Below are 57,671 nucleotides of genomic sequence, written 5' to 3' on the forward strand. Positions count from 1 at the left end.
GCCAGGGTGCCTGCTGCTGCCGTTTCCGAGAGCAGGGGCACCATTTTCTTCACGCCTGCTTCCAGAATATCCATGGGAAGCTGTTTTCCGATCACGCCTGTGGAAGCCACCAGCACAGAATCTTCCGGGATTCCCAGGATCTCGGCCGCCGCCTGAGCTGTCTTTTTGCAGTATCCAAAGCCCTCTTCCCCTGTACAGGCATTGGCGATCCCACTGTTGCAGACAACCGCCTGCGCTGCCGGCGCATGATAGACAATCTGCTGGTCCCATTTGACAGGGGCTGCTTTTACAACATTTGTGGTGAAAGTACCGGCCGCTTTGCAGGGTACTGTACTGTATATCATAGCCATGTCCTTGGCATTTCCTTTTTTGATTCCCGCCGCGATTCCCGCTGCCTGAAATCCCTGTGCTGCGGTCACGCCGCCGTTAATAACTTTCATCTGCTTCGTCCTCCTATCACTTACGGGAACATGGGCACCAGCTTCAGGCCCTCTGTCTCCTCAAATCCAAACATCAGATTCATATTCTGCACCGCCTGGCCTGCCGCACCTTTTACCAGGTTATCAATAGCGCCCATCATGATCACGCGGTTTGTTCTCTTGTCGATCTTAAAATTCACATCCACAAAATTGCTGCCCTCCACCCATTTCGTCTGCGGGCATACATCCTGATCCAGGATGCGGATGAAATACTCACTGCCGTAATATTTTTCATAGACTGCACGGATGGTGTCATAGTCTGCGTCCTTTGTCAGGGACGCATAGGCAGTCACCAGGATTCCCCTGTTCATGGGCACCAGATGGGGGGTAAAATTCAGACAGAACGCTCTGCCTGCCGCGTACCCAAGCTGTTCTTCTATTTCCGGTGTATGGCGGTGGGTTGCCACACCGTATGCCTTGATATTTTCATTGACTTCACAGTAGAGATTGTCAATCTTTGCTCCCCTGCCCGCTCCTGAGGTTCCTGACTTTGCGTCAATGATCAGTGTCTCCGGCCGAATCAGACCTTCTTTTACCAGAGGATAACAGGTTAAAATGCTGCATGTGGTATAACAGCCCGGGTTTGCCACCAGGCGGGCCTTTTTCACGTCCTCCCGGTTGAGTTCACAGAGGCCGTAGACGGCTTCTTCTATAAAGGACGGGGATTTATGCTGGATTTTGTACCACTCCTCGTATACTTTCACATCCTTTAAACGGAAGTCTGCGCTCAGATCCACAATCTTTACTTTGGAGAGGATCTCTTCATTCACCAGAGACGCGCATAAGCCCTGGGGTGTTGCTGTGAAGATCACATCCACTTCGTCGGCCAGAGCCTCCATATTGTCATCCATACATTTGTCATCCACCAGCTTGAACATATTCTGGTAGACCTCGTAGTATTTTTTATCTATGTAGCTTCTGGAACCGTACCATTTGATTTCCACTTCTTTATGATTTAAAAGTAATCTGACAAGTTCGCCGCCGGCGTAGCCGGTTGCCCCGATGATTCCTGCTTTTATCATGTTCTTCAACAACCTTTCTTAAGTAATCTTTATCTTCTTTCATTTCCGTAGCGCTTTGGCCGCTTGTGTATACCTTTATCATACTCCAGTTGTTTTGCATAGTAAAGCTTTATCCTGTCTGCAGCATGATGCATAAAAGTTTCCCTCGATTGCATAATCATACATCTTTTCCGTATAATATGCAAGCCTTTTTTTGAGAAATTTTCCAGTTTTTTTCTGACACACACATTTGTTATTCCATATATTAATTAAGGAAACTTTGATATCAGGTAAAATGATACATAAAATTTTTTTACATTTTTTTCATTTTACTATTGCATAAATATTAAAGTTGTTGTATAGTAAATCATGTCGAAAGCAAATACAAAATTTTAGAACGGGGCACACGGGCTGCGGGAATGCAGATTCGGATATGCTCCGGTACATAGAAAAAGGAAAATACAGGAGGAATTTATCATGAAAGAAAAGGTTATCTTAGCATATTCAGGCGGACTGGACACAACAGCACTGATTCCGTGGCTGAAAGAAAATTTTGATTATGAAGTTATCTGCTGCTGTGTAGACTGCGGACAGGGAAATGAGCTGGACGGATTGGACGAACGTGCCAAATTATCAGGCGCATCCAAATTATATATTGAAAACATCATCGACGAGTTCTGTGACGATTACATTGTTCCCTGCGTTCAGGCAGGTGCTGTCTATGAGCACAAATATCTGCTTGGTACCTCCATGGCCCGTCCCGGAATCGCCAAAAAACTGGTTGAGATCGCAAGGAAAGAAGGCGCCACTGCTGTCTGCCACGGTGCTACCGGAAAAGGAAATGATCAGATTCGTTTTGAGCTTGGGATCAAAGCTCTGGCTCCTGATCTGAAGATCATTGCTCCATGGCGTATGACCGATGTATGGACCATGCAGTCACGTGAGGATGAGATAGAGTTCTGTAAAGCACACGGCATCAACCTTCCTTTTGACGCAAGTCACAGCTACAGCCGTGACCGTAACTTATGGCACATCAGCCATGAGGGACTGGAACTGGAAGACCCGGCACAGGAGCCCAACTATGATGACCTGCTGGTTCTCGGCGTAACACCGGAGAAAGCTCCGGATGAAGGGGAATATGTGACCATGACCTTTGAAAAAGGTATTCCCACAAGCCTGAACGGAAAATCCATGAAGGTTTCCGAAATCATTACAGAGCTGAATGCCATGGGCGGAAAGCATGGTATCGGTATCATTGATATCGTGGAAAACCGTGTTGTAGGCATGAAATCCCGCGGCGTATATGAGACACCGGGCGGAACCATCCTGATGGAGGCTCATGACCAGTTGGAAGAACTGATCCTGGACCGCGATACCATGGAGACAAAGAAAAAACTGGGCAGCCAGTTTGCCCAGATTGTATATGAAGGAAAATGGTTCACACCGCTGCGCGAAGCGATCCAGGCATTTGTGGAAAGCACACAGCAGTATGTGACAGGTGAAGTGAAATTCAAACTGTACAAAGGCAATATCATCAAAGCCGGTACCACTTCTCCGTACAGCCTGTACAGCGAGTCACTGGCATCCTTCACAACCGGAGACCTGTATGACCACCACGATGCAGATGGATTTATCACTCTGTTCGGTCTGCCGCTGAAGGTTCGCGCCATGAAAATGGCAGAGGCTGCAAAGAGCCAGAATAAATAAGCCTGTATTGTAACGATTCAGCCAGCTGAATCGTTACGGGTATTCGCCCATTAAAAATCGCTTCGCGATGGGGCGAATACCTGCCGCCATTACTCTTTTGCACGGTCAGCGCAGTAAATGCGCAGACCTGACTGAACAGTTACCCTATATTTTCTTTTACTTATATTTTTATGCGGAAGGCAGCCGGGAGATATCCCGGCTGTCTTTTTGTATGGCAAAATCCGGTCAGGTGGGTAATCTATAGATGCAGTCTGCCAGACGGGCCCCCCCCGCCTGACGCTGCCAAGAAATTTATAGAAATGGTATACTAGAAATGCAGTTTTTTCATAACCAGGCCCCCATTTCGGAGTTTTTTTCTGGTTTTCAAAAGAAATCTTTCTCTATCTGCTTTCTATTATGAAGAATATTCTTTATCTTGTCAACGCAAAGGCTCCGACAAGATAAGCAAAAATTCATCTTTTTATACCAAAAAGACCCGGCGTTCAGACCGGGTCTCTGTTATTAATCTTCGTCCACGTATCTCTGAATATTGGACGCATTGACATATTTCTTTGTCTCCTCACCATTGATGACAATGAGGGTCGGTGCCTGCATCACACCGAATTTCCGTGCCAGCTCCGGGTTCTTCTCCGCATCCACCAGCTCGTAGTCCTCGCCTTCCAGCATCTGCTTGGCGATCTTACAGTTGGGGCAGGTCTCTGTGGTAAAGAGATACTTTGCCGTTACCTGTCCGTTCCTGGTCTCCTCTATCCTCACATCCTCTGCTGTCATGGCCACCGTTTTAGTGCTGCCCTTAAAGTCCGAGTGGGCAATATCATAAACGGTACGGTTCTTGTACTCCTGGCTCTTTCCGTCATTCCAGTTCTGCACCGGACGGTAATAGCCTGTAATACGGCTGTAAACCTCAGCCTTCTTACCGCATTTCGGACAGATAAAATGTTCGCCGGAGAGATAACCGTGGTCTTTGCAGACAGAATATGTAGGTGACAGTGTATAGTATGGCAGACGGTAATTCTGCGCTATTTTTCTTACAAGAGCAGCAGCGGCTTTCCAGTCAGGCAGCTTTTCTCCCAGGAACGCATGGAATACGGTACCGGAGGTATACAGAGTCTGCAGTTCGTCCTGAATATCCAGGGCATCGAAAATATCCGCTGTGTAGTCCACCGGAAGATGGGAGCTGTTGGTGTAATACGGTGTGTCCCCTTCGTTTCCTGCTGTTTTGATATCCGGCCAGCGTTTTCTGTCGTGCTTTGCCAGACGGTAGGAGGTGGATTCTGCCGGAGTTGCTTCCAGGTTGTATAAATCACCGTACTCTTCCTGATAATCTTTCAGGCGCTCTCTCATGTGGTTCAGCACACGTTTGGAGAATTCCTGAGTTCTCTCATCAGACATGTCGCATTTCAGCCATCTGGCATTTAAGCCGGCCTCATTCATGCCCAGAAGACCAATGGTGGAAAAATGATTCTCAAAGCTTCCCAGATATCTTCTGGTATACGGGTAGAGTCCCTCGTCCAGAAGTTTTGTGATCACATCCCTCTTGATTTTCAGGGAACGGGCTGAAATATCCATCATATGGTCCAGTCTGCGGAAGAAATCTTCCTCATCCTCTGCCAGATATGCGATCCTCGGCATATTGATGGTCACAACGCCCACGGAACCGGTACTCTCCCCTGAACCGAAGAAACCGCCTGTTTTCTTTCTCAGCTCTCTCAAATCAAGGCGGAGACGGCAGCACATACTCCGGACATCACTCGGCTCCATATCACTGTTGATATAGTTTGAAAAATACGGGGTGCCGTATTTGGAAGTCATCTCAAACAACAGCTTATTGTTCTCTGTATCTGACCAGTCAAAATCCCTGGTGATGGAGTAAGTGGGAATGGGATACTGGAAACCGCGTCCATTGGCATCTCCCTCGATCATGGTCTCAATGAAAGCTTTATTCACCATATCCATCTCTTTTTTACAGTCTTTGTATTTAAACGGCATCTCTTCCCCGCCTACAATGGCCGGAAGCTCTGCCAGATCATTCGGTACGGTCCAGTCCAGAGTGATATTGGAGAAGGGTGCCTGGGTACCCCAGCGGCTCGGTGTATTGACGCCGTAGATAAAGGACTCCACACATTTTTTCACCTCAGGATAGCTTAAGTTGTCAGTCTTGACAAAAGGTGCCAGGTACGTGTCAAAGGAGGAAAATGCCTGGGCGCCTGCCCATTCATTCTGCATAATTCCCAGGAAATTCACCATCTGGTTGCAGAGCACACTCAGATGCTTGGCCGGGGAGGAGGTGATTTTTCCTTCAATGCCCCCAAGACCTTCCTTGATAAGCTGTTTTAAGGACCAGCCTGCGCAGTATCCTGTCAGCATGGACAGGTCATGGATATGGATATCCGCGTTTCTGTGTGCCTCAGCGATCTCCGTATCGTAAATCTCAGACAGCCAGTAATTGGCCGTTACGGCACCGGAATTGCTCAGAATCAGTCCCCCCACGGAGTAGGTCACTGTGGAGTTCTCCTTGACTCTCCAGTCCTCCACCTTCACATAGCTGTTTACAATCTCTTTGTAGTCCAGAATGGTGGACTTCATATTGCGGATTTTTTCTCTCTGTTTTCTGTACAGGATATAGGACTTCGCCACATCAGAGTAACCTGCCTGAATCAGAACATTCTCCACACTGTCCTGAATATCCTCAACAGAAACCTTTCCCTTTACAATTTTCTTCTGGAAATCTGAAGTCACACGGAGTGCCAGCAGATCCAGCATGTCACTGCTGTATTCATTCTCCGTGGCATCGAATGCCTTCTTGACTGCTTCGGCAATCTTATCCAGCTTAAATTCTGCGATTTCCCCATCACGTTTTACTACCTGAAACATTCCTTTTCCTCCTTATATGTAAAGAAGCAGGACCATCTTGCCGCCCCGCCTCGCATTCACAGAGAATAGCCTCTGTATAAACGCTGTAGGTCTATTGTAGCAAAGGTTATACTTTTCGTCAACCGTAAAAACTACCATATATTGTAAACATTCTTTGAATTTTCCAATATATGGTAGTTTTATTAATCAAATTATTAATTCCTGCGTTACTCTTCTGCGGCCTTTGACCGGTCGGTATAACGGCTTACAGACGTCCGAAAATATCCTTTGGAACCCTTGCTTTTACTGCGATTCCGCCGTCTGTATACTCCTCCTCCATGAGCTGTCCGTACTTGCGGATCTGCTGCAGAATCCCTGCATCTTTATAAGGAATCACGCGCTCCAGATAGATCTGGTCTTCCGTCACGATTTTTTCCAGCACTTCTTTCAGCCGCTCCAGGCCCTCCCCTGTTTTGGCAGAAATGCGCAGCACATGGTCAGCATTAAAATCACTGAGGATCTGTTCTCCGGAAAGTTTATCCTGCTTGTTGAAAAGTGTCACCACCTTTTTATTGGTCACTTCCAGTTCCCGGAGGGTATCATATACCACACGCATCTGGTCTTCCATCTGAGGATTGGAAGCATCCACCACATGCAGAATGATATCCGCGTATTTTGCTTCCTCCAGGGTACTTTTAAATGCCTCGATCAAGTGATGGGGCAGCTTCCGAATAAAGCCAACGGTATCCGTCAGATAGACTCTGGTTCCCCCGGAAAGCTCCAGCATTCTGGTTGTCGGGTCCAGTGTGGCAAACAGTTTGTCCTCAGAAAGGACCCCGGCATCTGTCAGTGTATTCAAAAGGGTAGACTTACCCGCATTGGTATACCCTACAATAGCGGCTGTCATGACACGGTCCCTTTTCCGGCCCTCACGCAAAAGCTCCCTGTGGCGCTTCACCTGCTCAAGCTCCCGCTTTAACTGGGAAATGCGCTCCTTGATCAGACGCCTGTCCATCTCCAGCTTCTTCTCACCGGGACCTCTGGTTCCGATACCGCCGCCCAGACGGGAAAGGGAATTGCGCAGCCCCACAAGCCGCACTGCCCGGTAGCGAAGCTGTGCCAGCTCCACCTGGATCTTTCCTTCGCTGGTGGAGGCGTGATCCGCAAAAATATCAAGTATCAGAAGAGTCCTGTCCATCACCTTACAGTCCAGCTCCTGCTGCAGGTTGTTCATCTGCACCGGCGACAGCTCATCATCGCAGATAATGCCTGTGGCATCCAGCGCCGTGAGCAGCATTTTCAGCTCCTCCATCTTGCCCTTTCCCACATAGGTACCGGGATGGATCCGCTCTCTTTTCTGGATCACCGTTCCCACCACCAGTGCACCTGCTGTTTTTGTAAGCTCCGCAAGTTCTTCCACGGATTCCTCCGTATCGTCGCCGTCTCCCTCCTGAACGCCTACCAGGATGACACGCTCCTCTGCTTCGTTTAAATCGTATAACTGCATAAAAATCTCCTATAATATGTCTCTGTCAACTTGTCTTCCTGCTGTCCGCAGAGATAATCTGTAAAACTGTCTTATCATCATAACGCTTTTTCTATATGCTGACAAGGGGACATTTTTCACAAAAACATCTTGCAGTACCGTGATGGTTTTCTTTTCGGTAATATGATAAGATAACAGAATAAGAAGAAATTTCCTAATGACGGGCAGTTTCAGAATAGAAGAGGTGAAGCAAATGAAATGTTCCATTCACGGCAGCACATACGATTTTTATAAAAATTATCAGCAGAATGACGTTCTGAGAGATCGTCTGAATTTACTGGCCGGAAATACCTTCGGAGGGTTATCCTTTGAAAAATGGTACCGGGAGGGTTACTGGACCGGGAAGTGTATGCCGTATACACTCTTTGACGGAAATGACTGTGCGGCAAATATCCTGGCCTCTGTTTTTCCTGTTGTTCTGAATAACGAGAAGAAAACGTATCTTCAGCTTGGCACGGTCATGACTGCACCCAAGTACAGAAACAGGGGATTGGTCCGATTTCTGATGAATGAAATATTAAAAGACCAAAAGGACAACTGTGATGCGGTCTATCTGTATGCCAACGACCAGGTCGTCGACTTTTATCCCAAATTCGGCTTTACGGAGGAACGGGAATACCAGTACAGTAGACCTGTTTTTCCCAAGAAAGGAAGCATACGGAAACTTCAAGTGGATGATCCCGGCGACAGAAATATTATGGAAAAAAGAATACCATGCGGCAATCCCTACACCTTGATCGAAATGCCTGACAGCACAGAATTTGTTATGTTCCACTGCCTCACATTCCAAAAAGACAATCTTTACTTTCTGCCGGAATACGATGCTGTTGTTGTGGCCAAACAGGAGAACGATACTCTGCACTGCTACGGCATTTTCTGTGAAGACGGCAGCCATCTGGAGGATATTTTCTCTGTCGCCGCAGAGGAAAACTGCAGCAGAGTCTGTTTGGGTTTTACGCCGAAGGATTCCTGTCTGTTTGAAGCGGAGCAGTCAGAGGAGGAGGATACGCATTTATTCGTCTTTCAGGGTAAAGAAAATATTTTTAAGGACAATAAAATCATGTTTCCCGTACTTTGCCGAACATAATGTTCCCCCAATACAGAACCAGGCGGATTTGTCAACAGCGTGAATACAGCTTCACACATGTCGGCAAATCCGCCTGAATTTCCATAAAGACATCTATACACATTCTTTTCTCTCATATATTTTTGAAGAGATCATATAGGATGCCAGCAGAAATACAATACAAAATACTCCAAATCCTGCCACTGCCATGTTCTGGTTCCGATACAGAAAGTCTGTCATAGAGTTGTAAAATGCGGAATTTGTAAACATAGAGCTGAAAAATCCCACTACCACAACGGTTCCTGAAAGTAAGTACTGAACTTTTACCACTCCTACTTTATATACGACGGGAATGAAAATTCCCATTAACAGAATGTAAACAGACAATGCCTGCATGATCTGCCATACATGCAAAACGTCTCGATTCATGATAAGACAGACTGCCTCATATCCCGCTGTGCAGAGCAGAAAAAACAAGGTCATGATCAAATACCTCACAGCCACCAGTATTTTCTTTGAACAGGGCGCACATAAAAGTATAACTTCACCTCCGGGATATTTTTCCTCTTCCGTACAAATATTTCCAAACAATATCAATCCCAAAATGTTGACTATCATCAGAAGCGGCACAGCCCCCACATCTATCTGAGCATCAAGTCTCCAGTTCAGGAAAACCGGCATACCGATAATCATCACAAGCATGATCAAAAGATTCTTTTTAACGAGTCTGACATCTTTCATAAACAGTGCTCTTACCATACTCTTCACTCCCCTTTCCCATACATGCCATCAGTATCTCCTCCATATCCGGCCTCTCAAACACCACATCCGGAATCAGACGCTTCATTTCCTCTGTCCTGCTGGTGACAGCGGTAAATCCGTATTGGGTTTTCCTAAGACTGATGCACAGTTCTTCTGCCTCCCCGGTCAAATCCCTGCTGTCACCCTTTGCGATCCTGTATTCCTCCATCAGGGCATCCTTCTCCTTCTGGAATACAATCCTGCCCTTGTCAATGAGAATAACAATATCTGCCACCTTCTCAATATCAGTCGCAATATGAGTAGAAAAAAATACACCTCTGCCCTCCCGCTCCATATACTCCCTGAGACTTTCCAGGATCTGTGCCCTGGTGAGCAGGTCAAGGCCGCTGGAGGGTTCATCCATGATCAAAAACTCCGCATGGTGTGACATGGCAAGCGCCAGGGAAAACTTCACTTTCATTCCTCTTGACAATTCCTGTATCTTCTGTTTCTCGTTCAGGGAGAATTTACGTATCCAGTCCTTATACACGGAATCGTCCCAGTTCTTATACAGGGAAGCAAAAAGAGATGCCGTCTCCTTCAAGGTAAACATTCCGTAAAAGCCTCCGTTATCCGTAACCACACCGATCCGGTTCTTGATCTCCTGTTCGCTCTCCTTCCCTCCATACATATCCATTCCAAGAATATTCGCCTGGCCGCCGTCTCTATGTATCAGATTTAAGATGCCTCGGATGGTGGTTGTCTTGCCGGCACCGTTGTTTCCCACAAATCCCGCAATACACCCCTCCGGTACGGTAAAGCTGACATCCTGAAGTTCAAACCTGCTATAGTTTTTCCTTAGATTCCTTACTTCCAGCACATTATCCATTTCCAATCTCCTCGCTTAAAATGTCCAGCATCTCCATGATCTCCTCTTTGCTGATATCCAGCATAGATGCCAGTTTCAAGGCTTCCGTAAGCTTTTCCTCAATCATTCTGCGTTTGGATTCCCTGAAAAGTTCTGTGTTACCGGCCTTTACAAAAGTTCCCAGTCCAACCTGACTGACCACAAACCCCTCTTTTTCCAGCTCCTCATAGACTCTTCGGATGGTCAGCACACTGACCTTCAGATCATTGGCAAAACTGCGGATAGATGGAAGCAGCTCCCCCTCCTGCAGCTCACCGCTCAGGATATTCTCCTTTATCTGCTCCATGATCTGCTGGTACAGCGGTTCGTTGGCCGTGTTTGATATTGTTATCTTCATGACTCACCCCTTTAGTGTGTATCTCTATACATCACACTATACACTTACATATCTCTTGTGTCAATAGCTGAATGAAAAAAGCTGCCGCATGATTCCTGTTGAGTTACTGTTCACTGCGTGCCCAGTAACACGCTTCGCGATGCACAGATATGGAGCATTCTGCTCCATATCGCGCTGGCTGCCTCGGGATTTTCATGCCTGCGGCCTGAAAACACCTCGCGGGACAGTGGCGTGTTAACAGTAACCCTTTTGATACAAAGCGATTCTCCCATCCTCCTTTATCACTTTCAACTGCTTTCCTCCAAAGGGGACGGTAAGGCAGAATTCTTTTATGGAATCCGGAATATGTGGTTCAAACCTGTATCCATTATGCTCTCCCGGGTCCGGATGGATCCCCGCCAGTTCCTCGATCAAAATACTGACAGGCGCTGTGGCCCAGGGATGGCATAAGCTGGTATTCCACTTCTGTTCCTTTCCCCATGCCTCAAAACAGGCGGAAGCCCCCTCCCGCAGCATGTTGACCCAGCCGTGTTCCCCTTCATTGACCAGAAGCCTGTATACGCTCTCATAACGTCCTGCATCCGCAAGAGCTTTGAGAACAAAATAACTTGGCATGACACCGCAGCAGAACCCTTTTTCCTCCAGAAAATCCGCTACACGGTCCGCTGCCTCCCCGGGTACCAGCCCGAAATACAGCGCGTACAGATTGGAGTGGAGAGAACAGTGTCCGCTCTGCTTACTGTCTGCAAACAGTTTTCTGTCCGGTCGATAAAAAGCATCTATATAGGCAGCCCGTATTTTTTCAAAGGAACAGGATGCGGGTATTCCCAGAATCCGCTCTATCTCTGTCAACGCCCTGAATGCCCCTGCATACAGAGCATTGATGACATTGTGGCAGCCTTTTGCCACCACCGGGCGGCTCAGGGTAAAATCATACCCGTCACGCAGATTTTCAGGCCAGTCCACCAGATTCCACTTCTCTGACACCCGGTCTAAAAGCCCGCTTTCGTCCTCATACACAGAAAAATAATTTACAACACCTCTGGCAGTATCATAATATTTTCTCAGAAATCCCTTGTCCCCGGTGAATGCATAGTCTGTCAGCAGAAGCTGTGACCACAGCAGGGAAAAATCAGCGATTTCCTGCATAAATGCCCCCGGAGCCACTGCCATAAGGCCGGGACAGATGTCTTTTGTAAGGGCAAACTGGTCAATACATTTTCTCAGCATCTCTGTCTTTCCCGTCAGCCACACCTGGGAACGTGACGTGACCACCGCGTCCCCCAGATACTGCCCCTTCTCTCTTGTGGGGCAGTCAAGATATGCCTCCTGAGTGCCGTATTTTACCGTATTTCTGCACAGGGAAAATATACCCGCCAGTTTTTCCTCCGTGGTCCTCAGTGTACACAGGGAATCCTCCATGGGATAATGACGGATCAGGGCGCGGATTTCCAGAATCTTTACGCTGCTTCCAAAACGGATTTCCGCGTATCGGAATCCTTTGTAGTCATACGGCTCCAGCTCGCAGATTCCGCCGTCCAGTGTCCATATCTCCCGGTATGTGCAGCCACAGCGCATGTCACAGCGGACACTGCCGTCCTTGCGCAGCTCCTCCCCGCAGAGAATCTCCACTTCCGCTCCGGGCGGACCTGAGGCTTTGATCCGCAGACTGCCTGTAATCTCACGGCCTATATCCACATACCAGCAGCCTTCCTCTTTTTTTACTGTTTCCGGTGCCCTCTCGTATACGGCCAGCATTTTTGTGGGCTGTCTGACACAAGTATAGTCTGCCCACTCTGCCTTTATCATAGGCTCCCACCGGCTGTCATCAAACCCGGCAAGATTCCAGTCCGCATCCCAGCGCCGGCTGTCAAAGTTCTCCAAGAACTGCGTCTCATAGCCTGTTGTCTCCCCTATATAGGCCTCGGATATTTTGTATTTCCAGGAAAGGGGGAGGCATTCCTCCGAACTTCTGCAGATTAGCTGTGCGGTAAGGGCAAAGCGTCCGTCCCCGCTGTTCCACACACGGTTGATAAGTCCCTGATAATAGAGATGTACTGCCAGCACATTTTTTCCGGGATGCAGAAATTCTGTAATATCTATCTCATTGTAATAATATTTCTCCGGCCACGCCGGGGCAGGGCCCTGTCCTGCAAATCTGCCGTTGACCCACAGCTTGTAGTAATCATCTGCGGATATGCGCAGCAGATACTTCTCTCCGTTCCCCTCTGTCTCCACATCTGAGCGGGCAAGAACATGGAGATTCTGCACCGGAAACACCTGCATGGTGCGCTTTTGGTGTTCTTTGTGATAAGGCTTTTCCGGTTTTATGCCGTCAAACAGAGGGATAGTCAGCCAAACCGGTTCAAATTTTGTCATATGTCTCACTCCTGTTGATAAGCTGAAAATTTCCTAAAATTCATTGTTTCTGCTCTATCATAAGGCATTCAGGTTTTTAAGTACATGTAACTTTTTTGGATTATATGTACTATTTCTCTCTTTCTTATCTCCGAAGGTATGAAAAAAGAATCCAGCAGAAGACATCTATAGTCCAAATTGAAAAACAAAATGCCGGCAGATGGATGACACTTCCGCCGACATTTTTGTATCTGTATTCCTAATTATTCCCACTGTTCCCTTATGAAATCATATTTGAATTTTGACTGCTGTTATGTAGCAATACCTTTATATTTCACTTACAGATCTCCGGCAAACTTTCTTGCCATTCTCCCTTTGCGGCAGACCAATCTGCTGTATATTCTATACCTTCTATTGCCGCGGCAAATGGTTTGGCAAGAAATACATTTATTGTTTCCAGAACGGTGCCATAATCATCCGTATTGGTATTGATCTTACGGACAAAAGCTTTCCACTTCTTCTGCATTGCCGCATCATCGCCAAATCCCATAACCTGTTCAAACTGTTTTATACTGAACGTATGTCCACGGTTTACAAAAGTTCTGTGCAATGCTTCTGACAACACTCTGCCTTCAAAATCAAACTTATTTACAATATAATATATATCGTAATAGTCTTTCATTCTGCTGGAAAACTCCATTAAACTAAGGATTGCATCAATTTTTTCAGCGATAGTTGTCTCTAGTGAATATGTATTGATCATAGGTGCATTATAGTCAGGAAGCTGCGTCGGTATCTTGCGCTTTTCCTGTTTTGGTACGATTATGTCTCCCACACCGAAATCAATCCCAAATGGCGTGCGAGTGTTTTTAATATAAGCCACGACTGAAGCTCCGATACCCGCATATTTTTTTGCGAGAGCGATTGGTGCAACATCTTTGATTTCAAAAGTCACAAAATCATGCTCAGTAGGGGAAGCAATGATTTCTTCCAGCACCACTTTCAACTGTTCCGGTGTATTTGGAATTTTCTGAAGCAGAAAATCTACATCTACGGTAACACGACTGTCAAAACCGGTAAGCGAATAGATGAAAAGTCCGCCCTTTAATACAAGATTTTCCGCGTATTTCGATTTCTCTAAACGGCGCAGAAACTCCTCTTGGCAAAAGAGCTGCAGACAAAGTTGGTAACTTCTCCCGCTTTCTTTGGCAATCTTTTTAAGGCGTGCAAGTACAGACGCAGCTACATCAGCCATTCAACAGCACCTCCATTACATTCATTACTTTTGTGTAAAGACGCATTGTTTTCGCATATTTGGAAAGATTGGCAAGATTCTTTTTCTCATCTGCCGCATAAGCATTGACTGCCTTATTAAAGAGTTCATTATCAAGCTTTGTGCGATATTTAAAGCAATCACAAAGTGTACGTTCTCGGTCATAGACAGGCAAAGAAATACCGCTGAAGTTTTCCATCGTCTTGCCAAGATTTAAAAACTCTCTTTGAATGTAATAGGTTTTCATGGATATCTCCTGCACACGCTTAACTGTCCTGACTGCCGTTCGCGGCACCGCAATCGACCACTCGCGCGGGGCAAAGTCACTATATCCATAATGAAAAAGGGCTGATTCGACACAAATAATTCCCTGAGGGAGCAGTTCTTTAATCAGCTGTTCTTCTGTTATCATGGTATTATCAGGAAGTTGATAATATCCATGCCGGATTCGCTCTATTATTCCTTCTCTGCAAAGTGCGGCAACCTCATAATTTTTCATACCGGCTGCAAGAAAATCAGAAGTTCTTACAATACCGCCCTTTTCCTTTATTATGTTTCGTACAATTTCCTTTTTATTCAAACAGGCACCAACTTTCAGCATACAATTTTACATTTTTGTATGCTTTATTGTAGCATAAAATCAAAAAAATCACAATGCCCAATGTTTCATATCGTCAACGCCGGACTCTTTTTTACAAAACTGCCTTTTTAAAAGAAATATACGCACTCAGACAGTAAACCAGATAGATGCTGAAAAACACCCCCGCCGTCACTCCCAGGATACCTATTCCCTCTCCAAATCCTACCAGCGTCATTCCCTGGTACGCATCCCAGTTGACGCTGCCTGTGATCGCCATATACACTGCGGCACCTCCCACAGCGGCGGGAAGTACGGGGAAGGAGTAATAGACGGCAAAATATCTCTGCAGAATCTTCCTCTGTTCTGCCTTATCCATGCCACATTCCTGAAGTATACGGAACTGCTGCCGCTCCTGCTCCAGATCACTCAGTATCTGCACAGTCATGATAGTTGCCGCCGCAGCCAGCAGGATAAATGCCAGATAAAACAGAGGGAAGGAAAGACTCATGACAATAGAGGCCCCGCTCTCCCGGATTTCCGCCTTGCCGGTCACATGCATCTGATTTTCCCACGCTATGGCTGCGATTCCCTTATATACTTCCATGGAGAGCTCTTTTGGCGCCACTCCCACATACAGTTCCTCAATCACCTGCATGTTTTTGGCCACCCGGTCCGGCACGATCAGCAGATAGTAGCTCCCATTCCCGAAAAATTCCTGCTGGAAAAACGCACCTGTGAATGCCCCGCCAAAGGAGAGTGCCGCGTCCTTTTCCCTGTCTGTGCCGGCCGGAATGCTCCGGCCGCTTCCTGTCAGCGCCCGGGTATCGGCATACCGCTCCAGCTTTTCTTTTGCAAAGCCGCTGCAGTGCATATAATACTTGTCTTCCTCCAGATTTACCTTCTCCATACCCAGCATATCTCTTAATTCTTTGTACACGGACATTGCCATATAACAGTCATTTTCCATGGCGTCCATGTGGGAAAATGCCATGAATTTTCCCATATTTTCCGTGGAAAAATACGCGCCGAAATCACGCCTGCCGGAGGTGTATACCTGATAATCGGCAGTGGCAGCTTCCGGTATTTCCTTCTGTACATACTCTTTAAAAGGCTGCAGATTCTTCTGCCCGTACAGGGACCCTACAGCAAAGTCAAATGCCGTCTCATTCACCCGGCCATCCACGCGCCTGTTAAAAAACAACCCCAGGCTCACTGCCAGAAATACCAGGAGAAACAAAATGCTGACACTGGCAAAGGTCAGACTGAGATTCCGAATCTTGCCTGAATATATGCGCCCCAGAACCAGATTCCTGCCCCTGTATTTCCATTTCACTTTATTAAGCTTCTGTTCCAGAACCACAGGAAAACTCATAAAGAGACCGAACACGGAAAGCACGATCATGGACAGCCCGAATAAGGCTGCCGCACCCCCGGCGTCGTTGCTGATCTCACAGTACAGAAGTGCCCCAAAAGAACAGCATCCCAGCAGCAAAGCGAGCAGGGAGAGCAGAAAAAGTATCCTCTTCTGTTTCTTATTCTTTAAAGGCGCCTTCTCATTCTCCGCGTCCATAGAGAGCAGTTCCCGGATGCTGACTGCCATTACTTTCTTTTTTACCTTTCTGCCTGACAGCCAAAAGATACAGACCAGGTACACACTGGTCAGACAAAACGCTCCCCATGAAAATTCCAGCCCCATGTGGAAAGGCCGCAGAAATAAGTGCATCACCATGGCCTTTAAGATCTGGTAAAAATAAGTACCTCCCACCAGTCCTGCAAGCCATGCCGCGGCTCCTATGGTTATGCTCTCCCGGGCAAACATTCCGGCAATCTCCCGGTTCTCAATGCCCAGCATCATATAAGTCCCGAACTCACGGCTTCTTTTCCTGAATATAAACTCCGTAATATAGCTCACCAGCCTGCCCAGGATCAGTACAATGATAACACTGATAAAAATAATGATAAAAGGCATCATGGACCACTCACCCAGAATGGCTTTTATCTCCTCTGAAAACACCAGCAGGTGAAAGGAATACATCAATGTCACAGACAGAATCAATGTCAGAAGATACACCGCATAATCCCGCATCTGGCGCAGCGCATTCCTCCTTGAAAGTTTTCTCAGCATGACACGTCACCTCCCAGAAAGGACTGTACCTGCAGGATCTCCTCATAGAACTCCTGCTGTTCCTTTTTGCCGCGGACAATCTCATTAAAAATTCTTCCGTCTTTCAAAAAAAGGACACGTTTTCCAAAGCTGGCACAGTAAGAATCATGGGTCACCATGAGTATCGTCACCTGCAGTTCCCGGTTCAGTTCCCCCAAAAGCCCCATAAGCTGCCGGGAACTGCGGGAATCCAGCGCCCCGGTAGGCTCATCTGCCAGAAGGATTCTCGGCTTTTTGATCAGCGCCCTCGCGCAGGCACATCTCTGCTTCTGCCCTCCTGATACCTGGTAAGGAAATCTGGAGGCAATTTCCCCGATTCCAAGCCGCTCCATCATCTCCACACTTTTGGCGTGCACCTTTTCTGCCGGCAGTCCCAGCAAAACCAGGGGAAGGGCAATGTTCTCCTCAATGGTCAGACGATCCAGAAGGTTAAAATCCTGTACCACAAACCCCAGATTTTCCCTGCGGAACTTTGCCTGTGCTCCCTGTTCCACTGCAGTGATATCCATAATCCCGGAAGGCCCCTGCTTCCCTGTGTTCAGATAAATATGCCCTGCACTCACACAGTCCACAGTGGAAATGCAGTTGAGCAGTGTTGTCTTGCCTGAGCCGGAAGCCCCCATTATACTGGTGAACTCCCCTTCCTCCACCTGGAAACTCAGACCATCCAGTGCCTTTTTCAGATTATCCTTTGTACCGTAATATTTTTCTATCTGTTCCGCTCTCAGAACTTCCGCCATATTCCATTCCCTGCCTTTCTTCTTCCATTGGCAACTGCACAAGTGTTCCTTTTACTCCTCTATTATAGAAAACAGGAGGGCAGGTTACCTGTGATTTTACCGAATGTTATCTTACATATTCGTAAGATGAGGCAGAGGATGCATTGGCCGGCCCTCATACCTTGTGAACAGACATCACAGATGCCTGTTCCGCTATGGGAATCTCAAATACGACCCTTGTATATTCCCCCCATACAGATTCCGCCCGGACAGCCATCCCCAGCTTTTTACAGAGCTCCCTGCAGATATACAGTCCCATCCCTGTGGATTCCCTGTTCTTTCTCCCATTGCTGCCCGTGAACCCCTTGTTGAAGATTCTTCCCATCTCGCTTTCACGGATTCCGCATCCGTTGTCCTCCACGATTAAGAGCACGGTATTTTCTTTCCGCCGTGCCCGGACTTTTATACAGGGGGATTCCTCCATGTATTTCAGGCTGTTGGACAGTACCTGACGCAGCATAAAAGTCAGCCACTTGCTGTCCGTACAGGCTTCTGTCTCCAGACCTTCCGTCTCAATTTTTACGCCTCTCTGCCTGAACGTCTCCTGGTCGGCAGCAACTGCCCGGGCCACGCAGGATTCCATTGTTATCCTTCGTATGATGTAATCCTGCTCCGGATTTTCCATGCGGCTCATATAAAGGACCTGCTCAATCTCCCTGTCTATGTTTTCCAGGCTTTTTAAGATGCGGCGGTTCTCTCTGCTTTTCTCGTTTTCACATACAAGCTGTGCCGCTGTGAGAGGCAGCTTGACCTGATGGACCCAGTTTTCCACGTATTCCCGGTATGCCCTCTGCTTCTGCTCTGCCTCAGACACCTGCTCCTCCATGGCCTTCATGGAAATTCTCATGGCTTCCCAGTATTTCTTTCCCTCAAAGGTATCCGGTACTTTTAAGATCTCTGTGACCAGCCATGGTTTTTCCATTTCCCTGACCGTATCCATAAGCTCTGTAAAATATTTCTTCTCCCTGTAAAAAGAAAACCCGGTCCAGGCAGCAAAAATCCCGAACCAGGTAATGAGAAGCAGGGCTGCTTCCCTTGACTGTACCCCAAGCGCTGTTAAAAACACAAAAAGAGCCCAGGCTGCACCAAGCTGCAAAAGCACTACGCCTGTCCTGTCCCCCAAAAACTCTCTGAACTTCATACCTTATACCCCATCCCCCTTTTTGTCTGTATCAGGCCGGGCAGACCTATGGAGGCCAGCTTCTCCCGGAGTCTGCGCACATTTACGCTGAGTGTATTGTCATCAATATAAATCTGGTTTTCCCAGAGATAATCCACCAGTTCCTCCCGGCTCACAATATTTCCGGCATGCTCAAAGAGCCGGTGTAATATCTTCTGCTCATTTCTGCCAAGCTCCAGGCTTTTTTCTCCGTAAGTCAGCCGGGCAGCCCCCAGGTCAAGAGTGATGCCCCGATACTGAAGCACCGCAGGCTTTGACGGGCCTTTTACTCTGCGCAGCACAGTCTGAATCCGCGCCAGCAGAATGGGTGCCTTATACGGCTTTGTGATGAAGTCATCCCCGCCGCTTTGCAGTGCTTCCAGCTCGTCCATGGAGGTGCTGCGGCCTGTGAGGAAGATAACAGGCAGGGAGCAGGCATTTCTGATTTCCCTGCACAGAGCAAATCCATCCTGCCCCGGCAGATTGATATCCATCAGGATCAGGTCAGGAGCTGTTTCTCTTATGATCTCCACTGCATTTCCTCTTCCGTCCCAGCCATCGCATACATATCCCTGGTTCTTCAAAAGAGAGGACAGCCCGCAGGCAATCTCTTCCTCGTCCTCCACGATCAGAATCTTTTCCACGTTCCATCCTCCTTCGTTTTACCCTTACATAATTTTCGTACTTTCCAGTTTTTCCATAAATGCATGGTTCAGACGAATCACCGGCTTTCTGAGTACCAGCCCCAAAAGCAGGGATGCTGCCAGGAAAAGTCCCAGTCTGCCCATCTCCGTCCAATAGGTATTTCCGTATAACCCGCCGATACATTCCCGCATGGCAGCCATGCTGTGCGTAAAGGGCAAAAACAGATATACTTTCTTAAAGAACGCAGGCGCCACCTCTATGGGGAAGGTTCCGCCGGAGCCTGCCACCTGGATGACGAGGAGCACCACACATATGGCTTTGCCGATATCCCCAAAAGAAACCGTAAGGGTATAGATCAGGTTCACAAATGCCACACTTGCCATCCATCCGGCCAGCACGAACAAAAACGGATGCTCACACTGGATTCCAAGATAATACAGGTCTCCCAGACAGATCAGTCCGCTCTGCAGAAGTCCCATGAGGAAAAACAGAATATACCTGCCCAGATACATCTGGTATTCCTTCACATTTTTCAGGCTGTCCGTGGTCTTTTTGGAGACGTTTACCTTCATCATTGCTACCAGCACGATTCCGCCCACCCAGATTGCCAGGGAGGAATAGAAAGGCGCCATGGAGGAGCCGTAATTCTCCACGGAATACACAGCCGTGCGGTTGAGTTTCACAGGCGCTGCCAACACCGAACTTAAAGATGCCGGGTCGCTGCCGATCAGATTTTTCAGCACATCCGAATCCTGGCTGTCCACAGCGTCCCCCAGTGTTTTTGACACGCCCTCAATCTTATCCGCAGCCTCTGTCAGAAGGGAAGCTGAGGTGTCCAGCGCTTTTCTCACTTCTGCCAGGTCCGAGGAGGCACTGTCTGAGATATTGCCAAGACCGGAAATGCTGTCATCCAGTTTTTCCATCACATTTGCCACAGATGTGCCTGTATCACCCAGGGTTCCGAAAAGTTCCCCGAGCTCTGCCTGCAGGTTTTCCTCATAGTCACTCTGTACAGACGATATCTGCTGTACGCTGTCATCCGCCATCTGCTGAAGCTGGCCATGGTATGTGCCTATATCCGCAGCCGTATCTGTGATTTTTCCTGCCGTCTCATCCAGTTTATCTTTTAATGCCTGTTGTCCTGCGGTCAGTTCCTCCATATTGCTGATCAGGGGATTCAGAAGCTCTCCTCCCACGGGAAGGGCATCCCGGACAGCGGCCAGGCTGTCCCTGAAATCCGTATATTTGTCAATCACACTCTGGGTCACATCAGACAGTCCCAAAAGGCTGGATGCTGCATTCTGGGAATTATCCTCCATGGAGGCAAAGGTTTCGTCGATCACCTGGGAGACAGCCTGGTAATAGGAACCACTGTCCTCAAGTACCTGGCTGATTACCTCTGTGGTTCCGGAAAGGCTGCTGCTCAGGCCCTCCATGCCCTCCCCGGTATCCTTAAGTACATCCAGTCCGGCCTCTGTACTCTCTCCGGACTGCTTCAGCAGGGAAGATGTGGTATCCAAAATCCCCTGCATGGAATCCATCATATCCGAAAATGCTGTCATGGTGGAAGCCAGCCCTCTCAGATCATCCGCGCTGTTCTTTGTATTTCCTGCAAGATTTCCGATCATGGTCCTTGTGCCGTCCTGATTCAAATAGGAGGACAGGGAATTCATCACATCCAGTCCAATCTGGCTGATCGTCTTTGTAAAGATTTCGTCAATCTGCGCCCGTATGGAGTCCGCCCCTTTATCCGTGACCTTGGGTGCAATGGCATTCTCCTTCTGGTTGGAATAATAGATCAGACTGGAGTGTGTCACATCATCGGAAAAGACTGTCATCATATCTTTGCTGAATGCTTTCGGTATGACGATCGCCGCATAGTATTTTCCGGACCTCACACCTTCCACTGCTTTCTTTTTGTCAGTGAAGACCCAGTCCATCTGCTCATTTGCCCTGAGGCTTGAGATGACTGTATCTCCCATATTGATCTTGACAGGAACAATGCTGCTCTCATATCCCTCATCCGCGTTTGCCACAGCCACCCGGATCCCCCCTGTATTGCTGTAGGGGTCCCAGCTTGCAGCTATGTTAAACCACGCATAGAGGGCAGGCACAACCGTGAGTCCCAGAATGACGATCAGCGCAATGACATTGTTTTTAATATGGCTTACATCTGCCCGGAAAATTTTCCATATATTTTTCATTTGCTGCTGCCCTCCTTCTTACTTTCCAGTACCTGATGCAGTTCCTCCCTGCTCATCTTACTGAGCCGCATCTGCCGGTTCAGGCTCTCATGAATATATTCCAGACAGATGAGATAAAGCGCAATGCCTATGATGGAGGCGATCCAGAGTACCAGGAAGACCATCTTGGAATCAATGCTGAACATAAGCACCAGGAAAATGAGAGGGATCACAAGGATAGCCAAAAATCCCCGTCTGATTCTCTTCTCATAGCCGATCTCAAATTCTGCCGCTTTTTCATACAGCTGCGCCTTAAACTCCTCCTGCCCTGCAAGCATACGCACCACAGAAGACAGGCGTATCCTCTCATTTGGTATCCCGTTTTCTTCACAGAGCATCAGGTCCGTCTGTGCCAGTTTCTTGTCAAAAAGCAGATTTAAATTCAGCAGCAGAGGCCGCACAGCAACGCCGATCAAAAGTGCTATGGGAATGTAAACGGTCAGGCACAGCATATCTTCCAGATAATGGTACCGATAAATACCTGCCACTGCTTCCCGCATGGCATTTATGCCGTAGGTAAAGGGCAGCAGAGGATGAAGCGCCTGGAAAAATCCCGGGGTCATCTCTATGGGATATGTCCCTGCAGAGCCGGGTATCTGTACAATGACCAAGATCACACAGATTGCTTTTCCGATATGTTTGAAGGTAATGGACAGTGCATAAATAATATTTACATACACAAAAGAAGCAAATACCCCGGCAAATAAAAATGCTGCCGGGTCTGCGCACTGTATTTTAAGCAGATATAAATCTCCCAGGCATATGATCAGGGATTGTACGACTCCGAAAGCCACAAAGAGCAGCCATCTCCCGAAATATCCCTGTACAGCCGAAAATTTCCCCACTTTTTCTTTATCTGCCTCCAGCTTGAAAATGGCGATCAGAACAATACCTCCCACCCAGATTGCCAGGTTCGTATAAAAGGGCGCTAAAGCAGAGCCATAGTTTTCAATACTATAGACTTCCTTTGTCTCCACCTCCACCGGCGAGGACATGAAATCTGCCACAGATTCCCCGTCAATGCCGGAAAGATCCATAAGTACTTCCATGGATTTGGAATTTTCCAGTGCCTTTAAATCTGTCTGAGCGTTTTCCAGTATGTTCTGCACACTGTCAAGGGAGTCTCCCGTGCTCACCAGGACTGCCTGTATGTCATCCAGGCTTGCGGCAAGCTCGTCCAGAACAGATTTTACCTGTTCCGCAGACGGCTCCACCCCGTCCAGAAGGCCGGAAAGCCTGCCCGACAGTCCGGAAAAAGCATCCAGGTTTCCGCTGATCCCCGGCAGAATCTGCCGGTCAAAGGTATCCCTGGAACTAAGGAACTGCTCCCCTGCCTCCTGAAGGATGGAATCCACCTGGGTCAGGGCACCGGATGCTGTCTCCACAGAACTGCCGATACTGTCATTCCCCTGTCTGAGACTTGAAACGACCTGTCTCTGTCCCTCCAGCTCAGCCTCCAGGGAGGCGATCACAGACGCCATGGCATCTGTTGGGTATGCTTCCTGAAAGGATACAAGGTTATCAAGGACACTTTCTCCCAGGGAAACCGCCTGATCCGCTCTGGTGATCATCCCGTCCACCTGGCCGTTTATTTCCAGGATCTTTCCGTTGATCTCACCGATCGCGGATTTTGACGCAGCGTTTATATCCGCCAGCGCAGTCTGCCCCTCCGAGAGAGCGGATGACATCCCTGCGGAAAATTCAGACGCTGCTGTCCTTGCGTGTTCCAGGATTTCACTGCTCTTGTCAATGGCACGGCTGCCCTCCCCGGCTGCCTCTTTCAGCGCGTCCAGCGTTCCTTGGGTGTCCTCTATGGTCTCATTAGAACTGTCCGCAGTGATCCCAAATTTTTCCAGTCCATTCTGGTATTCCCTGATATTTTCCGATACGCGGCTGATCTTTTCAAGCAGACTGTCCTGGGAACCGGAAAGTTTCTCCGACAGGGAGCCTGTGGATTTTTCTATTATGTCAGCCACTGCTTTTGACGCGGTGGCAGTGAAGGTGCTGTTGATCTCCTTCTCCACAGTCTCTGCCCCGGTATCTGTTATTTTAGGGGCAATGGCATTTTTCTTCTCGTTGATGTAATATGTAAATTCCGGCCTGTGGAAGTCTCCGCTTACAATGCTCAGCATATCCCGGCTGAAGGTTTCCGGAATGACAATGGCTGCATAATATTCTCCTGATCTTACGCCCTCCACTGCCTTCTTCTCATCTGTAAAAACCCAGCCCAGCGCATCGTTCTCTTTCAGATTGCTGACAATCTCACCGCCTGCATCCAGTCTCCCTGTCAGCTCATTCTCTGCGCCTTTATCACTGTTTGCCACTGCCACCTTGATATCCCCTGTACTTGCATAAGGGTCAAAATTGGCTGCAATGTTGAACCACGCGTACAGTGACGGAATGATGCAGATCCCTACTGCCACGATCACTGCTACGGGGTTGCGCAGCAGCCTTCTGCAGTCTCTGATGAATATCTGCCATACCTTCTTCATAACCTGCCTCCTGTGTTCATTTTTCTGCCGGTGCCCGCAGCGCTGTATCCGGCGCCTCTGTATGCAGCAGCAGATTTTATCTGTATAAAAAGATAAAAGAACAGAGTATTATGCCATACTCTGTTCTGATATATCGGAAATCCGGCGTTTCTTTACCTTGTCTCCAGAAAATAATTTTCTTTCACTGCTCTCTCATCTGTAGGATAAGCCTCCAGATATGCAGTGATTTTTTCTTTTGCAGACGCATAGTCCATCTTCTTTTCATAGGCCACGATTTCATTGAACAGAAGTGCCTGTTTCTCGTCCTGGTCCCCCGTGTCCAGTCCCTTCTGAATATTGGAGAGGGCACTGTCATAGTCTCCGTCCAGGATATCGCAGTAAGCCATACCGTTGTAAGCTTTTGCCTGTAGTGACTGCTCACTCAGGCTCTCTTTATAATTTGCCCGGGCATTGGCCGTATCGCCCTGTTCCGCGTATACCTTGCCCAGATAAATGGCTGCCTCTTTATATCCGTCATTGTAGGCTGTGGTCAGCTCTTTTTTTGCCTTATCATACTCCTCCAGATAGTAGTAGACACGGCCTCTGTCATAGTGGTCCCGCTCATCACCGGCCTCTATATCCAGGGCCATCTCCAGATAAGACTCTCCGTCAGCCTTCATGTCACACTCTTCGTATACACGGTAGATTTCCAGATAGTCATTATACTCTTTGGAATCTGCAGCCACTTTTCCAAAGTCGGATGCCGCCTTATCATACTGATCCAGATGGAGATAGGCCGTTCCCCTGAGGAAATATCCCTCTTTACTGTTCTTCACATCCAGCATCTGGTCGCAGGTGGCTGCACTTCCCTCAAAGTCACCTCTTTGGTACTGCACCACAGCCAGATATGCCAAAATGTCGGCTCTCATGGCCTTCTCCGAATCAGCGGCCAGGTCCCTGGCTTTTTCCAGAGCCTGCTGTGCCTCTTCGTATTTTCCCATTTTCAGATAGGCAATGCCCTCTCCCCTGAGAGCCTCCACCTCATATTTCTCCTCGGCGATGGCCAGCTCAAAGTTTTCGATGGCACTCTGATATTTTTTCCCCTCTAAATCTTCCGCGCCCAGTTCATAATAGCTGGGTGTCTCTTTTCCGCATCCTGCCATAAGACAGAGGATGCATCCTGTCAGAACAATAAATTTTCCCTTCACAAATAAATTCCCCGTTCGTTTACTGTACGATCAGATTCTCAGACCTCATGACAGCAATCACTTTATCTACATTTTCTTCACAGATCTCATTGGAAGCTGCTTCCACCATTACGCGGATCACAGGCTCTGTACCGCTCTCGCGCACCAGAATCCTTCCGTCATCGCCCAGGGCTTTTTCCACCTCTGCAATGGCTTTCACCACTTCCGGATTCTCTCTGGCTTCCTTCTTATCATATACCCGCACATTTTTCAGTACCTGCGGATAAATCTTCACTTCTTTGGTCAGCATGCTGAGAGGCTGTTTTTTCTCAATGATGACTTCCATCAGCTTCAGAGAAGTCAGAATGCCGTCACCTGTAGTGGCGTGTTTGGAGAAGATAATGTGGCCGGACTGCTCGCCTCCGATGGAGTGGCCGTTTGCCATCATATTCTCGCAGACGTATTTGTCGCCCACGGCTGTCTTCTCGTATGCAATGCCTTCTCTCTCGCAGGCTTTGTAAAGACCCAGGTTGGACATGATGGTGGTGACAATGGTGTTGTTGTTTAACTTGCCCTGCTCCTGCATGTATTTTCCGCATACATACATGATCAGGTCACCGTTCACTTCATCGCCGTTCTCATCCACTGCGATACAGCGGTCAGCATCTCCGTCATAGGCAAAGCCCACATCCAGATGATTTTCCCTGACAAAATTTTTCAGTTCCTCAATATGTGTGGAACCGCAGTTTGTATTGATATTGGTTCCGTCCGGGTCATTGTGGATCACATAGGTCTTGGCACCCAGCGCATCAAATACACTCTTTGCAATGGCAGATGCGCTGCCGTTTGCGCAGTCAAGGCCCACTCTTTTATTCTTAAAGGCACGTGTCGGAATGGAGATGAGATATCCGATATAGCGGTTTCTTCCTGCGGAGAAGTCCACTGTGCGGCCGATATCCTCTCTCTTTGCCAGAGGCAGCTCCGGTACCTTTCCGTCAATATACGCTTCGATCTGCTCCTCAACGGATGCTTCCATCTTCTGTCCGTTGCCGTTGATGATCTTAATTCCATTGTCATAGAATGGATTGTGGCTGGCTGAGATCATGATACCACAGTCAAAGTTCTCTGTGCGCACAACGTAGGAAACGCTGGGTGTGGTGGTCACATGCAGAAGATATACATCTGCGCCGGACGCTGTCAGACCTGCAACCAGTGAATATTCAAACATATAGCTGCTTCTTCTGGTGTCCTTGCCGATCACGATCTGCGCCTTATGCTCCTGTCCGAAATACCATCCCAGGAAACGTCCCACTTTAAATGCATGCTCTACTGTCAGGTTTACGTTAGCTTCCCCGCGGAAACCGTCTGTTCCAAAATATTTTCCCATAACTGACTCCTTATACAAATGTCCAATTTCTTTATCTTTTCGTTACCGTATTATAAAATATCACATTTTTTGTGATTTGTCACTGTTATTGTGGAATCCGGATGCCTGCGGCACTGCCTGTCTATGCGTATAAATCCTTTTTGTATACGCCCTGCTCTACCAGATCTGCGAAAGCTTCCATTACTTTTTCCTTGTCTTCCTGATATGTAACGCCAAACCAGGTGTCATGTGTCTTGAGCACAGCCACATCTGCCTTGTTCTCTTTGATGAGCTTATCCACGATAGTGGGAAGAAGATATTCCTTCTTCAGATCCTCCGGACCGCATTCCTTTAAGAATTCCACAAAACCCTCTTCCAGTGTTCTTAAAAATGCAGGTGTCAACCCCCACATATTCATGGATACCAGGTTCTTGGGGTCCAGCATACAAAGGCCGCCGTCCTCTGTCTCCACGGCCGGACCCTCTTCTGTCTTCTTAATATTGTAGGTCTCCGCGATTCCCACCAGATTCTTATTCTCATCCAGAGAGCAAATGCCCCTGGTCACAGAACCGTTGTCGCTCAGTGTGTTCTCCAGAATAAATCCGGCCATGCAGATATCCAGCTTACCTGTATCCTCATGCTCTTCCACCAGATAGTCATGGATCTTTACATAAGCTTCCTTGCCGTAGTAATCGTCTGCGTTGATGACGATAAACGGCTCTTTGAGCACTTCTCTGGCTGCCAGGATGGCCTGTCCGGTTCCCCATGGCTTTGTGCGCTCCTTCGGGCAGGTAAATCCTTCGGGCAGGTCCTGCAGATCCTGAAATACATATTCCACCTCTGCCACCTTCTCGATCCTGTTTCCGATCACTTCACGGAATTCTTCCTCTATGTCTTTCCTGATGATGAATACGATTTTGTTGAATCCTGCCTCCAGGGCATCGTGAATGGAATAATCCATGATGATCTCACCGCTCGGCCCCACTTTTGCAAGCTGCTTGATTCCTTTTCCAAAGCGGCTGCCGATTCCGGCTGCCATGATTACCAGTGCTGTTTTTTTCATGATTTTTCTCCCGTTCCTCGTTTATAAATTCTATATGTTACCAGTCTGTCCGCCTGGAGATCAGGCGTCAGAATACCAATTACCACTCTTACCATAAAATACTTACTTCCATAATATATTACAATTTACCGGGAAATGCAATGTCATTTTCCTTATGGTAACAGGAAGCAACTCTGATTATGCTTCCTATTGTATCATAGATGTGTTGTCATATACAACCTGGAATTATCGTGCAGGCAACAGCATATCTCTTTTTTCTTCATAATAAAATATGCCGGGCAAAAAGTATCATCCCATACTTTTTGCCCGGCAGTTCCACTTTAATTCTTTGCTACATCAGCAGTTTTTCATAAAATCAATTTCCTGTCTCAGTTGTGCTTCCGTCATATGGATTGCCGCCGGCTGCGGATAAGCTTTGTACATAAAGCCTCCTTTTTCCGTACTCAGAGCCTGTACCATATCCCTGATATAGCTGCCCATCTCCTCCTTTGTCATCTGCACACTATGCTGGATATCCACAGGGCACAGGAAACATATCTTACCGTTCCATTTGCCCAGCAGTTCCAAGCCCATATTCATCTGCTGGTCCATCTGAATCACGTCCACACCAAATTCAACAAAAACGTCCAGAAGGTATGTAATATGCCCGCAGGAGTGAAGGAAATATTTCATTCCTTTTTTATGGATGTAATCCACAAAACTCTTCATCCTGTCATAATAATACTCTTCCCACATTCCGTATGACATCATAGGCCCTCTCTGCAGCCCCCAGTCCTCCCATGCCATAACAGCATCCATACCGGCCTCAGCATAACCGTCCACCATCTGTTTTCCCACTTCATAGAGACAGTCGATCAATCGGTTTATATTTTCTTCCTCTTCATAATAATCCACCATGCAGTTGGCATATCCCCGCAGATTGATTATTTCTTCCATCATCATGCCAAGCCCCCCTACCAGAAACTTATCCGGATAAAGCTGCCTGAGCCTTTTGGCCTCTGTATATCTGCTGGGCGCTGTGAAATCCGGCAGATGATTTTTCCAGTTCTCGAAATTATCCCAGGACTCCAGAGGCGGATTCTTTACCTCCCCCATAGTCTCTCCAAAGGTCTCCATCTTATATCCCCACTGGCTGTATCCTTCCGCAACAGGTACAAATTCAGGGTCATAGCTGGATACAATGTAAATGTCCGCATCGTACTCCTTCAATATATCCTTTGTGATTGCCTGATTCAAAGCGTCTGAATCAAAATCCAGACAGATGGGAATTCTGTCAGGTCCTTTTCCCTCTATGGCATTCAGTACACATTCTTTTGATGTCTGCATTGTCTTTAATCTCCTTTACATTTATTTACTTTAACACAGCTCCTGCTGCAAAACTTTTCTCCACCTGCTCGCTGCAGATACAATAAAACAGAATCAGCGGTATACACGTTATGACAATTGCCGCAGCCATGGGGCCCAGTGCAGTTGAATAGGCGCCTCGAAAAGCAGTCAGACCAATAGGCAGGGTATACAGTTCAGAAGTCTGCAGATAAGTGGATGCCATAATAAACTCGTTCCAGTTGCTCATGAAGGTGAAGATAGCTACAGTGGCAACTGCCGGTTTCAGTACCGGAATAATAATATGTACAAACGATTTGATCACACCGCATCCGTCAATAAATGCGGCCTCCTCCAGTTCATGAGGGATACTTCTGAGAAAATTACTGATTATAAATACTGCCAGCGGCAGACCCGCGGCTATATATGGGATAATGATGCACCAATGTGTATTCAGCAGTCCTGCTTTCTGCATGATCAAAAACAGAGGAATCAGGGTTGCATGTATGGGAACCATCATCCCCAGCATCAGGAATCCCAATGCGGCATTGCTTCCCCTCCATTTCATTCTCGTGATCGCATATCCCATCATACAGCTCAGCGCAACTGTGATGGCTACACTTACAAAAGTAACCAGCACACTGTTCAAAAAATATTCCGCCACATTTCCTTTCAGCCATGCCTCCGCATAATTGCCAAATACAGGAGTTTCCGGCAGCCTTAATGAGCTGGCCGTATAAATTTCACTGTTATTTTTCAGAGAAAAATTAATAAGCCATAGAAGCGGAAATATCTGAATCACTGAAAATATTATTAAAATTATGATTTTGACTGTATTCTTCTTCTTCATTGCCATTTCCTCCTGTCAATATTCCATGGGTTCCCTTGACATAACCTTGTTGATCAGCAGATAAACCCCAATACATACCACACAGAGCATTACTGCAATGGCACTGCCATAACCATAATTAAATTTCAAAAATGATTCCTTATACATATGAATCGCTATGGTTGTTGTAAGATTATAAGGACCACCTGCAGTCATAACATAAATATTGTCGAAAATCTTAATGCTTCCCACCACAGCAAGCACAAGGCAGACTTTTAATATATCCCGAAGCATTGGAAGAATAACACGGAATGTTACCTGAAAACCATTGGCTCCGTCCAGTTTTGCTGCCTCCTCATATTGTTCCGGGATTGCCTTTAGCCCCGCGTAGAGAATAATCATGTGGTAACCAATCCACTGCCATATAACCGGAACAATGGCTGCGATCAGGCAGGTACCTTTTTCCGACAGCCACTCATGCTGAAAATTTGACAAGCCTACAACTCTTAGAAATTCATTTAAAAGTCCATAGTTTACATCGTAGATTTTCTGCCACATAAGCGCAATTGCTGTGGTAGATAAAAGCACAGGTATGAAGAACGCGATTCTGAAAAAGCGCGTTCTCTTTTTCATACTTGATAAAAGCATGGCAAAAAACAGTGCTGGCACTAACTGCCCAATTACTGCAACTATCAGAATGACCAGCGTATTTAGAAGCGCTTTTCTAAAAACCATGTCACTGGAAAATAGTTTTATATAATTGTGAAGTCCCACATAATCCTTCGGACCGATTCCCTTCCATGATGTAAAACTCAGGTTTACGGTATACAAAATGGGATAAACAAAAATAAAAGCGAATATAAGAAGTCCCGGAATCATAAACAGCGCAATAACAGGTTTGTTGGACAACATTTTTTTCATTCTTCTTCCCCCTTCAAACTGGACTGTCCTCATTTTAAGGACAGCCCTGCACTTCTTTTATATCATCCGCCTTTGATTATGCTTTCCAGCTGCTTGATAAAGTTATCTGCGTCCACTTCGCCAGCAAATTGCTGTTGGGATAAATCCCTCATAGGCTCACCGATTGCAGTATCCAGATATGTGAACCACCACAACTGTGTTTTCTCCATTTTTTTGAAATTCTCGATATATGTTTTCATCATTTCTGTTTGTCCGGCCTCTTCAATGTCTGTCTCAAAATAGGTCTGCTCTCCGTTTTCAGCAAGGTGGTCATTCAAAATCTTGGAGTATTCCACTGCCAGTTTGGCTGCTGCTTCCTTGTTCTCTGAATTCGCGTTGACTGCAATTCCCGCATCCGCAGCATTTCCACAGCAGGATAGATATGGATCTTCTGCCCCTGTTTTAGGAAATACCGTACATCCTAAGTTCTCATCAGATTGCAGTGCGGATACCTGCCAGGAACCCGTAGGATACATTGCTATCTTTCCAGCTTTCAGCAGCTCTACACATTCTGATGGTGTTGCCTGCATATAACCGGTCTGAAATGCATTTCTTTCTATCAGTGTCTCCACCTTTTCCGCAGCCTCCACAAATGGTTTACTGGTAAAAGTACCTCCGTCTTTCATAGCGTCTGCAAATGCATCTGCATCTTCCCGCACCACCATCATATTATAAAAGAGGTCGCCTTCCCATCGATCTTTATCTCCAAGTCCCATGGCCCCGATTCCCTTGGCATTGCACGCATCTACTACATCCAATAATGACTCCCAGTCTGCAGGAACCTCTTTGCCCATATCTTCAAAAACTGCTTTGTTATAAAAGAGACAGTAGGATTCCAGGGCCCCTGTGGGCACAACATAGTTATGACCATTCTCGTCCTTTTGTGCATAGGTATCATAAAGTGTATAACCGGATTCCTCAATCGCATCTTCTAAAGGATAAAGGGCATTCGCCGCTAAAAAAGGTTCACTATAAGAACCTCCCCATGTATAAAACAAATCCGGCAGCTCATTTGCCTGAAGCATAACCCTGATTTTTGTTTTATAAGTTGCATCGTCCACACGCTCGATATTAATCTTATAACCAAGCTTATCCGCAGCCTCCTGAAAACTGTCTAACTTTGCGGGATTGTCCGTTTCCGGATCAAAATGTACCAAAATAGATATTTCGGCATTGGCTTCCGATTTACTGCCTTCATTACCAGCCGCATCATTTACCTCATCATTGCCTCCGCATCCCGCCAGCGTTCCAATCATTGCTGTTATTCCCAACAACATACTTATTTTTTTCGTCTTTCCCATTTTCTTACCTCCTTGATTCGTGTTTTATCTATGTTTAGATTCTATCATTACAGATTAACGAAAAATATAGAATATATTCCGACTGCGTTAAATATATTCATCATTTTATTTTATATATATTAATAGGCTGCAGCCTTACATTTTCTGTAAAACTGCAACCTATTTTATTCTTCCTATGGTTTTATTCACCGGCATAAATTTCTCTGTATTCACCGGCGGTAATTCCCGTATGTTTTTTAAACACCTGCGAAAAGTAAGGATAATCCGTATATCCCACCATTTCAGCGATTACATAAACTTTATGTTCCGTCCTCCGCAGAAGCTGCTTCGCACGATCCATCCTGACTTTGGTAAGATAAGAAAAGAACGTCTCACCCTGTTCTCTTTTAAATATACTGCACAAATAATTTTTACTCAGATGAACAGCGTCAGCCACATCTGCGAGGGAGATTTCTTCTCCAAGATGCTCGTCCACATAATGTACAATCTGCCCCATAATCTCCCTGTTTTTTCCCGCCGAATCTGCTGCCGCTTCATCCACGGTCTCCTCTGTAATTTCCAGAACAAGGTCTCTCAGCATATCGCCTGTTTTATAGTCATTAAGCGCAGCGATCACTTCCCTGATTTTTTTCTTTCTCTCCTCATCCGGAGAGATATTAAACAGCTCTGTTAAGATAAGAATGGTCTGGCTGTAAAACTGCTGGTATATGGCTTTATTTTCTCTCATCTCCACATATATTTTTTCAATCAGCTTAACTGCACTTTTTTTATTTAAAGCCCTGAGTTTCATACATATCTGGTTCATAAGTTCATGATCATATTCCACACTTTCATTTGAAAATACTCTGACCTCATCATAGAAAATACAGCTTCCCTCTCCCAGATTGCATCTTTCCTCCAGAGCCGCCTCACAGTCCTTTCTCGCCATATATAATTTATGATAATCTTCATATACACAGCTGACTCCCACGGACAAACTAGTTCTTGTAAGATTTTTGAACTCACTCAGTATAATTTCAAGCAGTTCCTCCATGGATTTTCCCTCCGGCAGTGTATCAGAATCCTCAACTACATATAGCAAATGCTTTCCCTTTACAAAAGAATCACTGACAAACAGCCCTTTGGTATTTTCTCTGATGATCATCCTCAACTGTACCCACAACAGTTCACGCATTTCAGGTATAGTGTCACAAATTTCTTCCCGGTCCAAATCAAAACACCAGAGTCTGAATGGGTCTCCTTTCAGTTCTGAACCATAATACTTCAGACTCTCCATCAGGTTTTGCCCCTCTGGAATAATTTTATCTGCCAATTCACTAAAAAACTGGTTTTTCAGTATGGGAATATTTTTCTCTGCCTCTTCCCTGAGTTCCCTGATATTTCTCTCCAGGTCCGCTTTTCTCTGAATCCTTTCATAGACCTTCTGCAGAGCCTGCTCCAGCTCTTCTTTTTTAGTGGGTTTCATAATATATTCCATGACCCCTGCCCGCATGGCAGAACGGGCAAAATCAAACTCATCATATCCGCTGATTATGATAACCTCTGTTTTTGGGTAATTTTCTCCTATAAATTCTGCCAGCTCAATACCGTTCATCTGCGGCATCATCACATCGGTTATCACAAGGTTCGGCCTGTACTCCTTCAGTAATCTGCATGCTTCCTCTCCACATTCTGCCGTTGCACAGATAGAAAACCCGAATTTTTCCCAATCAATGACTTTGCTTATGTTTCTCAGAATCACAGGCTCATCATCCACCAATAACACCTGATACATTGCTTCCTCTGCTCCTTCCCTAATCGTCCTGCCTCAGTTTGTCTACAGGAATCCGTATAGTGACCTTCGTCCCTCCATTTTTCCGGTTCTCGAACCTCAATGCGCTGTCTTCCCCGTAACGCATTTTCAATCGTTCATTTACATTATAAATGCCATGTCTGTGCCTTTTTCCGCTGTTATCATAGGTATTTCCGTCCAGCAGCACAGCAACCTGTTTCTCATCGATTCCTGTTCCGTTATCCCAGACACAAATCACCAGTTCTCTATCCTCTTCCTCGGCTGAGATACCAATATATCCTTTTTCAGGTTTTGACTGAATGCCATGCAGGATACTGTTCTCCACCAACGGCTGAAGAAAAAATTTGATAACCCGGTATTTCATCACAGACTCCGGTATATCAATAAGGTATACCAGCTTATCCTCAAATCTTTTTTTCTGCAGCAGGAGATAGTTTCTGGTGTTTTCCACTTCTTTTGACAGCTCAATTTCTTTTTCTCCCCTGCCCAAACTGAACCTGAACATTTTGGAAAGGCACTGAATCATTTCTGCTATTTCTGTTTGGTCATTTGCCATTGCCTTCCAACTGATGCAGTCCAGCGTATTATAGAGAAAATGAGGATTGATCTGTGCCTGCAGGTTTTCAAGCTGGGCCTGCTTTGCATTTAACTTTTCCCTCATGACCTCGTTTACAAGAATATGTATGCGGTTGATCAACCTATTGTACGCATCTCCGAGTTGAATGAACTCATCAATCCTTCTGATTTTAATCTCTTCCTTAAAGTTCTGGTCCTCTGCGCGCCCCATAATCTCATTCAGATTTTGAAGCTCCCGCGTAACGCCATGCGAAAACCGGCTGTATATGTAAGAGGCAATGATGATCACGAAACATGTGACAAGCGCCACGATTAGGATATTAATCCACTGACTGCTCAGGACAGCACTCACCATGCCTACACACAAATAGTTCCATTCCATGTGAGTGTCATAACATCCTGTAACAAAATATTTTCCATTTCTTTTACTATCTATTTCTTCTTTTTCTGCAGCTTTTATTTCGCTTATGAACTCCTGTACTTCCTGATTTTCTGTTTCAGGTCCAAACAATAACTCGCTCTCACCCCCATATATATAAAATTCCCCTATAGCAGGATTGCTCAGGCTATCTACCATTTTAGACAGATATTCATTGTCAAGAACAACCATGAGAATTCCAATTCCGTCTACAGTGTCTCTTTTATTAATCACTCTGGCAAACAAAATTTTATTTTTCTGTTCTCTGATTCCACTAAAATCAGAACTTACCCATATAAAATTCCCTTTTTTCTGAATCACATCAGGGTACCAGCTCTGTTTCTTCCATACTGACAGATTGCTGATATAAGAAGGACTATCCCCAACTGTAAAACCATTTCCGTTTAAATCAAAAACAGAGAGTGATTCAATATAATCCTGTTCCATAATCAATCTGGTGATTTCCTCCTTAGCCTGCTGCAAAATATTATTATAGGAGGGATTCTGATGTTCTGCTGTCAGCATATTTTGGATGCTGGAGTCTGAAAGAATAAATCGTGATTTATTCTCTACATCAGTTGTAATATATTCCACATTCCTTGATAGGTCCTGAATGAACTGCGAAGCATATGTTGAATAGTTTTTCACGGTTATTTTACCTGTTATGATTGCCGAAGTGGCTAAGATTATAAGAACTGCCAATATAAAGATACTGTTGAAGGTCAGCATCAAAGATGGATATAACTTTAGTTTATAAAACCAGTTTTTCATTTTAATTTTCATTTTATCATCCGCCCTCTACATTATATATAATTTGATTATAACAGATATAAAAATAAAAAAGAATAGTTGACAGGCAGATGGAAAATAATGTAAGTTCGCATTTTAAAACACCGTACAATTATAAAATGGGGCTGCTACACCTATTATTCACCAGTGCAGCAGCCCCATTTTTCACAGCACAACGGCTGTCTTATGTTATTTATCATTCATTTTCGTCAACTTAGCCGCCTGGTCTGCAGCCGTAAGACTGTCTATGATCTCTTCCAGATCACCGTTCAGCACACCGTCTAGACGATGCAGTGTCAGTTTGATCCTGTGATCTGTCACACGTCCCTGGGGGAAATTATAGGTCCTGATCTTCTCAGAGCGGTCCCCGGTACCCACCTGGCTTCTTCTGGCTTCTGCCTCCTCGTCGTGGCGCTTCTCCAGCTCCATCTCATACAGTCTGGAACGAAGCACCTTAAGCGCTTTGTCTTTGTTCTTGAGCTGTGACTTTTCATCCTGGCAGGAGATGACGATTCCTGTGGGGATATGGGTCAGACGTACCGCAGAATCTGTGGTGTTGACACACTGGCCGCCGTTTCCGGAAGCACGGAATACGTCGAACTTACAGTCATTCATATCAAGATGGAAGTCAATCTCCTCTGCCTCCGGCATGATTGCCACCGTTATGGTGGAGGTATGGATACGGCCGCCGCTCTCTGTCTCAGGCACACGCTGGACGCGGTGTACACCGCTTTCATACTTCAGCCTGGAATAAGCGCCTTTTCCGTTGATCATGAAAGTGACCTCTTTGAAACCGCCGATGCCGTTCTCATTGAGGCTCATCATATCTGTCTTCCAGTTCTGGGACTCCGCAAATTTCACATACATACGGTAGATCTCCGCCGCGAAAAGCGCTGCCTCGTCTCCGCCTGCACCTGCTCTGATTTCCACAATAACGTTCTTCTCATCATTGGGGTCCTTCGGCAGAAGTAAGATCTTCAGCTCGCGCTCCAGCTCCTCAATACGCTTCTTGGCGTCTGAGAGTTCTTCTTTGAGCATCTCGCGCATCTCCGGGTCTGACTCTTCATCCAGCATCATAAGGCTGTCTTCTACTGTCTGTTTACAATTTTTATATTCACGATACGCGTCCGCTATGGGCTGCAGATCGCTCTGTTCCTTCATCAGCTTCTGGAAGCGCGCCGTGTCATTCGCAACTGTAGGCTCATTTAACTCATTTAAAATCTCCTCCAGACGAATCAAAATATCATCTAACTTATCAAACATGGTGTTCCTCCTGTTTCTTTCTTCCCAGCACCACCCTGTCAAGGCCTGCCAGGTCCTTCACTACTCTTATCTCTGTATATCCGGCGTCCTGCAGCATAAGGCGCACCGAGCCGCCCTGGTTATATCCAATCTCAAAAGCCAGAATCCCTCCGGGCTTCAGATACTCCCCCGCCTCGCCTGATATCCTTCTGTAAAAATACAGGCCGTCCGCAGTCCCGTCAAGGGCCATTCTCGGCTCGTGGTCTCTTACTTCCTCCATCAGGCTATCAACGACATGGCTCTCTATATATGGCGGATTGGAAACAATAATGTCATATGTTCCACTGATATCTGCAAATAGATCACTTTTTTTCCATACAGCCGGTATTCCCAGCTCTCTGCTGTTTTTTGCTGCCACAGCAAGGGCTTCTTCGGACAGGTCCGCTCCAACCCCCTCCGCTTCTTTTAAAACGGACAAAAGAGCCAGCAAAATGCAGCCGCTGCCTGTGCACATATCCAGAATCCTGGATCTGCTGCTGCCCGCCTGCATCTTCCCGGCTTCGAGGAGCACTTCCTCTACCAGAACTTCCGTATCCTGCCGTGGAGTCAGCACATGCTCATCCACATAAAATTTCAATCCATAGAACCAGGCCTCGTGGGTGATGTGCTGGAGAGGAATGTGCTGTGCACGTCTCCTGATCATCTCCCTGTATTTCTCTGCCTGCTCCCGAGACATTTCCTCGTTCTCCCTAATAAAATAGGAAGCCCGTGTCATGCCTGTTATATATTCCATCAAAAGCCATGCATCAGTTGTACTGTCTGCGATTCCGGCTTCTTCCAGTGTCTTTCTTCCCTCCAGAAGAAGTTCTCTATGCGTCTGCATAACAACCCTCTCCTGTTTCACATCTGTGTGAAGCGGTCATACGGTCTTCTTCCGCCTGTGCGATCTTCTCACGGGCATCCGGGAAATTTTCCAGAAGATATGCCTTCCAGTCAAAGACTGCCTCCACCGCCGCGATGGCAACCTCCGCCATATCCGGTGTGGGTTCTTTTGTGGTCAGCTTCTGCATAGCCATACCCGGCTTTGAAAGCGCACACACCACAGGATTCTCACTTCTTCCCGCCAGCCTGATAATTTCATAGGAAATACCGGCGATCACCGGCACCAGCAGAATACGGATCACAACCCGCAGCCACATGGTATGTACCGGCACAACAGCAAAAAATCCCAGGAAAAATATGATACTCACAACAATGACAAAAAACAGAAAACTGGTCCCGCAGCGTTTGTGGAGTCTGGAGCTCTCCATAACGTTTTCCACGGTCAGGGCCTTTCCGTGTTCCACACAGTTAATACACTTGTGCTCTGCCCCATGGTACATGAACACTCTCTGGATATCCTCCATCTTGGAAATCAAAAGCAGATATCCCAAAAAGAGCAGGATTCTCACCAGCGCCTCCGCCAGGGTCACCCCCGTCTCCGAAGCGCCTACCCTGTGCAGCAGGCTGGCGATCAGATACGGCAGCACCATGAACAGACCTACAGAGAGAATCACAGAAAAGATTACGGTTCCTGTCATAAGGATACTTTCCTGTTTCTTCTGTTTTGCGTCGTATTTTTCCCGTTCTTCCTGATTCAGGGCTTCTCTCTTTTTAATCTCCTCCTCTTCCTCCTCAAAGAAGGTTGCGGAGTACATCAGGCATTTTGTGCCCACTACCAGCGAATCAATGAAATTGAACACGCCTCTGATAATAGGAAGAGAGAGTATCTTTTTGTTCTTAATAAAACTCTTGTAGTCTTCTATCTTAACTTCAATCTCTTTGTCCGGCTTTCTGACAGCTATGGAGTATTGATCCTGATGACGCATCATGATGCCTTCCATGACTGCCTGTCCGCCGATGTTAGATGATTTCATCTATACCTCCATATCATACAAATCCCCAAAAGCAGCAGCGATTTGCCAAAGCAGATACTATACTGCTCAGGATATACAATAAGAGGCTGAAGTCCTAAAACCTCAGCCTCTCCCGTTTTTTTATTTGTCCATGCCGTATTTTTTGTTGAACTTATCAATACGTCCACGAGCCTGTGCAGCTTTCTGCTGTCCTGTATAGAAAGGATGACATTTAGAGCAAACTTCTACGTGGAGTTCTTTCTTTGTAGAGCCTGTTTTAAATGTATTTCCACAGTTGCATACTACTGTACATTCCTGGTAGTTTGGATGGATTCCTTCTTTCATCTTTTTCACCTCTTCTATCGTTTGTTATTTATCTTTATTTTGCGTTTTACAAATTCAAACAGCTTTTAAATTATAGCATATGATTTTTATAAATGCAAGCATTATTATAGAAATCGTTGTTTTTTCACTGTCTGTACAAATTCATTGTTATTGCGGGTGTGTGCGAACATATTTAAGATGTTCTCAAGGGCATCATCTGCCTTCATTCCGTTCAGGGCTTTGCGCATGATATCCACTGCCTCATGCTCCTCTTTTGTGAGCAGAAGATCCTCTCTTCTGGTACCTGATTTGGAAATATCAATAGCCGGGAATACGCGCTTTTCCTGAAGTCTTCTGTCCAGAACCAGCTCCATGTTGCCGGTACCCTTGAACTCCTCGTAAACCACATCATCCATCTTGCTTCCGGTATCCACAAGGGCTGTGGCAAGGATCGTCAGGCTTCCGCCCTCTCTCATATTTCTGGCAGCACCGAAGAAGCGCTTTGGCATGTGCAGCGCCGCCGGGTCAAGACCGCCGGACAGCGTACGGCCGCTTGGCGGAACAGTCAGGTTGTAGGCTCTTGCCAGCCTTGTAATACTGTCTATGAATATGGTAACATCTTTCTTATGCTCCACCAGACGTTTTGCACGTTCTATGGTCATCTCGGAAACTCGCTTGTGGTGTTCCGGCAGCTCGTCAAAAGTGGAGTAGATAATCTCCACATTCGGTCCCTGAATGGCTTCCCTGATATCTGTTACCTCCTCAGGCCGCTCATCGATCAGCAGGATGATCAGGTGCATCTCCGGATTGTTTTTCAAAATGGATTTGGCAGCGTCTTTTAAGAGGGTTGTCTTACCTGCTTTCGGAGGAGACACAATCATACCCCTCTGCCCTTTGCCGATTGGGCTGACTAAGTCCACAATACGCATGGCAAGGCTTCCGCCCGGACGCTCCAGGTGCAGTCTCTCATTGGGGAATATAGGGGTCATGTCCTCAAAATTCAGCCTGCGCATCTCATTCGGTTTGATTCCGTTAATGGATGTCACGTAAAGGAGGGCAGAAAACTTTTCGTTCTGGCTCTTCACTCTTGTATTACCCCGGAGAATATCCCCGGTCTTCAGATTAAATCTGCGGATCTGTGAGGGAGACACATACACGTCGTTCTCACCCGGCAGATAATTCTCACTTCGGATAAACCCATAGCCGTCCGGCAGCACTTCCAGAATGCCGCTCACACTCATGCCGCTGTCCAAGTCTGACTGCTCCATAGGCGGGCGCTCTGTACGGCTCTCCTGCTTTTCTTCTTTTCTGACGTAGGTGCGGGACTCCTGACGATCTTCCTGGCGGCCGGACGTTCTTGTCTCCTGGCGCTCTTCCTGGCGGCCGGATGCTCTTGTCTCCTGGCGCTCTTCCTGGCGACCGGATGCTCTTGACTCCTGGCGTTCTTCTGCCTTGCCCGCTCTTGACCCATTTCTGGATTCCTGTTCGCTTTCCTGGGGAGCACTGCTCTCCTTCATCTGGCGCTCCTTGTCATCTTCCTGCACCATGCGCTCCACCAATTCACTTTTTTTCAGGGTGGAAATTCCTCTCATTCCTCTGGCCTTGGCAATTTCTTTTAATGCCCCCAAAGACAGGGACTCATATTTTTCTCTCATTATATTAATCCTTTCTTTAAAAATCGCAACAAATGGGTAATCGTCTGATTCGACATGAATAGATCTATGAATATTTCTCTTTCTTCTATAATCCTACCATACTTTCTGGAAAAAAGCAAAAGAATAATATGCAATTTATAATTTTTTTCTTCCGGTGCCTTATTGTCATCTGCCCTTACTTATTTTATAATATAAAAAAAGAAAAGGAGGCTGTTTTTTATGAAATTTCAAATGATACATGAGAATTATAATGTAGCTGACTTGTCACGCTCTCTGACATTTTACCAGGAGGCACTGGGGCTTACGGAAAAAAAACGCATCACCGCGGATGACGGTTCCTTTATCATTGTGTACGTGGGAAATGATACTACAGACTTTGAACTGGAACTGACATGGCTCCGTGACAGAGAAGAACCATACAGCCTGGGCGACAATGAATTCCATCTGGCATTTCAGGCTGATAACTATGAGGAGGCTCATGCGCTTCACGAAAAAATGGGCTGCATCTGTTTTGAAAACCACGATATGGGCATCTATTTCATCTCGGACCCGGATGGCTACTGGCTGGAGGTTGTTCCTGCCAAATAATACACCGCAGGTCTGCAGGATATCCTGTATCCGAAGGGCTGCTGCATCAGGCCGATGGCTTCTGATGCAGCAGTCCTTTTTTATACAGGTAAGCTGTAAAGTACTGCTCCTTCACATTACTGTCAGTTCATGCTGATCCTCGGAATCTCCTGGCCCCGCAGAAGTATTCTGGGGCCTCCGGTGTGTTCAATATATTCCTTTGTGATTATGACTTCCCCGATATTCTCATCCTTTGGAATCTCATACATGATATCCAGCATATATTCCTCCAGGATCGCGCGCAGGGCTCTGGCGCCTGTATGTTTCTCCAGGGCCATCTTCGCAATCGCACCAAGGGCTCCGTCGTCAAATTCCAGCTTCACCTCATCCAGTGCCAGCAGCTTCTGGTACTGTTTTAAAATGGCGTTCTTAGGCTCCTTGAGAATCTGCACCAGCATCTCCTCTGTCAGACCGCTGAGTGTGAAGATAATGGGAAGACGTCCCAAAAACTCCGGAATCATGCCAAACTTTTTCAGGTCATCCACGATCACCTTATCCAGTATATTGGCATCATGGTCATACTTGTCTTTCAGGTCAGCAAAGAAACCGATGGATGCCTGCTTATTCAGACGCTCCTTGATAATATTCTCCAGATCCGGAAAAGCTCCGCCGCAGATAAAGAGAATATTCTTGGTATCCACAGTGGTCAGAGGCACCATGGCATTCTTGCTGTTGGCTCCCACCGGAACCTCCACCTCACTGCCCTCCAGCAGCTTCAGCATTCCCTGCTGTACGGCCTCACCGCTTACGTCTCTCTGGTTCGTGTTCTTTTTCTTTGCGATTTTGTCAATCTCATCAATAAAAATGATTCCGTGCTCTGCACGCTCCACATCATTGCCTGCCGCTGCCAGAAGCTTGCTGACAACACTCTCAATATCATCGCCGATATATCCTGCCTCAGTCAATGAGGTAGCGTCTGTGATCGCCAGGGGTACATCTAAAAGTCTTGCCAGTGTCTTGACCAGGTAAGTCTTGCCGCTTCCTGTCGGCCCGATCATCAGCATATTGGACTTTTCAATTTCAATATCATCCGCCCTGTCCGCAAATACTCTCTTATAATGGTTGTAGACAGCTACTGACATGACCTTCTTGGCCCGTTCCTGTCCGATCACGTATTCATCCAGGCTGGCTTTTATTTTGTGGGGCGCCGGGATACTTCGGATGTCAAATGCCTTGGATGCTGTATTTTCCTGCTTTGGTTCCTCTTTTTTCTTTTTCACCCGCTGACGCTTTGGAATCTGGTTCTGCAGCGTGTTCAGATCGATCATGCTCACGTTGGGCATGTTCTTCATTAAATCGTTATAGTCAATCGGTGCGTTGTTCATGGTGTCAAAGCTTTTCTGCATGCATTCCACACAGATATGGATATCGTTTGGCAGGTCAATCATTTTCCCTGCTTTGCTCTCCGGCCTTCTGCACATGAAACAGATTTTTTCATAGTCTTCCTCGTCATTTGAGGAATTATCTGCGGTTAACTTGTCTTTTTCGGATTTCTCCAAATAGTCCTTATCGTCTGCCATTTCCTATTCTCCCTGCCTTTTCTATATAAAATTTGATTATTAGTGATTTTTTGTATCTGTTCAGTAAACTGAATCGTTACATTTTTCTATCGTTTGTGGGTATCTTATCACAAATTCATATGAGTAACAAGTAAACTTTTCATTAACTGCCTGTAAAGCCGGCGAAGAAAAAGGCATCTGCCTGCACACTTCCATGTACAGGCAGACACCTCTGTCTGCTGTTTTTTAACTTTAACGGCTCTTTTCCTCTTCCTGGGTTGTTGTCTTGGCGTCTTTCTTGGCCCCCAGTGTTACGGTTATGGTCTGTTCTTTGTACTCACCGTTCTGGGCACGTGAGATAACAAAATCCACGCTCTCCCCTGCTTCGTAATACTGCAGTCTCTCGATCAGCTCATCTCTGGTATTCAGGCTTGTTCCGTCAATTTTCAGGATGACATCGCCCTTCTGGATACCGGCCTGTGCTGCCGGACCGTTTTCTTCCAGGCTGTATACAAAGACACCTACAGGCATACCGTACACCTGAACTGCCTCGGATGTCACATCCGTACATGTGATGCCGAGATATGATGCTTTATTTTCATCTTCCACTTTATATCTGGTCTCTTTGCTCATCAGGTCATCCAGGATCGGTTCTGCTTTGGAGATTGGAATCGCGAAGCCCACACCCTCCACTTCATTGGAGGCGATTTTCGCTGAATTGATGCCCACCAGCTCCCCATTCATATTCAGAAGGGCGCCGCCGCTGTTGCCCGGATTGATGGCTGCGTCTGTCTGGATAAATGTGCTGTCTGCATTCTCAGAGCTCACCTGACGGTTCAGGGCACTTACATAACCGCTGGTCACAGACTGCCCGTATCCCAGGGCATTGCCGATAGCCACTACTTGGTCACCCATAGTCAAAGAGTCGGAATCACCGATGGTGGCTACTTTGATCTCCTCCAGAATATCCTGAGGGATATCGGAAAGCTTTACAGAGATAACTGCAAGGTCATTATCAGCATCCGTACCTTTTACCTGAGCTGCCACTGCACTGCCCGGACTTTCCGTTTCTTCCCCGTCGACACCCTGTTCGCTGCTGGTTTTCTCCACCTGGGAACTGGTAACCGCGCTGCCGTCCTGATTGGTGAAGAATACCGTCAGGGAATCCGCACCGCTTACCACGTGATTGTTGGTGGCGATCAGAAGCTCTGTGTCATTCTGGCTCACAATGATTCCCGAACCGTTGCTTGTGGCCTCCTGTGCCTGCTGTCCATAGAAATATTTGTAGATGTCAGGAAGCTCCTGAACACTCACCCCTACAATAGAGACAATGGAGGGCATGGCGTTCTTTGCCACCTGCGCTACAGTCGCACCGGATGTGTTGGAGCTGCCGGTGCTGATTGCATCCTTTCCCTTTGCGGGAGTATCTCCTGTTGTCTGAGTGTTTTCTATTTTTACATTCTCTTTCGGGTTTACTTTATCGCCCACATAATTGGTGGCCTGGAAGACAATGCCTGCCACCAGACCGAACACTGCCGCACAGGCTGCCGCTGTTCCCAGTTTCTTGCCGATTCCGCCCTGGGATTTTCCGGGCTTTTCTTTTTTATTGTTTTCCGGAGGAATGGGGGAGGTAAATTTATAGGAATCATAGTTTTTCTTCCGTTCCTTCTCATACCATTCTTCTTTTCCGGACTCGCTTTTGTAGGACCTGGCATATACAGGATTTTCCGGCGTAGGGGCCGGCGCAGGTTCTTCTGCTCTCTGCTGTCCACCTGCCGGCTGCTGAGGAGCACCGGCTTCAGCCGCTCCTGACGCTGTATCTGTATTTCCATATACCGGTGTTTCTGAAGCCGCTTCTGCGTTTCCATAACCCGGTGCTGTCTGCTCCTGCTCTGTTGTTTTTTCTTCTGCGGCTTCTTTCATGGTAAAGTTTACGCTGCCCGGAGTTTCCGTAATGGAAGGATTTTCTTCCGGTCCCTTATGTTCTTCCGCCATGCCGCGGTTCTCATTCATGCCCTCATTGAATTCTTCACTCATGATACATTCTCCCTTCACTGCTATCTATCCTGAAATATCTTACTATTTATCTTTCTGAAACATAGTCTACCAGCCATTTGTGTTCAAATTGTGATAAAACAGCAAAGAAAAAATGAAATTCTATTCTACAGTTACAGATTTTGCCAGGTTTCTCGGTTTATCCACATCCAGCCCTTTTCCGAGAGATACATAGTACGCAAAAAGCTGAAGAGGTACCACTGCCAGAGAATTGGTGAAATATTTATTTGTCTTTGGCAGATAGATCACATAATCCGCTGTTTTTTCAATTTCTGTATTGCCTACATTGGTCACAGCCAGCACGAAGGCGCCTCTTGTCTTGACCTCCTGGATATTGCTGAGGGTTTTCTTGTAAAGCTCCTCCTGGGTGGCAACCGCTGTCACAAGCGTATCCTCCTCGATCAGGGAAATGGTGCCGTGCTTTAATTCCCCTGCAGCATACGCCTCGGAATGGATATAGGAGATCTCTTTTAATTTCAGGGAGCCCTCCAGGGAAATGGCGTAATCCAGGCCCCTGCCGATGAAAAATACATGCTCTGTAGCCAGATAACGGTTGGCGAATTTCTGGATTCTCTTCTTATTCTCCAGAAGCATCTCAATCTGTCCCGGAAGCTTCTTCAAATCCTCCACCATCTCTGCCATCTGCGCGTCGTCAATCTCACCTCTGGCCTTTGCAAATTTCAGAGCCAGCAGATAATGGGCGATGAGCTGTGTGCTGTATGCCTTGGTGGTGGCAACCGCAATCTCCGGGCCGGCCCAGGTATACATCACATTGTCCGCTTCCCTGGCGATGGAGCTTCCCACCACATTGACGATCCCCAGTACCCGGATTCCATGCTCTTTTGCCTCCCGGAGAGCTGCCAGGGAGTCCGCAGTTTCTCCTGACTGACTCACAATGATCGCCAGGGTATCCGGCTCATAGATGGGATGGCGGTAGCGGAACTCACTTGCCAGATCCACCTCAACCGGAATTCTCGCCAGCCCTTCAAACACATATTTTGCGGACACACAGGTATGGTAAGCGGAACCGCAGGCGATCATGTAGATCTTGCGGATGCTGCGGATCTCGTCGTCAGACATTCCCAGCTCCTCAATGACCACATTTCCATCCTTAATGCGGGGATTAAGAGTGTCGCCGACAGCCTGGGGCTGTTCATACATCTCCTTGAGCATAAAGAACTCATAGCCGCCTTTTTCCGCAGCGTCAATATCCCATTCAATTGTGGTGGGCGTTTTCTCCAGCTCCTCCTCATCAATATTGTAGAAGGTAATGTCATCCTTTGTCATGCAGACAATCTCTTCATTTTCAATAAAATATACATCTCTGGTGTATTTCAGCACTGCCGGAACATCGGAGGCGATCAGATTGCCCACGCTGCTTCTTCCCACGATGAGAGGACTGTCTTTCCGCACTGCATAGAGTTTATCCGGCTGATCACTGAACATGATGCCCAGTGCATAGGAACCTTCCATGCGGTGCATAATTTTTGCGATCGTCTCTAACGGGTCCCCTTTATAGTAATAATCCAAAAGGTGAGCAATGATCTCTGTGTCAGTCTCTGACACAAATTCATAGCCTTTGGATTCCAGTTTCTTCTTCAGTTTCATATAGTTCTCGATAATTCCATTATGTACCACTACGATGGATTTATCTTTATTGAAATGGGGATGGGCATTGACATCGGACGGAGAACCGTGGGTAGCCCATCTGGTATGTCCGATCCCTACCGTTCCCGGCAGGGTTGCTCCGCCGTGGGTGAGCTCATCCAGAATTTTCAGCCTTCCCATGGATTTCATCATCTCAATGGTCGTTCCGTTATAGACAGCAATTCCCGCGGAATCGTATCCTCTGTACTCCAGTTTCTCCAGGCCTTCCAGCAAAATAGGTGCTGCCTGTTCTTCTCCGATATAACCAACTATTCCACACATAATCATTTCCTCCATGTAACCGGATGCAAAACATGTATTCTTTGTCTTATTATCCGGCATATTTGTCCTTCTATCCATGAAACATGGCCTATTTTAGCAGATTATTGTGTTGATGTCCAGTAAGAAGCATTCATCGTGCAAAATTTTATTACGGATTTTGGGAGGCGGCGGTAGGATTTTCCCATCCGGTATCCCAGAAATTTAAATCCGCTTTTCACCACCAGCTCCCCTATAAGCCAGGGCTTGTGTATCTTACATAGGTATCCTGCCGTCTGTTTTACCAAACGGATTCCCTCGCTCTCAGAGCGGATGCCGGCAAAGACTTCCGGGTGGTCAGCCTGAGAGACTGCCAGGTCAAAATTGCGTCTGAACTGCTGCATACATCCATAGTTGTGGGAATGGACTACCCTGGCATCTGCCCGGTAAGCCACACTGCCTCCGTCCAGGATCAGCCGTCCGGCAAAGATCATGTCCTCATTGAAAATGGTATGCGTTATAAATCCGCCCAGCTTCTCATATGCACTTCTTCTGTAGGCCGCACATACATTGGAACAGAAAAAGGTTTTGATTCCCAGCTCCGGCAGGTCTTCCCTGCTCTTTATCCTGCTTTTTGCCGGGTAATTGAAGGAACGTGTGTACTTTTCTATGATCCTGCAGTCCCTGTCCGCAAGCTGTCTGCCATAGGCTGCCCCCACCTGCGGATCCTGAAAGGGCTTTACCAATTCTTCCACCACATGTTCATCATATGGCACCGCGTCCTGTGTAAAGAAGACCAGAATATTGCCTGTGGTCATGGCTGCTGCCCTGGCTCTTGTTCCGCCGTGGTCAAAGTCCTCTTTTTTCAAATGCTCCACCCGGACATTCTCCATCCCCAAAACCCAGGTATCTTTCCAGTATTCTTTTTCCGTGTTCATGATCAGGATCTCTTTTATGGGATAGGTCTGCCTTTTCAGGCCTTCCACCAGTTTTCTGAATTTTTCATCCGGTTTGTATACCGGTATTATCACTGACACTGTATAGGAATCCATAGAATTTCTCCTCTATATGGCACAAGGGGATGCTGCGTTATCCACACAACATCCCCTGCCGCTTTTCTCATTTTTTATTCGCTGTAATCATCATCCTCGTTGTTATAGCCCCCGCCGTCACCGGATTCTCCGGAACTGCTGCCGCCGGAGCCGTCATCACCGCTGCCTTCATATCCGTTGTCATAGTTATTGCCGGATTCTCCTGAATCACCGGAATCATTATAATCATCACCGCTGTTGTAATCAGAGGATCCGCTGTCACCATAATCGGAAGACCCGCTGTCATTGTAATCAGAGGATCCGCTGTCGCTGTAATCAGAAGATCCGCCGCTGCTGTAATCAGAGGATCCGCTGTCACTGTAGTCGGAATAATCGCTGTAATCACTGTCATCCGTATCACTGTAAGTGCTTGTTCCGCTGCTTGACTGCGTATCGGCAGAGCCGTCATAGGTAGAAGCCCTGTCACTGATAAGCGCCTTCTGTTCATCACTCACATAGGAGTTTCCGAATCCTGTATGTCCTGCTATATAATCGCTTCTCTGTTTTACTATGTCAGAGGGTTCATAAGCCTGATCACCGAACAGGAACTGATGGAGTGCCTTAACATTGGTCTCCAGTGTTGTCGGTACCACACAGTCAAGGCCAATGGCATTCTTAACCTCATCGCCCATTAAACTGCTGTTGGGGAATCCGCTGGTTTCACCCAGTTTATAGGACAGGATACCCATTCCCAATTTAATCAGTTCGCTCTTGCTGAAGTCTGTTGCGATCATCGGAAATACCTGATCCATAATATCATTCAATGTAGACAGGCTGGCTTTTTTCGCTTTTTCCACAATAAGAGAAATGATATATCTCTGACGCTCTGTACGCCTCATATCCCAGCCGCTGGTATATCGAATACGGCAATATGAGGTAGCCTGTACACCGTTTAGATGAAAAGAACCTAAAATCTCTGATTCCTGTTTATCATCACCCGGGTATTCCGGCATTTCAATCGGCTCATAATCCATACCTGTCACTTCTGAAGTCTCTACACAGTAGTCATTCATATTCTTGAGCTCAACATATGTCATTTCCACATCCAGACCGCCCAGACAATCAATTGCCGTAGCCAGAGCCTTGAAATTAACAGCCACATAATTGGTAATATTCAAATCCAGGTTTGTGTTGATCATGGACATTGCCTGTGTCGGCCCGCCGTTGTTATATGCTGCATTACATTTGGTATACTTGTCATTGCCAATATTTAAATAGGTATCCCTGTAAAGAGAAACCAGTTTTACTTCCTTCGTGTCATTGTTAATGCTGGCAATGATCGTGGTATCACTCTGTCCTGATTTTACGTCTTCTTTCCTGTTATCCACACCAAACAAGGCAATATTGGTAAATCCCTTCAGCGTCTTACTGCCAACCACTGCCTCATTGACTTCGACCTTGCTGGCCTCATCTGAGCTGGTGTCAATATCCAGTTTATTCATCTTTTCATTGACTTTTGCGTATATGAAGAGTCCGCCCACCAAGATCAGCAGTACAAACAGTTCAATACCAAAAAGCACTCTTCTTTTTCTGCGCCTTCTGACGCTTTTGTTCTTTTTTGCCATTTCACTTCCCCTTATTTACTAATAAGCGTTTTTGTTTACAAAGCCTTTAAAAACTGTGAGAAACAGTATCTTAATGTCAAGTCCAATGGTCCAGTTTTCAATGTAGTACAGGTCATACTCAATTCGTTTACGGATGGAGGTGTTTCCCCTGTATCCATTCACCTGCGCCCATCCTGTAAGTCCTGGGCGTACCTGATGCTTGATCATGTATCTGGGAATCTCTTCCCGGAACTTCTCCACAAAGAAGGGGCGCTCCGGTCTGGGACCAACCAGACTCATTTCTCCGCGCAGTACATTGAAAAGCTGAGGCAGTTCGTCGATACTTGTCTTTCTCATAAATTTGCCGAAATTAGTGACCCGTGGGTCATCCTTAACGGTCCAGGCTTTTTTCTCCTCTTCGGGCGGCTGCACATCCATGGAGCGGAATTTGTACATCATGAAATTCCTGTTGTGCAGACCCACCCTCTCCTGCTTATAAATAAGCGGCCCGGGAGATGTGAGTTTTATCATGATCACCGAGAAAAGCATAACCGGTGAAAACAATACAATTGCGGCCAGCGCGCCTCCCAGATCCATAATGCGCTTGATCAGGGCATTGAACGTATTGGAAAGCGGCACATATCGGATATTGATGACCGGCAGTCCCAGAATGTCCTCCGTATAAGGCTTTGTGGGGATAATGCGGTTATAATCCGGTATAAACTTCGTGTGTACTCCTGATTTTTCACAGAGAGCCACAATCTGTTCCAGACGGTAATATTCATTCAGTCCCAGAGTGATGGCAATCTCATCCAGATGATTCTGCGGCAGAATCACCATAAGGTTGGCGATCCGTCCCAGCACCTTGATTCCCTTATACTCTGTACCGGCTTCAATATGATCATCCAGAATCCCCCGCACCTTATATCCCCACTGGGGATTGGCGAGAATGCGGTCAATGTATTCCTCTGCTGCACGGCTGTATCCAACTAAAAGTACATGCTTCTGATTATATCCCTTGGAGCGCATCTGGCGAAGCCCCAGTCGTATGAGGTTCCTGGACAGCGTCTCCAGAAAAATATTGACCACATAAAAAATAAAAATCACATGACGGGAGAAATCTATCTGCTTGACCAGATATAAAACTCCCACAAACAGGAACATCCCAATGGTATTGGCCTTGATGATATTGGACAGTTCCAGTCTCCGCCCCTGCATACGCTTAGGCGTATACATGTTAAACGCATAATTTAATATCAAATATCCGGGCACAATGAACAGCAGTGCTGACATATAGACCCGGAAAGGTAATCTTCCTACATTGTCGTTCAGGAAAGGTACATAAAACTTAATGACCCAAGCCAGAAAATAAGAGAGTGCAATCACAAAAGCATCGATCACCACCTGCAGACGGTTAAAATGCTTCTGGTTCTCTTTTATCAAGGTTTATCACCTTCTCTTCTTAATAATTCGCAGCCGCTTATCCTTTACTGTATCAGCCGGCTACGATAATTCTAACTAATAATACTATAATTTTAACAAAAAGGCAACAAAACATTTTCTGAAGACTCCTTAAGGAGGCGAAAAAACGGCGTTTTGCAGGATTTTTTACTGCAAAACGCCGTTTTTTCTTGTAACATTATTTAATATTTTTGTTACATTCTTCCAATTTTTCCACCAGTTCCCTGCAGATTTCTTCTGCGCTTTTTTTGTCCGTATTGACAATAAAATCGGCTGCTGCCATATATTTTTCTCTGCGTTTTTCCATAAGCGAACGGATGTACTCCACAGTCTTTCTGCCCTCAATGACCGGACGGTCGTGGCTGTCCTTCACCCGCTCCAAAATCACCTCCGGAGAAGCTGACAACAAGGCCACCCTGCCGTTTTTTTTCATCTCCGCAACATTACGCTCCCGCATGGGTACGCCGCCGCCGCAGGATATGACCACATTTTTCCGGTCCTGCAGCTCTATCAAAAGCTCTGTCTCCAGACTGCGGAAGTATTCCTCTCCGCGCGTCTCAAAAATCATCGGTATGCTCATGTTCTCCCTCTCGGAGATAAGCTGGTCCATCTCCACCACTTCCAGGCCGTACCTTTCACTCAGTGTGCGGGCAATGGTGGATTTCCCTGCTCCCATAAATCCGATCAGGACAATATTACAGCCAAAATCTTTCTTATCTCTCATGTTGCTTCCCCTGTTTCTCTTTATGAATGTAAAGTAATGAATTTATTATAGCAGAAACAGGAAAAATAGCAATTCTTTTTTCATCACATATTAAACAGATCGTTGAACGCCTCACTCATGGTGGGATGTGTATAGATCTGGTCGCGCAGTACCTGATACGGAGCGCCGAGATCCATTGCCAGTTTTATGGTGTTAATCATCTCATAGGACTCCTCGCACAGAAGCATGGCTCCCAATATCTGGCCTGTCTCCTCATGGATCACTGCCTTTAACATACCCTGAGGCTCCTTCAGAACCTGGGCTTTTGGAATGGCAGCCGCGGGAAGTTTGGCTATTTTCACCGGAATATCCGCTTTTCTGGCTTCTGTTTCACTCATGCCCACCCGGGAATAGGACGGAGAGATAAACACACTGTAGGGAACCGCTTTTCTTTTGGAAAGCCCGTAGCTGCCGCCGATCATGCGGGACCAGATGATCCTGAAATCATCCAGGGATGTATAGGTAAACTGCAGGCCTCCGTGCACGTCACCCATGGCCCAGATATTATCCGCTGTGGTCTTCAGTTCATCATCCACCACCACTGCGCCCCGCTGATTCAGCTCTACTCCCGCTCGTTCCGGGTGCAGCCCCTCCGTATTGGGTTTTCTTCCTGTTGCGATCAGCACCGCATCTGCTTCCAGGATTTCCTCTTCACCTTTATAGGTGAGCTTCACCAGCGCATGGCCGTCTGCCTGGGCGATCTCCCAAATCCTGGATCCCAGCTTGAAGGTTACGCCGCGGCTTTCCAGCACGCCCTGTATGGCTTCCGCCACGTCCCTGTCCTCTCTCGGGATCAGCACTTCCCCATCCTGCAGAACCGTCACTTCTGTGCCGAAGCCGGAATACATGGAGGAGAATTCCAGACCGATATAACCGCCGCCCACGATCACAAGACGTTTCGGATATTCTCTCAGATCCATCAGTGTGGCACTGGTATGTACATAGGGATTCCCCTCCAGACCCTTGATCGGCGGAATCACAGGGGTTCCTCCTGTGTTGATAAAGATTTTCTCCCCTTCGATTTCAAAGGTCTCAAGAGCTGTCTTCACCTCCACAACCGTATTGGAGACAAAGGATGCGGTCCCGTTAAATACATCCACATTGTCCAGGTCATCCAGTTTCCTGAAATTCTTTTCCCTGAGCATAGCGGTGAGCCGTCTCTTTTCATCAATGGCTGCCTCATAATCCGCAGCCCTCTCCTCCGGGGAAGCCTCTTTTTTATTAAATGCCAGTCCGGAGCTTCTGACCAGGGATTTTGACGGGATACATCCCACATTGATACAGGTTCCGCCGTACATGCCTGCATCCTTCTCGATCATCGCCACCTTTTTCCCCTGCCCTGCCAGCTTGCCTGCCAGTGTCTTGCCGCCCTTGCCAAATCCGATGATTACCGCATCATATTTTTTCATATTCATTCACCTTTCTTCTCTGTGAAATATTTTATTGTCAATATCGGCTATTGTGATCCTGCACAGCTTCTCTCTGCACACTTCATTGAGCTGTCCGTAAATGTCATCCATAATATCTGCCATACCCGAAGCTACCATACAGTTCATATCCGGATTGCCGGATTTCCAGGACGCACACACCGCCTCAATCTCCAGCGCGTCGTAAATCATGGCAAGATTCACATCCGCTGCCTTCATGGAAGTATGGTATCCTCCGTTCTGTCCCTCTTTTGTGGCAATAAGCTCCTTCTTTTTCAGTTTTGCCATGACCTTCCGGATGCGTGCCGGATTGGTACAGACATTCTTCGCCAGCTCTTCACTGGCCAGAGTCTCCTGTTTGTGGTTCAGATAAACCAATGCATGTACCGCGATCGCAAATTCACTTGTCATTTCACTCACCCTCACTCTTGTTCTTTTTCCTTATTCTTTTTCATAGTTGTGCATATAGCACCGCGTTTACAGCTCTTGATACAGTCACCGCAGCGGATACACTCCCTGCTGTTTGGGGTTTCCCATACCCGGATATCCATCTTGCAGGCTCTCTGACAGCTCCCGCACCGGTTGCATTTTGTCTCGTCCACCTGATACCGGTACAGGGCAATGGGATTAAACAGCCCGTAAATGGCACCCAGAGGACACAGATATTTGCAGAACGGCCTGTATACCATAATGGACAGAAGCACCACTGCAGCCAGAATCGCTGCCTTCCAGGCAAACAGAAAACCGATGGCCCCTCTCAGGTCTTCATTTAAAAGTACCAGGGGAATACCGGCTGTCAGGGTTCCGCTTGGACAGATAAACTGACAGAACCATGGGCTTCCCTGCCCGATGATATCCACATAGAACATGGGCATCAGAATGACAAACACCACTAATATCACATATTTCAGCCATACCAGCCACTTATGTCCGGGCAGGTTCTTCCTCTTTCTGTTTCTGAAAAAAGGGATCTTATAAAGCAGATCCTGGATCAGTCCAAAAGGACACAGCCACCCGCATACAAATCTTCCGATCAGAGAACCGATAAAGATCAGAAAACCGATAATATAAAAGGAAAACCGGTAATTCCGGCTTCCCAGCACTGCCTGCAGGGAACCGATGGGACAGGCCCCCAGCGCTCCCGGACAGGAGTAGCAGTTAAGCCCCGGCACACACAGCGCCTTGGTGGGACCTTTATATATTTTTCCTTTGATAAATCCCAAAACATAGCCATTGGTCAGTGCCGTAAATCCCACCTGCACGATCAGCCGCATTCTGTTTCGGATCTTCTGCAAAAATTCAGCCAATTCCTATACACTCCAGACATATATTCACTGCTTTTGTAAACACGGTATCCACTTCCCCCCGGCTTGCGCCAAATATAATAAATGCCGCTGCCGCCACAAGAAGCAGACTCCTTAAAACTGCTGCCTTTCTCCTACTCATTCTGCACCTTCTCAAGCATTTTGTCTATCACTGCAATCCACTGTTTCTTACTTTTCGCCCCGGGATACGTCTCCCCTACCTGGTTTCCGTTCTTATCCAGGAAAATAGTTGTGGGCACAACCTGGGCATTTCTCAAGATTCTGTACTGCATATTGGCATCATCCGGTATGACAAGATGTGTATAATCCGCCTCTGTTTTATCCACAATTTCAAGTGCTGTCTCATCCTCCGGCTGGCTCACATCACTGATGATCCCAACCATCCGGAAGCCCTTATCCGCATATTCCCGGCTCAGTTCCCCAAGATCCGGCATCTCTCTGATACACGGTCCGCAGAACGTTCCCCAGATATTCACCATAGTCAGGTCCGCCTCAGCAAATATGTCCTGATTCACATCCTTTCCGTCCAGCGTCTTGGTCTTAAACTCGCCGAAGATCTCATTTTTATCGGTCTCATTCTCCGCATCTGCCTGCTGATCCTGACTTTTTTCCTGACTCTCAGTCTGCTGATCCTGGTAATCAGCTTTCTGTCCATCTTCTTTGGCACTGTCCTTATTCTCCTGCTGTCCGTCAGTCTGCGCCTTATCAGCTGCATCCTCGCCGGCGCTTTTTGAGGTCACACTTCCGTCCTTCTGGCTTCCCGCGTTCTCTTCTGTCTGTGTCTCGGTCTTAGTTGTACTGTCTTCTTTATTTCCACACCCGGCGAGCACCCCGGCTGTTACCAGAGCTGTCACCGCCATTGCCATTAAATATTGTCTCCGTCTTCTCATGGTCCAACCTCCATATTGTTATTCTCTTTGTTACAGTTCATACTGAAATTATATTAGTTACAGTTCCAAATGTCAAGTCTTTTTCCCATATATTTTTCTAATGTAACAAAGTCACAGTTGCTGTTTCACGGATAAGTAGTCGGTTCAATTTAAAACTGCCGGAAGGAAACAGCCCTATAGCCATTCCCGCCCGGCAGCCTTTCAGCTCTGCACTCTTTTAAATTTTTCACATCTTAGGTGAGATCACATACTTCCCTTTTGCCCTCACCTCCGGCCTGCTCAAAATTTCTTCCAATTTATCCAGACTGCACACCTCATACACCATACTGCTCACATCCAGCCTTCCTGAATTGATCAGGTCCAGCGCCCTCTTCTGTGTATAGGGATTGATATAAGAAGCCTTCAGCACCAGCTCCTTCTGGAAGACCTGAAACGGCTTCACAGCAATCTCCTCATCCGGCTTCGTCAGCCCGAACATCATGACAACCGCCTTATTCCCCGCGATCTCAATCGCCTGCTCAATGGTGGATGGGCGGCCTACACACTCGATCACCACATTCACCCAGTCCATTCCGTTCTCTGCAAGGCGCTCCTTCACATCTTCCTTTACAGGGTCAATACACACATCAGCCCCCAGCTTTCTTCCCACTTCCCTCTTATTCTCCACCGGCTCTAAAAGCGCCACCTTGGCAGCCCCGGCCAGCTTTGCAAGCTGAAGCATAAGAAGACCGATCATCCCTCCGCCGATGATGACCACCTGTTGTCCCGGCTGGATCTCACACATGTCAATTCCGTGGAGGCAGCAGGCCACCGGTTCTGCCATGGCTCCCTGCTCAAAGGTAGTATTCTCTCCCAGAAGATACACCTGTCTCTCATCCACTGCACAGTATTCCGCAAAACCGCCGTTTACCGTTGTACCGTATCCCATCATATTTTCACAGAAATGGGCAACTCCGTTTCTGCAGGGATCACAGGCTCCGCAGTAACAGTTCGGGTCAATGCAGACTCTGTCCCCGGCCTTATACTTCTTCACTTCACTTCCCACTTCCCTGATCACGCCGGAAAATTCGTGTCCTAAAATAGTGGGAGGCGTTACCTCCGCAGCTCCTTTATCCCCTTCATAAATATGTACATCTGTTCCGCACACACCGCATGCCTCCACCTGGATCAGCACATCATGAGGCCCAACCTCAGGCATCGGATGCTCCTCCACTCTCAGATCATGTTTTCCGTAAAATACTGCACTCTTCATCCCTATTTCCTCCACTTTCTCAGTTTTCTATACTTTCGCTCTAAACTTATAGTTATGTCTTACGCATAAGTTCACTATATAGCAAGGTACAAAAAAATACAATAGACATTTATACCAATATTCTTTTGCGATTTTTATCCAAAATGCTGCAGCCGCCCGTTACCGGATACCGTTTCCCCCTTCTCCGCCCCTTTCGTTTTGAATCCCCACTTGTCATTTTCCCCTGTCCATACTAAAATAGAGACAGATATTCCCCGGGAGGAACTTTTATGAACACAACAGGCATGACCACAATGGAAATCAAAAAAATAAATAAGAGCAAAGTCTACCACCTTATCTATGAAAGCCGCACCATATCCAAGCAGGGGATCGCCGCTGCCCTGCAGATGGGCATGAACACAGTGACCCAGAACCTGAAGCTTCTGGAAGAGGAAGGGCTCATCGAACGGAAAGGATACTTTGAATCCACAGGCGGAAGAAAGGCCCATGCGATCCGTATCCTTCCGGACGCCAAAATCGCACTGGGCATTGAAGTGCTCAGAAAGACCCTGCACATGGCTGCCATAGACCTTTACGGCAATATTCTGTATCAGGAATCCTGCGCCCTTCCCTTTGAAGCCTCAGACGCCTACTGTGAACAGGTCGGCAGAAGGCTCACCGCCTTTGTGGATAAATACGGCATAGAAAAAGAACATATCTTAGGGGCCTCCATTGCCATTCAGGGACTTATCTCCCCGGACGGAAGCACTGTAAGCTACGGAAGGATACTGGAGCATACGGGC

Annotated in this window: 47 protein-coding genes (2 of these 47 cut by a window edge); 4 read left to right on the forward strand and 43 right to left on the reverse strand. The window is 46.9% G+C overall.

Going from position 1 to position 57,671, the window contains the following annotated elements; all coding sequences use genetic code 11:
- A protein-coding gene (gene argJ, locus LC508_RS11305; protein ID WP_033141005.1) for a bifunctional glutamate N-acetyltransferase/amino-acid acetyltransferase ArgJ crosses the window boundary here: on the reverse strand, positions 1-440 show its 5' end (the start). The gene continues 784 nt to the left of window position 1, outside the view; 440 of the gene's 1,224 nt are visible here — the first part of the coding sequence; it begins with the start codon at positions 438-440; its stop codon lies off the left edge, out of view.
- 20 nt (positions 441-460) lie between these two features.
- Entirely contained in the window at positions 461-1,501 is a 1,041-nt protein-coding gene (gene argC / locus LC508_RS11310) for an N-acetyl-gamma-glutamyl-phosphate reductase (RefSeq protein ID WP_033141006.1), read from the reverse strand.
- Positions 1,502-1,957: 456 nt separating this feature from the next.
- Here argC and LC508_RS11315 point away from each other — a divergent pair, with 456 nt between their 5' ends.
- Positions 1,958-3,187 (forward strand): argininosuccinate synthase, encoded by a 1,230-nt coding sequence (locus LC508_RS11315; RefSeq protein ID WP_033141008.1) that lies wholly within the window; start codon positions 1,958-1,960, stop codon positions 3,185-3,187.
- A gap of 501 nt (positions 3,188-3,688) precedes the next feature.
- Here the strand turns inward: LC508_RS11315 and LC508_RS11320 are convergent.
- Together LC508_RS11320 and hflX are read right to left on the reverse strand one after the other, a co-directional pair.
- Positions 3,689-6,061, reverse strand: a complete 2,373-nt coding sequence (locus LC508_RS11320) for a ribonucleoside triphosphate reductase (RefSeq protein WP_033141009.1) — start codon at positions 6,059-6,061, stop codon at positions 3,689-3,691.
- Positions 6,062-6,305: 244 nt separating this feature from the next.
- Positions 6,306-7,547 carry a GTPase HflX gene (gene hflX / locus LC508_RS11325; protein ID WP_033141010.1) on the reverse strand — a complete coding sequence of 414 codons (1,242 nt, stop codon included), beginning with the start codon at positions 7,545-7,547 and terminating at the stop codon, positions 6,306-6,308.
- A 232-nt stretch (positions 7,548-7,779) separates the two neighbouring features.
- On the opposite strand from hflX, the gene LC508_RS11330 reads away from it, so the two are divergent.
- Positions 7,780-8,673: a GNAT family N-acetyltransferase gene (locus LC508_RS11330; protein WP_158587299.1), complete on the forward strand. Its 894-nt coding sequence runs from the start codon at positions 7,780-7,782 to the stop codon at positions 8,671-8,673.
- A 93-nt stretch (positions 8,674-8,766) separates the two neighbouring features.
- On the opposite strand, the gene LC508_RS11335 is transcribed toward LC508_RS11330, so the two are convergent.
- From LC508_RS11335 to rho, 26 genes are all read right to left on the reverse strand, one after another.
- Positions 8,767-9,393 carry an ABC-2 transporter permease gene (locus LC508_RS11335; RefSeq protein ID WP_054351873.1) on the reverse strand — a complete coding sequence of 209 codons (627 nt, stop codon included), beginning with the start codon at positions 9,391-9,393 and terminating at the stop codon, positions 8,767-8,769.
- On the reverse strand, positions 9,371-10,282 hold the full coding sequence (locus LC508_RS11340; RefSeq protein ID WP_103733193.1) for an ABC transporter ATP-binding protein: 912 nt from the start codon (positions 10,280-10,282) through the stop codon (positions 9,371-9,373). Before LC508_RS11340 ends, LC508_RS11335 begins: the two co-directional genes overlap by 23 nt.
- On the reverse strand, positions 10,275-10,658 hold the full coding sequence (locus LC508_RS11345; protein WP_033141013.1) for a GntR family transcriptional regulator: 384 nt from the start codon (positions 10,656-10,658) through the stop codon (positions 10,275-10,277). Before LC508_RS11345 ends, LC508_RS11340 begins: the two co-directional genes overlap by 8 nt.
- A gap of 234 nt (positions 10,659-10,892) precedes the next feature.
- Positions 10,893-13,037: a family 78 glycoside hydrolase catalytic domain gene (locus LC508_RS11350; protein WP_103731414.1), complete on the reverse strand. Its 2,145-nt coding sequence runs from the start codon at positions 13,035-13,037 to the stop codon at positions 10,893-10,895.
- A gap of 313 nt (positions 13,038-13,350) precedes the next feature.
- Positions 13,351-14,271 carry a nucleotidyl transferase AbiEii/AbiGii toxin family protein gene (locus LC508_RS11355; RefSeq protein ID WP_033144257.1) on the reverse strand — a complete coding sequence of 307 codons (921 nt, stop codon included), beginning with the start codon at positions 14,269-14,271 and terminating at the stop codon, positions 13,351-13,353.
- A complete protein-coding gene (locus tag LC508_RS11360; RefSeq protein ID WP_225305367.1) occupies positions 14,264-14,890 on the reverse strand; it encodes a type IV toxin-antitoxin system AbiEi family antitoxin domain-containing protein in 627 nt (208 codons plus the stop codon). The genes LC508_RS11355 and LC508_RS11360 overlap by 8 nt, the downstream gene beginning before the upstream one ends.
- Positions 14,891-14,981: 91 nt before the next feature.
- A complete protein-coding gene (locus tag LC508_RS11365; protein WP_103731413.1) occupies positions 14,982-16,994 on the reverse strand; it encodes an FtsX-like permease family protein in 2,013 nt (670 codons plus the stop codon).
- Positions 16,988-17,773: an ABC transporter ATP-binding protein gene (locus tag LC508_RS11370; protein WP_103731412.1), complete on the reverse strand. Its 786-nt coding sequence runs from the start codon at positions 17,771-17,773 to the stop codon at positions 16,988-16,990. Before LC508_RS11370 ends, LC508_RS11365 begins: the two co-directional genes overlap by 7 nt.
- Positions 17,774-17,927: 154 nt before the next feature.
- On the reverse strand, positions 17,928-18,953 hold the full coding sequence (locus LC508_RS11375; RefSeq protein ID WP_103731411.1) for a sensor histidine kinase: 1,026 nt from the start codon (positions 18,951-18,953) through the stop codon (positions 17,928-17,930).
- Complete coding sequence (locus tag LC508_RS11380) at positions 18,950-19,615, reverse strand: response regulator transcription factor (RefSeq protein WP_033141255.1); 666 nt, start codon at positions 19,613-19,615, stop codon at positions 18,950-18,952. Before LC508_RS11380 ends, LC508_RS11375 begins: the two co-directional genes overlap by 4 nt.
- A 24-nt stretch (positions 19,616-19,639) precedes the next feature.
- The gene (locus tag LC508_RS11385) at positions 19,640-21,820 is read right to left on the reverse strand and encodes a YhgE/Pip domain-containing protein (protein WP_103731410.1); all 2,181 of its coding nucleotides are present in this window, start codon (positions 21,818-21,820) and stop codon (positions 19,640-19,642) included.
- A complete protein-coding gene (locus tag LC508_RS11390) occupies positions 21,817-24,351 on the reverse strand; it encodes a YhgE/Pip domain-containing protein (RefSeq protein WP_103731409.1) in 2,535 nt (844 codons plus the stop codon). Before LC508_RS11390 ends, LC508_RS11385 begins: the two co-directional genes overlap by 4 nt.
- A 152-nt stretch (positions 24,352-24,503) precedes the next feature.
- Positions 24,504-25,538, reverse strand: coding sequence for a tetratricopeptide repeat protein (locus LC508_RS11395; protein WP_033141258.1), 1,035 nt, complete (start codon positions 25,536-25,538; stop codon positions 24,504-24,506).
- A 19-nt stretch (positions 25,539-25,557) separates the two neighbouring features.
- On the reverse strand, positions 25,558-26,904 hold the full coding sequence (glmM, locus tag LC508_RS11400) for a phosphoglucosamine mutase (protein WP_103731408.1): 1,347 nt from the start codon (positions 26,902-26,904) through the stop codon (positions 25,558-25,560).
- A gap of 121 nt (positions 26,905-27,025) precedes the next feature.
- Positions 27,026-27,946 carry a nucleotidyltransferase family protein gene (locus LC508_RS11405; protein WP_033141260.1) on the reverse strand — a complete coding sequence of 307 codons (921 nt, stop codon included), beginning with the start codon at positions 27,944-27,946 and terminating at the stop codon, positions 27,026-27,028.
- Positions 27,947-28,282: 336 nt separating this feature from the next.
- A complete protein-coding gene (locus LC508_RS11410; RefSeq protein WP_103731407.1) occupies positions 28,283-29,272 on the reverse strand; it encodes a uroporphyrinogen decarboxylase family protein in 990 nt (329 codons plus the stop codon).
- Positions 29,273-29,297: 25 nt separating this feature from the next.
- Positions 29,298-30,119: a carbohydrate ABC transporter permease gene (locus tag LC508_RS11415; RefSeq protein WP_052099430.1), complete on the reverse strand. Its 822-nt coding sequence runs from the start codon at positions 30,117-30,119 to the stop codon at positions 29,298-29,300.
- A 15-nt stretch (positions 30,120-30,134) separates the two neighbouring features.
- Positions 30,135-31,019, reverse strand: coding sequence for a carbohydrate ABC transporter permease (locus LC508_RS11420; RefSeq protein ID WP_158587298.1), 885 nt, complete (start codon positions 31,017-31,019; stop codon positions 30,135-30,137).
- Positions 31,020-31,081: 62 nt separating this feature from the next.
- Complete coding sequence (locus LC508_RS11425; RefSeq protein WP_103731406.1) at positions 31,082-32,359, reverse strand: ABC transporter substrate-binding protein; 1,278 nt, start codon at positions 32,357-32,359, stop codon at positions 31,082-31,084.
- A 181-nt stretch (positions 32,360-32,540) separates the two neighbouring features.
- Entirely contained in the window at positions 32,541-34,133 is a 1,593-nt protein-coding gene (locus tag LC508_RS11430) for a response regulator transcription factor (protein WP_033141265.1), read from the reverse strand.
- 19 nt (positions 34,134-34,152) lie between these two features.
- The gene (locus LC508_RS11435; RefSeq protein ID WP_033141266.1) at positions 34,153-35,928 is read right to left on the reverse strand and encodes a sensor histidine kinase; all 1,776 of its coding nucleotides are present in this window, start codon (positions 35,926-35,928) and stop codon (positions 34,153-34,155) included.
- A gap of 195 nt (positions 35,929-36,123) precedes the next feature.
- Entirely contained in the window at positions 36,124-37,197 is a 1,074-nt protein-coding gene (prfA, locus tag LC508_RS11440) for a peptide chain release factor 1 (protein WP_033141267.1), read from the reverse strand.
- Positions 37,190-38,059: a peptide chain release factor N(5)-glutamine methyltransferase gene (prmC, locus tag LC508_RS11445; RefSeq protein ID WP_103732898.1), complete on the reverse strand. Its 870-nt coding sequence runs from the start codon at positions 38,057-38,059 to the stop codon at positions 37,190-37,192. The genes prfA and prmC overlap by 8 nt, the downstream gene beginning before the upstream one ends.
- Positions 38,046-39,092 carry a DUF1385 domain-containing protein gene (locus tag LC508_RS11450; RefSeq protein WP_103732899.1) on the reverse strand — a complete coding sequence of 349 codons (1,047 nt, stop codon included), beginning with the start codon at positions 39,090-39,092 and terminating at the stop codon, positions 38,046-38,048. Before LC508_RS11450 ends, prmC begins: the two co-directional genes overlap by 14 nt.
- A 120-nt stretch (positions 39,093-39,212) precedes the next feature.
- Positions 39,213-39,416 carry a 50S ribosomal protein L31 gene (gene rpmE / locus LC508_RS11455; protein ID WP_018593782.1) on the reverse strand — a complete coding sequence of 68 codons (204 nt, stop codon included), beginning with the start codon at positions 39,414-39,416 and terminating at the stop codon, positions 39,213-39,215.
- Between the two features lie 104 nt (positions 39,417-39,520).
- Complete coding sequence (gene rho, locus LC508_RS11460; RefSeq protein WP_054351854.1) at positions 39,521-41,050, reverse strand: transcription termination factor Rho; 1,530 nt, start codon at positions 41,048-41,050, stop codon at positions 39,521-39,523.
- A 219-nt stretch (positions 41,051-41,269) separates the two neighbouring features.
- Here rho and LC508_RS11465 point away from each other — a divergent pair, with 219 nt between their 5' ends.
- Positions 41,270-41,638, forward strand: coding sequence for a VOC family protein (locus tag LC508_RS11465; protein WP_103732400.1), 369 nt, complete (start codon positions 41,270-41,272; stop codon positions 41,636-41,638).
- A 122-nt stretch (positions 41,639-41,760) separates the two neighbouring features.
- Here LC508_RS11465 and clpX read toward each other — a convergent pair whose 3' ends face one another.
- From clpX to LC508_RS11530, 13 genes are all read right to left on the reverse strand, one after another.
- On the reverse strand, positions 41,761-43,197 hold the full coding sequence (gene clpX / locus LC508_RS11470; protein ID WP_033141272.1) for an ATP-dependent Clp protease ATP-binding subunit ClpX: 1,437 nt from the start codon (positions 43,195-43,197) through the stop codon (positions 41,761-41,763).
- A gap of 231 nt (positions 43,198-43,428) precedes the next feature.
- Positions 43,429-45,213, reverse strand: a complete 1,785-nt coding sequence (locus tag LC508_RS11475) for a trypsin-like peptidase domain-containing protein (protein WP_033141273.1) — start codon at positions 45,211-45,213, stop codon at positions 43,429-43,431.
- A 120-nt stretch (positions 45,214-45,333) separates the two neighbouring features.
- The gene (gene glmS, locus LC508_RS11480) at positions 45,334-47,160 is read right to left on the reverse strand and encodes a glutamine--fructose-6-phosphate transaminase (isomerizing) (protein ID WP_033141314.1); all 1,827 of its coding nucleotides are present in this window, start codon (positions 47,158-47,160) and stop codon (positions 45,334-45,336) included.
- 101 nt (positions 47,161-47,261) lie between these two features.
- A complete protein-coding gene (locus LC508_RS11485; RefSeq protein WP_033141274.1) occupies positions 47,262-48,188 on the reverse strand; it encodes a glycosyltransferase in 927 nt (308 codons plus the stop codon).
- 74 nt (positions 48,189-48,262) lie between these two features.
- A complete protein-coding gene (locus LC508_RS11490) occupies positions 48,263-49,792 on the reverse strand; it encodes an LCP family protein (protein WP_033141275.1) in 1,530 nt (509 codons plus the stop codon).
- A gap of 18 nt (positions 49,793-49,810) precedes the next feature.
- Complete coding sequence (locus tag LC508_RS11495) at positions 49,811-51,214, reverse strand: undecaprenyl-phosphate glucose phosphotransferase (RefSeq protein ID WP_033141276.1); 1,404 nt, start codon at positions 51,212-51,214, stop codon at positions 49,811-49,813.
- Between the two features lie 196 nt (positions 51,215-51,410).
- Positions 51,411-51,956, reverse strand: coding sequence for a shikimate kinase (locus tag LC508_RS11500; RefSeq protein ID WP_033141277.1), 546 nt, complete (start codon positions 51,954-51,956; stop codon positions 51,411-51,413).
- Between the two features lie 83 nt (positions 51,957-52,039).
- Positions 52,040-53,404, reverse strand: a complete 1,365-nt coding sequence (locus LC508_RS11505) for an FAD-dependent oxidoreductase (protein WP_033141315.1) — start codon at positions 53,402-53,404, stop codon at positions 52,040-52,042.
- A 6-nt stretch (positions 53,405-53,410) separates the two neighbouring features.
- Entirely contained in the window at positions 53,411-53,833 is a 423-nt protein-coding gene (locus LC508_RS11510) for an RrF2 family transcriptional regulator (RefSeq protein ID WP_033141316.1), read from the reverse strand.
- 11 nt (positions 53,834-53,844) lie between these two features.
- Positions 53,845-54,696 (reverse strand): 4Fe-4S binding protein, encoded by an 852-nt coding sequence (locus LC508_RS11515; protein WP_103731725.1) that lies wholly within the window; start codon positions 54,694-54,696, stop codon positions 53,845-53,847.
- Positions 54,697-54,721: 25 nt separating this feature from the next.
- Positions 54,722-54,868, reverse strand: a complete 147-nt coding sequence (locus LC508_RS11520) for a CD1871A family CXXC motif-containing protein (protein WP_181014437.1) — start codon at positions 54,866-54,868, stop codon at positions 54,722-54,724.
- Positions 54,861-55,637: a TlpA family protein disulfide reductase gene (locus LC508_RS11525; RefSeq protein ID WP_225305368.1), complete on the reverse strand. Its 777-nt coding sequence runs from the start codon at positions 55,635-55,637 to the stop codon at positions 54,861-54,863. The genes LC508_RS11520 and LC508_RS11525 overlap by 8 nt, the downstream gene beginning before the upstream one ends.
- A 226-nt stretch (positions 55,638-55,863) precedes the next feature.
- The gene (locus LC508_RS11530; RefSeq protein ID WP_033141278.1) at positions 55,864-56,889 is read right to left on the reverse strand and encodes a zinc-dependent alcohol dehydrogenase family protein; all 1,026 of its coding nucleotides are present in this window, start codon (positions 56,887-56,889) and stop codon (positions 55,864-55,866) included.
- Positions 56,890-57,158: 269 nt separating this feature from the next.
- On the opposite strand from LC508_RS11530, the gene LC508_RS11535 reads away from it, so the two are divergent.
- On the forward strand, positions 57,159-57,671 hold the start of the coding sequence (locus tag LC508_RS11535) for an ROK family transcriptional regulator (protein ID WP_033141279.1). It continues 618 nt past the right edge of the window; 513 of the gene's 1,131 nt are visible here — the first part of the coding sequence; it begins with the start codon at positions 57,159-57,161; its stop codon lies beyond the right edge, outside the window.

The organism is Blautia parvula (assembly GCF_020215665.1).
Taxonomy (GTDB): Bacteria; Bacillota; Clostridia; order Lachnospirales; family Lachnospiraceae; genus Blautia; species Blautia celeris.

What these genes read in the sequence shown, in the direction of transcription:
- LC508_RS11525 (WP_225305368.1), bottom strand. Translation starts at nt 55,637, where the DNA reads ATGAGAAGACGGAGACAATATTTAATGGCAATGGCGGTGACAGCTCTG.
- clpX (WP_033141272.1), bottom strand. Translation starts at nt 43,197, where the DNA reads ATGGCAGACGATAAGGACTATTTGGAGAAATCCGAAAAAGACAAGTTA.
- LC508_RS11500 (WP_033141277.1), bottom strand. Translation starts at nt 51,956, where the DNA reads ATGAGAGATAAGAAAGATTTTGGCTGTAATATTGTCCTGATCGGATTT.
- LC508_RS11475 (WP_033141273.1), bottom strand. Translation starts at nt 45,213, where the DNA reads ATGAGTGAAGAATTCAATGAGGGCATGAATGAGAACCGCGGCATGGCG.
- LC508_RS11390 (WP_103731409.1), bottom strand. Translation starts at nt 24,351, where the DNA reads ATGAAGAAGGTATGGCAGATATTCATCAGAGACTGCAGAAGGCTGCTG.
- LC508_RS11420 (WP_158587298.1), bottom strand. Translation starts at nt 31,019, where the DNA reads ATGAAAAAAATGTTGTCCAACAAACCTGTTATTGCGCTGTTTATGATT.
- LC508_RS11340 (WP_103733193.1), bottom strand. Translation starts at nt 10,282, where the DNA reads ATGGATAATGTGCTGGAAGTAAGGAATCTAAGGAAAAACTATAGCAGG.
- LC508_RS11370 (WP_103731412.1), bottom strand. Translation starts at nt 17,773, where the DNA reads ATGGCGGAAGTTCTGAGAGCGGAACAGATAGAAAAATATTACGGTACA.
- LC508_RS11360 (WP_225305367.1), bottom strand. Translation starts at nt 14,890, where the DNA reads ATGCTGAAAGTTGGTGCCTGTTTGAATAAAAAGGAAATTGTACGAAAC.
- LC508_RS11350 (WP_103731414.1), bottom strand. Translation starts at nt 13,037, where the DNA reads ATGACAAAATTTGAACCGGTTTGGCTGACTATCCCTCTGTTTGACGGC.
- LC508_RS11330 (WP_158587299.1), top strand. Translation starts at nt 7,780, where the DNA reads ATGAAATGTTCCATTCACGGCAGCACATACGATTTTTATAAAAATTAT.
- LC508_RS11415 (WP_052099430.1), bottom strand. Translation starts at nt 30,119, where the DNA reads ATGAAGAAGAAGAATACAGTCAAAATCATAATTTTAATAATATTTTCA.
- LC508_RS11405 (WP_033141260.1), bottom strand. Translation starts at nt 27,946, where the DNA reads ATGAAAAAAACAGCACTGGTAATCATGGCAGCCGGAATCGGCAGCCGC.
- LC508_RS11450 (WP_103732899.1), bottom strand. Translation starts at nt 39,092, where the DNA reads ATGAAATCATCTAACATCGGCGGACAGGCAGTCATGGAAGGCATCATG.
- LC508_RS11355 (WP_033144257.1), bottom strand. Translation starts at nt 14,271, where the DNA reads ATGGCTGATGTAGCTGCGTCTGTACTTGCACGCCTTAAAAAGATTGCC.
- LC508_RS11320 (WP_033141009.1), bottom strand. Translation starts at nt 6,061, where the DNA reads ATGTTTCAGGTAGTAAAACGTGATGGGGAAATCGCAGAATTTAAGCTG.
- glmM (WP_103731408.1), bottom strand. Translation starts at nt 26,904, where the DNA reads ATGGGAAAATATTTTGGAACAGACGGTTTCCGCGGGGAAGCTAACGTA.
- LC508_RS11365 (WP_103731413.1), bottom strand. Translation starts at nt 16,994, where the DNA reads ATGCTGAGAAAACTTTCAAGGAGGAATGCGCTGCGCCAGATGCGGGAT.
- LC508_RS11410 (WP_103731407.1), bottom strand. Translation starts at nt 29,272, where the DNA reads ATGCAGACATCAAAAGAATGTGTACTGAATGCCATAGAGGGAAAAGGA.
- glmS (WP_033141314.1), bottom strand. Translation starts at nt 47,160, where the DNA reads ATGTGTGGAATAGTTGGTTATATCGGAGAAGAACAGGCAGCACCTATT.
- LC508_RS11515 (WP_103731725.1), bottom strand. Translation starts at nt 54,696, where the DNA reads ATGCGGCTGATCGTGCAGGTGGGATTTACGGCACTGACCAATGGCTAT.
- LC508_RS11425 (WP_103731406.1), bottom strand. Translation starts at nt 32,359, where the DNA reads ATGGGAAAGACGAAAAAAATAAGTATGTTGTTGGGAATAACAGCAATG.
- LC508_RS11530 (WP_033141278.1), bottom strand. Translation starts at nt 56,889, where the DNA reads ATGAAGAGTGCAGTATTTTACGGAAAACATGATCTGAGAGTGGAGGAG.
- prfA (WP_033141267.1), bottom strand. Translation starts at nt 37,197, where the DNA reads ATGTTTGATAAGTTAGATGATATTTTGATTCGTCTGGAGGAGATTTTA.
- rpmE (WP_018593782.1), bottom strand. Translation starts at nt 39,416, where the DNA reads ATGAAAGAAGGAATCCATCCAAACTACCAGGAATGTACAGTAGTATGC.
- LC508_RS11375 (WP_103731411.1), bottom strand. Translation starts at nt 18,953, where the DNA reads ATGAAGTTCAGAGAGTTTTTGGGGGACAGGACAGGCGTAGTGCTTTTG.
- LC508_RS11510 (WP_033141316.1), bottom strand. Translation starts at nt 53,833, where the DNA reads ATGACAAGTGAATTTGCGATCGCGGTACATGCATTGGTTTATCTGAAC.
- rho (WP_054351854.1), bottom strand. Translation starts at nt 41,050, where the DNA reads ATGAGAGAAAAATATGAGTCCCTGTCTTTGGGGGCATTAAAAGAAATT.
- hflX (WP_033141010.1), bottom strand. Translation starts at nt 7,547, where the DNA reads ATGCAGTTATACGATTTAAACGAAGCAGAGGAGCGTGTCATCCTGGTA.
- LC508_RS11505 (WP_033141315.1), bottom strand. Translation starts at nt 53,404, where the DNA reads ATGAAAAAATATGATGCGGTAATCATCGGATTTGGCAAGGGCGGCAAG.
- LC508_RS11335 (WP_054351873.1), bottom strand. Translation starts at nt 9,393, where the DNA reads ATGAAAGATGTCAGACTCGTTAAAAAGAATCTTTTGATCATGCTTGTG.
- LC508_RS11315 (WP_033141008.1), top strand. Translation starts at nt 1,958, where the DNA reads ATGAAAGAAAAGGTTATCTTAGCATATTCAGGCGGACTGGACACAACA.
- LC508_RS11485 (WP_033141274.1), bottom strand. Translation starts at nt 48,188, where the DNA reads ATGGATTCCTATACAGTGTCAGTGATAATACCGGTATACAAACCGGAT.
- LC508_RS11385 (WP_103731410.1), bottom strand. Translation starts at nt 21,820, where the DNA reads ATGAAAAATATATGGAAAATTTTCCGGGCAGATGTAAGCCATATTAAA.
- LC508_RS11465 (WP_103732400.1), top strand. Translation starts at nt 41,270, where the DNA reads ATGAAATTTCAAATGATACATGAGAATTATAATGTAGCTGACTTGTCA.
- LC508_RS11345 (WP_033141013.1), bottom strand. Translation starts at nt 10,658, where the DNA reads ATGAAGATAACAATATCAAACACGGCCAACGAACCGCTGTACCAGCAG.
- LC508_RS11520 (WP_181014437.1), bottom strand. Translation starts at nt 54,868, where the DNA reads ATGAGTAGGAGAAAGGCAGCAGTTTTAAGGAGTCTGCTTCTTGTGGCG.
- argC (WP_033141006.1), bottom strand. Translation starts at nt 1,501, where the DNA reads ATGATAAAAGCAGGAATCATCGGGGCAACCGGCTACGCCGGCGGCGAA.
- prmC (WP_103732898.1), bottom strand. Translation starts at nt 38,059, where the DNA reads ATGCAGACGCATAGAGAACTTCTTCTGGAGGGAAGAAAGACACTGGAA.
- LC508_RS11490 (WP_033141275.1), bottom strand. Translation starts at nt 49,792, where the DNA reads ATGGCAAAAAAGAACAAAAGCGTCAGAAGGCGCAGAAAAAGAAGAGTG.
- LC508_RS11430 (WP_033141265.1), bottom strand. Translation starts at nt 34,133, where the DNA reads ATGTATCAGGTGTTATTGGTGGATGATGAGCCTGTGATTCTGAGAAAC.
- LC508_RS11435 (WP_033141266.1), bottom strand. Translation starts at nt 35,928, where the DNA reads ATGAAAATTAAAATGAAAAACTGGTTTTATAAACTAAAGTTATATCCA.